Genomic DNA, 43,200 nt, shown 5'->3' with positions numbered 1-43,200 from the left:
ACCCCCAGCAGCGATATTAATAATTTTATATTTATTGGATTGGGTTTTTACCATGGTTGAAAAAACTGTTGATTGAAAGTAGAGTGGATAACGACCACCAATACGCCATTCAGCGTAAGGTTTTTTGGGTAAATTGGGGTCAACTCGGTTAGTGTTACGTGAGGTATGGCAACCGGTAATAAGTATTACTAAACTGATGACGGTAATAATGCGTTTCAACATAAGCAGCAGTCCTTCTATGTTAGTGATCGGGGTGAATGAGCCGTTGCCAATCGCTTTAGTTGGCAACGAGTTTATGCCCAATTGATCAGCAAATCAGCCATTGTTTTCCCTGACTCGTTGCTCATAGCCTAAAAATTGGGTGGATTTTTTAGTTTCAGGTATTGTCCCATGGTGACGTTATTGTACTTTTCTTGCCATGCTTTAGGCATGCCGTGTTTTTTTAACCACGCTTTAGCTTCGGGAGTAATTTCAGTTATTTTTCCGTTAGGGTAAGGATTGGGACACACATCAGATCCTTGCGGTATCCGTTCGGTGACCCCTTTACCAAACTCTATTGACTGTGCATCAGGGTGAGCAACGCCTATGAGCCAACCGGTCACACTGCCACCCGGGGCAAAACCAATAATAACCGTGTCATTATAACCAATCTCATTTTGATCGTAGGCTTCAGAATAGTAATGATGTGGCGTTACCATTTCTTGCCGTGCCCACAATGGCACCACTAATTTAGTACGATAAAAGGTTTGATCGGCAAAAGAGGACCAGCAAATATAAAATTCTTCCGGTAAATCAGAATACACAGGCAGGTCATTGATACCAAAACGTGTATTCCATTTACCCGGATCCCGACTGTAATTACCCCCAGCAGCGATATTAATAATTTTATATTTATTGGATTGGGTTTTTACCATGGTTGAAAAAACTGTTGATTGAAAGTAGAGTGGATAACGACCACCAATACGCCATTCAGCGTAAGGTTTTTTGGGTAAATTGGGGTCAACTCGGTTAGTGTTACGTGAGGTATGGCAACCGGTAATAAGTATTACTAAACTGATGACGGTAATAATGCGTTTCAACATAAGCAGCAGTCCTTCTATGTTAGTGATCGGGGTGAATGAGCCGTTGCCAATCGCTTTAGTTGGCAACGAGTTTATGCCCAATTGATCAGCAAATCAGCCATTGTTTTCCCTGACTCGTTGCTCATAGCCTAAAAATTGGGTGGATTTTTTAGTTTCAGGTATTGTCCCATGGTGACGTTATTGTACTTTTCTTGCCATGCTTTAGGCATGCCGTGTTTTTTTAACCACGCTTTAGCTTCGGGAGTAATTTCAGTTATTTTTCCGTTAGGGTAAGGATTGGGACACACATCAGATCCTTGCGGTATCCGTTCGGTGACCCCTTTACCAAACTCTATTGACTGTGCATCAGGGTGAGCAACGCCTATGAGCCAACCGGTCACACTGCCACCCGGGGCAAAACCAATAATAACCGTGTCATTATAACCAATCTCATTTTGATCGTAGGCTTCAGAATAGTAATGATGTGGCGTTACCATTTCTTGCCGTGCCCACAATGGCACCACTAATTTAGTACGATAAAAGGTTTGATCGGCAAAAGAGGACCAGCAAATATAAAATTCTTCCGGTAAATCAGAATACACAGGCAGGTCATTGATACCAAAACGTGTATTCCATTTACCCGGATCCCGACTGTAATTACCCCCAGCAGCGATATTAATAATTTTATATTTATTGGATTGGGTTTTTACCATGGTTGAAAAAACTGTTGATTGAAAGTAGAGTGGATAACGACCACCAATACGCCATTCAGCGTAAGGTTTTTTAGGTAAATTGGGGTCAACTCGGTTAGTGATACGTGAAGTATGGCAACCGGTAATAAGTATTACTAAACTGATGACGGTAATAATGCGTTTCAACATAAGCAGCAGTCCTTCTATGTTAGTGATCGGGGTGAATGAGCCGTTGCCAATCACCCTGTTGGTTAAGGTGCGGTTGGTGCACTTGCAGTAAACGTGTTTTGGCGTACTCTTTTTCACTTTTTGCCGGCCAGCTGATTTTCACTATTTGACCAGTATTTTTTCAATCCAAACACCTTTTAGTTTAATGTATGGTAATATATTTAATCAAACTAAGGTTTAGGATGAAAATCATCTATTTGTTTGCGCCACAGATTATAATTCCAAGTGATCACTTTGGTTTTCAGTATTTCCAAATAATCTAATGCCGCCTGTTTTCCGGTTGGGGTAAGCATTTGTTCCAAACGTTGTTGGATTTGCTTGTTATATTCCCAAACCGGTGGTAATTGCTCTGCATCCCACGCTAAATTGTTGCCTATCTCGATAATTTTTTGTTTTGCATAATCACTTAACAGCGACCAGGCATAAGCTTTAATCGGATCTTGCTCTCGACCTAATCCATAGAAATAGGCTTCAGTCATGCGCAATATGCCAATAATTGAGCTATGCTCGGCCATTAGCTGGGCATAATCTATGGCTAGTTTTAAATCATCTGATTTTAATGATCTGCGGTATTCGGTTAATTTAATTATTTGTTTATACTTTTCATCCTGATAATGGTCACCTTGTTGAAATAACATTCGAGCTATCAAATCTTCGTAGCAATGATAGCCACCTTCAAGGGCATAATTTAAATACACAATACTTTTTTCTAATTGCTCATCAGGACAGGGGCGCGCCATACCTTGTTCATCATACCAACAAAAACCCATTCCCCACCCCTTTTTATATGCAAAATACGGATATTTTAAATCGGCAAACTTATCCCATAAATACCACTGTATTTGCTCACTTTTAAATACGTCAGGTTCAACCAACGGTTTACCAGCACTATCCACTAACTGATCCCGATATTTGCGCATAAATTCTGTAAATGAGATCATCCCATCATCTTTGTAACCATCATTAAAGAGTTCCTGCCAACTAAGGAGAGAGTAATAATATGGCATGGCATTTTTATCCCATTGCCAGGCATGTTTAAGAAATTTTATCAATTGTTCAGGATTAACCACACCATAAAATACGCCATCGTCAAAGGCTGAGTCATACAGCTTTTTAGCTTCGTCTATACGTAATAATTCATTTTCGGGAATAGTTGAAGGGTAAATGGTAAAGTCCATAATTAAATTTTCGGATTCAACAAAACCAACATTGACTTGACTATCGGATGATTGATTAAAATATAATTGATAAAGGCTAATAACCATAATCATCACTAGCATGACTATTTTGAACTTTGAACGTTTCAATTTGCTATTCTTCACACGCTATCCAGATTAATCACTATTATTCAACCTTAAATTTTACTCACTACAATATAGTTAAATAAATTACGGTTTAGGATGAAAATCATCTATTTGATTGCGCCACAGATTATAATTCCAAGTTATAACTTTGGTTTTCAGTATTTCCAAATAATCTAATGCCGCTTGTTTTCCGGTTGGAGTAAGCATTTGTTCTAAACGTTGTTGGATTTCTTTATTATATTCCCAAACAGGTGGTAGTTGATGAGCATCCCACGCTAAATTATTGTCTATCTCAGTGATTTTTTGTTTTGCATAATCACTTAACAGCGACCAGGCATAAGCTTTAACCAGATCTTGCTCTCGACCTAATCCATAGAAATAGGCTTCAGTCATGCGCAATATGCCAATAATTGAGCTATGCTCGGCCATTAACTGCGCATAATCTATGGCCAGTTTTAAATCATCTGATTTTAATGCCTTGCGGTATTCGGTTAGTTTAGTCAGTTGCTCATATTTCTGATCTTTATATTGACGCCCATGTTGAAATAACATACGGGCTATTAAATATTCGTAGCAATGATAGCCACCCTCAATGGCATAATTAAAATACTCAATACTTTTTTCTAATTGCTCATCAGGACAGGGGCGCGCCATACCTTGTTCATCATACCCACAAGTACCTATTATGTAACCATTTTTATATGCAAAATAGGGATATTTTAAATCGGCAAACTTATCCCATAAATACCACTGTATTTGCTCACTTTTAAACACCTCAGGTTCGACTAACGGTTTACCAGCACTATCCACTAACTGATCCCGATATTTGCGCATAAATTCTGTAAATGAGATCATCCCATCTTCTTTGTAACCTTTATTAAAGAGTTTTTGCCAACTGAGGAGAGAGTAATAATATGGCATAGCATTTTTATCCCATTGCCAGGCATGTTTAAGAAATTTTATCAATTGGTCAGGATTAACCACACCATAAAATATGCTATCGTCAAAGGCTGATTCATACAGCTTTTTAGCTTCGTCTATACGTAATAATTCATTTTCGGGAATAGTTGACGGGTAAATGGTAAAGTCCATAATTAAATTTTCCGGTTGATTAAGTTCATAGTTTCGTTTTTTTAAATTATCAGTATTTAAATATATAAAGCCAATACTGATAATAAGACCCAAAATAATGACAAAAATGATTAATTTTTTCCGTATTGATTTGTTTTTTTTGGCAGTAAAACTCATTAAATATATTCCAAATCATTTTGATTAAACACATCCACCTCAACAATGCGCGCTTCTAACTGACCTTTATTAAATACTCGGCAAGGTAGAATTTGATTTTTTTCGGATAATTTTTTAATTTCTTGGTAAATAGGATATAACTTAGGTAATGTAGTAGATGCTTTAATTTTTTTATTTTTTTCATAATTCTCTTTTAAACTTAATATCCTATCTTTTGTATCGCCTGTCAGTAAAGCATATCCCCACAAAACAGAATCAGCCATATAAAGAGCTACTGCATTGTAATATCGATTAGGACGATAACCATATATTTTTTGAATATCTTCATTAGTTAGATAAGATTTTGGTATATTTGGCATATAAATGCCATTTGTATTCAATTCCCAATTTTCTGCAAACTGTTGTGAATTAGTTGTAAAGCTTCCAAAAGTAACTTGCCCTAAACAGCGTGTTTTTTGTTGCTTTGAAATGGTATTAGCTAAGCAAATTTGATTTTCTATTTCTTCTTCATCTAGCGTATCTTCATAAGCGGCACCTCGACAGGAGTGTAAAACAAAAATGCCTTCATTTGGATGCCATGGTAGACGTTCCATTTTATCATAAAAGTCAAAATGTATTTTACCTCTACCAGTAAAAGCCAGGAAACTTTCATTGCCATGACCAAAATAATGAACTTGCCACAAAGCATATTTACAAGCCGTTTCTGAGTTAGTTAATTCATTATATAGTTTTGTCCATTCCGCTTTGAATTGTAATGGATACTCAAAACCTTCTATGATTCTAACTTCTGCATCGGGGTATTTAAGTTTTAATTGTTGTTCTTTAAATTTTGCCGCTTTAAAAAAGGCCGTTTTTCCATCACCACTAAAAGAAAATAATATAAAAAGAGGTGTTGGTACGTTTTTTAATATCACTTCCTCAGTGGCAACCTCGCCATTTTCAAGTTTACTTGTTTGAGCTGTAAAAATTTTACATTTTTGCGTGTTTTCATTTGGCATATTGATTAACTTACCTACTAATTAATTCCAGTGTAATTGTTTCATTTTCATTGGTAGAGTGGAATGGTTGTGTATACCCATTTTTATCGGTTTGCCCTTGTATCTTTCTACCATCAGGTAGCGTAGCAATGTAACGTTCATTGGCATAAATTTTTCCGGTTTCATCTTTACAGATAAATTTAACTGCATAATCACCAATAATATACGGTAGTGCTAATGGATTAGGTGCTATTGTTTTTGCTCCCATTTTTTGCAAGGCATTGCTTTTTATATACACATTACCAGCTGTACCGAGTTCAATCCCCTCTTCACTGATTTTGATATAAGAGCCTCCACAAATTAAGGTGATTTTTTGACTGGCTGTGATTGTCAGCTCACCATCAACACTGTCAATTTTAATATCCTGCTTGGCGGCCATATTCAGGTTGGCATTTTGCGCTTGCAGGTTTATATCACCCTGGTTAGCAAAGACTTTCATCCCCGATTTGTGAGCAAATAACCCCATTGATTCACCACCAGACAAGGTGATGGTTTTTAAGGCGGTAATATCAGTCTGGTTTTCACTGGTTAAGGAAATACTGCTACTCGTGGATAGCTGGATGTTTTCAGGACTGGTTAACGCAATGCCCTCCTGTGCATAAGCTAAAATGCCACTTTGCGCCAGTTCAGTTAAGTTTGCCTTGAGCTGATTTTGACTGTCCGTATCAGCACTGTGTGCTTCCGATTGTTTAGCCGCATTTTGCAGGGATTTAGCTATCGATAAGGCGTTTTCTAACTGAGTAATCGCGCCTTGCATATCCAGCTGTTTGCCCTGCGCTTTTGGCTCGGTTTGGGTGGTCAGATATAACCCTTTTGCCGCCGCTAAGGCGCCCCATTCATCAGTGCGTAGTTCAAACCCTTCACCTCGCTGCTCTTTATTCTGGTTAACTAAGTGACCAATATTAAGCTGGGTTTTTCCGTATTCAGTGGCTAACTTGATGTGCTCCTGACCGCGTTTATCATCCATCCGCAGTTTATTGTTGGTCGCCGTGCGAATCACATTGCGATGTTTGTTGGCCGTTGCAACATGGTCAGGGTGGGCACTGTCATGCATCGCATAAGCAATATAAGGGCGGTCAGGGTTACCGTTAGTAAAGGCTATCGCCACCTCCGTACCGTCAATAAGCGGAAAGTGAAAACCATAACGGCTACCGGCATACGGTTTTGCCAGTCTGACCCATAAGCTCTCTTCACCGCTGTTCCAGCTTTTCAGGTCAAAGTTAAACTTAACCCGATACCGTCCCTGAGTGTCAATATAACCATAGGTGTCATTATCCGGACTGGTCACCCGTGCCGGTAAGGTGCCGCTGATTTGTGGCCATGCTATCGGTTTAGGGCGGTAGGGTTTTAATACCTGATACGGGATGGCGGTAAATGCCACTTCATAAGCATCCGTGCGGTTACCGTGCCCAGCCACACTTATAATGATAAACCCCTCTTGCGTATCGGCTAACGGGTTACCTGTTATGCGAATACGTTGACCCGGCACCAGCTGACAGCGGTTACTTTTACCGCTGATGATTACCTGACTACTGATTGCCTGTTCATGACGAATACGCGCATACCATGTCCCACTTTCAATGCTGTTATCCTGGTTACCTTCGCGGTTACCATTTTGCTCTCCTGCCGCAAAACGGTTGGCTGTATCGCTATCACGACCGGTGTTATCAGTGCCATTATCATTCAATCCTTTATAGTGCTCTTCATAACGGTAATTCGTGCCATACGTCGTCCCGTTTGTCGGCTGACTGTTCACTTCCGTTTGTAAATTGCTGCCTGCATCCCGGTAATTATAATCCTGCACCTGAACTGACGCTTCAACCATCTGACTGTGTAAACCCATATCCCACACACTGTCAACGCCTGCATCTAAAGTGCCACTCGGTAGTTTGTAGTCGATATCCTTTGCCTGCTGATAACCTTGTTCGTAATCACTTAAGACCATAACATCACAATTGTGCTCAGCATGCGTTTCAAAACGAAACCATATCCCCACATCGGCTAAAATTCGTTGAATAAAGGTCAGGTCACTCTCCTGCCATTGGGTGATAAGCTCCCGGACCGGATAACGGTCTTTTAATTCTAAACGGTAGTCAATGCCGGTAAAACCATGCCCACGCAGCACCTCTTCAACAACGCCCACCACACTCAAATTCTGAAAAATAGCACTGTTATGACTGAGTGCCAGCTTTGCCAGCACCGAGGACAATACCACCTGATAATGCGCTTGCTCTTTATTGACCGATAACTGACTAAACTCAGTAATCACCCCGTATACAATGCGTGAATCGCCTGACGATAACAGGTCGGTCAACGACGATTCAAGCGGAGCAAAAGCACTTAAGGTATTAAGCGTTTGCGTTACCTTTGAGACAATATCGAAATTATTCGCCGGGTGAAAAATAAATGCGGCTTTTTGATTTAAAACCGAGTCAAGTGTGAGGTGTTTATCTGAACTTGTAAAGGAAATGCGATAATGCCAGGGCTGGTTAAGGGTTTCATCACTGCTTACATCTAATACCGATATTGCTGAGCCTAAGGCTTCTATTGTTAATGTGTAACGATTATGGCTAACATCTGATAACATGTTGTTAATGCCAGCTTTTTCACCTAATGTGCTAATTAGGTTGCTGAGCGCCTTAGGCATAGTAATATCCTTTTATTTCAAGTTAATCAACGTACTAACATTTTATAAATTATTGGTTGTAGTTTTTTTCATCAAGAGCATAACAGATATTGCCATTTAGTAAAATTGTTTTTAGTTTGAAATAGTTGAATAATTGCATTTTATTTCGTGTTTTTTATGATGAAAGGCTAGTTGGTTTAACCAACAAAAAAAATTTTATACACTATTTAAGATAGCCACTTGGGTTACTTTCTTTTATAATATTGCTCTATTTTTACTTATTTTTGGCTTAAAAAGAGTAACTTACATGAAAATCTTAGCTGGTTGTTCTGCTCTATCTGCATTTCGTATTAGTAAAATCTTATCAACTTGCCGTGAAACATCGATTCCTGTTATTAACTTAGAAGCACAATATATTCACTTTATTGACTTATTTGGTGATTTGACAGCGGATCAACAATCTACGCTCGAAAGTTTGTTGCAATATGGTTCTAAAAATGCCCAAATCGATATTCAAAATAAAGACAGTAAATTACTCTTTTTAGTTACGCCTCGAGCCGGTACCATTTCGCCATGGTCATCAAAAGCAACTGATATTGCACATAATTGTGGTCTATCGCACATCCATCGCATTGAGCGAGGTATTGCCTATTATGTGCAAGTGAGTTCGGCGTTAACCGAAATCGAAAAAAATGAGTTTGCAGCATTAATACATGATCGGATGATGGAGTCGGTATTAACGAGTTTTGATCAAGCTGATCAACTATTTAAAACTGAACAACCCGCGCCTGTTGTTACCATTGATTTGCTAGGGCAGGGGCGACAAGCTTTAGAGCAAGCCAATCTTAAATTAGGTTTAGCATTAGCATCGGATGAAATTGAATATTTAATCGAAAATTTTAAAAAGTTAAATCGTAATCCAACCGATATTGAACTTTATATGTTTGCACAAGCGAATTCTGAACATTGTCGACATAAAATTTTTAATGCTGATTGGGTTATAGATGGCAAAAAACAGCCTAAATCGCTATTTAAAATGATCAAAAATACGTTTGAAAGCACACCTGATTATGTCTCCTCGGCTTATAAAGATAATGCAGCGGTGATGGATGGCTCTATGGTTGGACGTTTTTTTGCTGATAACGAAAATAAAACCTATAGCTATTCTCAAGAATATGCAGATATTTTAATGAAAGTTGAAACGCATAATCACCCAACAGCGATATCACCTTGGCCTGGAGCGGCAACCGGTAGTGGTGGTGAAATTCGAGATGAGGGTGCAACAGGGCGCGGTGCCAAACCAAAAGCAGGATTAGTTGGTTTTTCAGTATCAAATTTACGTATACCAGATTTTGTTCAACCTTGGGAATATGATTTTGGTAAGCCTGATCGTATCGTGAGTGCGCTTGATATTATGATCGACGGGCCTTTAGGGGGGGCGGCTTTTAATAATGAATTTGGTCGTCCTGCTTTATTGGGCTATTTTCGTACTTATGAAGAAAAGGTAAATAGTTACAATGGTGAAGAAGTTAGAGGTTACCATAAACCTATTATGCTTGCGGGAGGAATAGGAAATATTCGCCGCGAACATATTCAAAAAGGTGAATTCCCGGTAGGTTCTAAATTGATTGTTTTAGGTGGACCTGCCATGAATATCGGATTAGGTGGCGGAGCTGCATCCTCAATGACATCCGGTCAATCTGATGCTGATCTAGATTTTGCTTCAGTACAACGTGATAACCCTGAAATGGAGCGTCGTTGTCAGGAAGTGATAGATCGCTGTTGGCAACTAGGCGATGACAACCCTATTTTATTTATTCATGATGTTGGGGCGGGTGGGTTATCTAATGCCATGCCGGAGCTTGTTAATGATGGTGGTTGTGGTGGTCAATTTGAATTGAGAAATATCTTAAACGATGAGCCAGGCATGTCACCGTTAGAAATTTGGTGTAATGAATCACAAGAACGTTATGTGCTAGCTATTCGCCCTGAAAGTTTGGTGCTCTTTGATAAATTGTGTCAGCGAGAACGTGCACCTTATGCTGTAATTGGTAGTGCAACGCTAAATAAAGCGTTGGTTTTGCATGATAATCACTTTAACAATAATCCCATTGATCTACCTTTAGATGTTCTTTTAGGTAAAACACCGAAAATGTTACGCGATGTAAAAACCTATCAAGCTCATGGTGATAATTTTTCAACCTCTGACATTAATTTATATGATGCGGTAAAACGTGTGTTACATTTACCAACAGTTGCTGAAAAAACATTTTTAATCACTATCGGCGATCGAACTGTCACCGGTATGGTAGCGCGTGATCAAATGGTCGGTCCATGGCAAGTGCCGGTGGCTGATTGTGCTGTTACCACAGCGAGTTTAGATAGTTATTATGGTGAAGCAATGTCAATTGGTGAACGTGCGCCTGTTGCATTACTCAACTTTGCAGCCTCAGCAAGGTTAGCTGTTGGTGAAGCGATTACTAATATTGCAGCAACGAATATTGGCGATATCAAACGAATTAAACTTTCGGCTAACTGGATGGCCGCTGCCGGTCACCCAGGCGAAGATGCAGGACTTTATCAAGCTGTGAAAGCTATTGGTGAAGAGTTATGCCCGGCTTTAGGACTTGCTATTCCTGTAGGAAAAGATTCCATGTCAATGAAAACCACTTGGCAACAAGATGGTCAACAAAGATCGGTAACTTCACCGTTATCATTGGTGATTTCGGCATTTGCTCGGGTTGAAGATGTTCGCAAAACTGTTACACCTCAACTTTGTGTAGATCAAGATAATACGCTATTGTTTATCGATTTATCAAAAGGTCATCAGGCCCTTGGTGCGACAGCCCTTGCTCAAGTCTATCGCCATTTAGGTCAAAAAACGGCAGATGTTCATGATGCTAAAGCGTTGGCTGGTTTTTATCAAGCTATGCAAATGCTAGTGAATCAAAATTTATTGCTTGCCTATCATGATCGTTCAGATGGCGGCTTAGTGGTTACCTTGGCTGAGATGGCTTTTGCTGGACATTGTGGCATAGATGTTGATATTTCGATGTTAGGTCATGATGTGATTGCCGCGCTGTTTAATGAGGAATTAGGTGCTGTTATTCAAATTGCAAATAGTCACTTAGATCAGGTAATGGAGTGCTTTAAGCAATTTAATTTATCTCACTGCGTGCAAGTGCTTGGTAGTGCTAAAGTTGGGCAGCAGTTTATTATTCGAAATCAATCAGCAGTCGTTTTTAGTGAGTCACGTTTAACGTTAAGAACATGGTGGGCAGAAACCACTTGGCAGATGCAACGCTTACGTGATAATCCGCTATGTGCCGATCAAGAACATCTGGCAAAACAAAATGAAAACGATCCGGGCTTAAATGTGTTATTAACATTCGATCCACAGCAAGATATAGCAGCCCCATTTATAGCCAAAGGTATAAAACCTAAAGTCGCTATTTTACGTGAACAAGGTGTAAATTCACATGTCGAGATGGCTGCCGCGTTTGATCGGGCTGGTTTTGCTGCTATCGATGTGCATATGACCGATTTACTTGCTGGTGACACCCGTTTAGATCAATTTAAAGCCGTCGTTGCTTGTGGTGGCTTCTCATATGGTGATGTGTTAGGGGCCGGTGAAGGCTGGGCTAAATCAGTGCTTTTTAATGAGCGCGTTCGTCATGAGTTTGAACAGTTTTTTAATCGTAATGATACGCTATCACTTGGTGTCTGTAATGGTTGTCAAATGATGTCTAATTTAAAAGATTTGATTCCAGGTGCTGAATTATGGCCACGTTTTGTGCGTAATTTATCAGAACGCTTTGAAGCACGCTTTAGTTTAGTGCAGATTCAGCAAAGCCCTTCTTTATTCTTTACTGATATGGCGGGTTGTCATATGCCAATTGCAGTTTCACATGGGGAAGGACAGGTTGAAGTTAATGACGAAAATCATCTAACTGCTCTAGAGGCAGCGAAACTTGTTGCTGTGCGTTATATTGACCATTTTGGTCAAGTTACGCAGCAATATCCGGCTAATCCAAATGGTTCACCTAATGGTATTACTGCTGTGACATCTAAAGATGGACGCGCAACAATTATGATGCCGCATCCAGAGCGGGTATTTAGAACGGTAAGTAATTCATGGCACCCTAATAATTGGGGGGAAGATAGCCCATGGATGCGGATATTCCGTAACGCTCGTCGGCAATTAGGTTAAAATAAAAAATTTATCGCCGATAAAAGTCGGCGATAATGTATTTTCAACCAATTAAGCGGTTATTGATTGTTGTTGTCTTTTTAATAAAGGCTCAGCTAACAAGCTATTCATTTTTCGTAATAACTCATCAGTGCTGTCCCAATTAATACAAGCATCAGTAACCGATACACCATATTTAAAGTTTTCTTTTGGTTGTTCTGACGATTGATTACCTTCAAATAAGTTACTTTCAATCATAACCCCAATAATTGAATTGTTACCGTGCTCAATTTGCTCAATAATTGAATTAGCTACAATTGGTTGATTACGATAATCTTTATTGGAATTAGCATGGCTACAATCAATCATTAAATTTGGTACTAAACCAGCTTTTTTCATTTGAATTTCACATAATGATACGTTTTGAGCATCATAGTTTGGTGTTTTTCCACCACGTAAAATAACATGTCCGTGTGGATTGCCCATTGTCTGTAGGACAGTAACTTGCCCTTGTTGATTGATACCAACAAAACGATGTGCCATAGACGCTGATTTCATCGCATTGATTGCAACATCTAAACTGCCATCTGTTCCATTTTTAAAACCAACTGGCATCGATAATCCAGAAGCCATTTCTCGATGTGTTTGTGATTCAGTGGTTCTAGCGCCGATAGCAGACCAACTAATTAAATCACCGATATACTGTGGCGTGTTAGGATCTAATGCTTCTGTTGCCATTGGCAAGCCAATTTGTGCGATATCCAGTAATAATTTTCGTGCTTTTTTTAGACCATATTCAATATCAAATGAACTATCCATATGTGGATCGTTAATCATGCCTTTCCAACCAACGGTGGTTCTTGGTTTTTCAAAATAAACACGCATCACAATAAATAGATTATCTTTTACTTCATCTGAAAGTTTTTTTAATCGATGAGCATACTCAATTGCAGCATCGGTATCATGAATTGAGCAAGGGCCACAAACAACAAGTAGCCGGTGATCGCGGCGTTCTAAAATATCAACGACAGTTTGTCTAGATAAACTAATTTGCTTTTCTAACTCACTTGATAATGGATAAAGTTTTTTTATTTCATCAGGTGTAATTAGCATGTGTTCATCTCGAATTCGAACATTATTCAGTGTGTCTTTTAACATTGTATTTTCCTAGTTAAAATCATTTAAACTCTTTTGTAAAAAAAATATTACAATTAACGGTTAATATGTAAACACAAAATTACATCATAGTAAATGATATTTTGTGAATTTTACAAAGATAATAATTTAATGTTGGTGTAATCGAGGTTTTTTTGATTTTTTCTATACCAGAAAAGCTACTTTACACTTTGCTGTAATGAAATTTTTACATTTCGCATGTTTGAAATGATTTATTATTAACGAGTCTTTGGTGATGGCTAGATTTTCCTATTTTATCATTGTAAGGTATTAAGATATCAATTTTAGGAATAAAGCAAAATGAACCAAGGTAAGCGCTTGCTTAATTTGATGGGCACAAAGATTCAAATATGGCTAGAACATGATGAGGTTGAACACTTATTGAATCAAGCTCAAAAGATGTTAATCGACTACGAACAGCGCTTTAGTGCTAATCGCTTAGATTCTCAATTAATGCAAGTTAATCTTAATGCGGGTATTAAACCCGTAAAACTGCAATCTGATCTTTTTAGATTAATAAAAATAGGTAAAACTCAGAGTTTAATAAAAAATAGTTTTTTAAATATTGCAATAGGACCACTTATTCAAGCGTGGCGGGTTGGTTTTAGTGATGCTAGATATCCTTCTGTTTCAGAAATCAATCAGCTTTTAACACTCATTAACCCTAATGATATTCTTTTAGATGAAGATAATTTATCCGTGTTGTTAAAGCATTCTGGAATGGCAATCGATTTAGGTGCGTTAGCCAAAGGTTATTTTGCTGATAAAGTTATTGAATTTTTTAAACAACAAAATGCTCACGCAGCGTATATTGATTTAGGTGGAAATGTATTAACATTTGGGAATTGTCCTTTTCATGATGATGGGTATTGGCGAGTAGGCATCCAAAATCCCTTTTTGAGCAGAGGTAATGTTATTACTGTTTTGAAGATTCAAAATCAATCAGTGGTGACTTCTGGTATTTATGAAAGAACATTTAACTATAATGGTAAAACCTATCATCATATTTTTGATAGTCAAACAGGTTATCCTGTTGAAACCGATATTGAAAGTATTACTATTGTGACTGAGCATGCCATAGATGGCGAAATATGGACTACACAATTATATGGTTATTCTGCTGAACAGGTGATTAAGCAAATAAATAAAATTGACCATATCGAAGGGATAGTTATCACCAAAAATCATGAATATGCTGGTTCTAATGGTTTATTGATCTAGATATTTATATGATGTTACCGCGTGAACACTCGTTTTGTTTTCATCTTTGCATTATTTATTAAAAGAAGAGACGAAAAGGTTGATGAATTCTTTTTCAGCAACGCTAAGCATTTTATTGGCTGAATATGCAATGAAATAACTTAACGAGATGAATTCTAAAGGTAAGGGGATCAAATTATATGCTAAATCACCCGTTTTTCCGCAGATACTGACGCTTTCAGGAATAAACGTCACTCCCATTCCTTTTTTCGCTAATTCGACAAGGGTAAAAATATTACTGCTTTCAATTACGATATTCGGTTTAATCTTATATTTTGTAATGAGGTATTCAATTTGTTGTCGAATACCTGAGCCGTGAGACGTTAGAATAAGCTTTTCTTGCAATAGTTTTTTTATAAAAGAATGATTACATTCAATATTATTTGTTTTTTTTCGATAGAGTTTAGAGCTTTCTGGTATAAGTGCATAATAATGATGTTTACCACATTTATGACTAATTAAGTTAGGGGATATTGTTTCAGGATTTTGCCCAATAAAAAAATCGAGAGTTTGGTTAATGGTTTTTTCTTCACTATTTTTGGGCATATATTCATGTAATTCGATTTTAATATTGGGATATTTTTGCATAAAAGCAGGTAAAACTAGGGGTAATAAGTAGGTTCCTAAGCTTGGTAATACACCGATTTGAATTGCGGTGTAGTTAGTATCAGTATATTTTTGGATTTTTTTTCTAAACTGTTCCTGTTTGTTGACTAACGATGTGAGGTATTCATAATAAATTTTTCCTGCTTCGGTTAACTGTAATGGGACGGTTTGTCGATTGATGATTTCAATGCCTAGTTCATTTTCAATTTTTTTTATGGTTTGAGTTAGGTAAGATTGCGAGATATAAAGGTTTTGTGCTGCTTTGGTATAATTACCATGCTTAACTAAAACATCAATATATTGCAGCATTATTAGTGAATTAATTTTAGCCATTCCGCTTGTTCTCATCCTTTTTAAGGTTATAACAAATTAGTTATAACTCCATAATTAATCAGCTATTTCACAAATATTTTTTTCTATTTTACACTAGATAACAAATCATATTGCACAACAAATAACATAATTAATATAACAAGAACTTATTCTACCATTTTGTGTGATTAGCTAAAGAATTTGTATTACGAAAATTAAATATTAACAAAATTGTGCCGCAAGGTACTAAGTGAGGTTTTAAAGTGAAATTTGTTGCTATAGTCGGAACGAATTCTGATCGTTCTACTAATAGAAAATTACTGCATTTTATGCGAACGCATTTTGCCGAGAAAGCAGAAATTGAGGTCTGTGAAATTAAATCATTACCAGCATTTAATGAACCTAAGGATAAAACTCCGCCAGCAGCAGTAAAAGAGCTATCGGATAAAATACTAGCCGCAGATGGTGTGATTATTGCTACTCCCGAATATGATCATTCCATTACCGCTGCTTTGAAAAGTGTTATTGAGTGGTTGTCTTATACTACCCGCCCTCTGATTAATAAATGTGTAATGATTGTCGGTGCTTCACATGGTATGTTGGGTTCATCAAGGGCTCAGGCTCATTTACGCCAAATTTTGGATGCGCCAGAATTAAAAGCACGAATTATGCCAAGCTCGGAGTTTTTATTAGGGCAGTCGTTACAGGCTTTTGATGATCAAGGTAATCTTGTTTATGCTGATAAAGTTAAAGAGTTAGATGAATGCTTTGATGAATTTTTATTATTTGTATCCATTACTAATCAATTACTCAAAACAGCCAAAATTAATACAGATCAAAATAAGAAATTTAGTTGGAAACAGGCCGCAGAAGAAGGAGCATCGTTATGAAATTTATTGGTATAGTAGGAACAAATGCTCAAGAATCTTATAACCGTATGTTATTGCAATTTATGCAAAAACATTTTAGTCATAAAGCCGAAATTGAAATATTAGAGTTGACTGACGTTCCAATGTTTAATGAGTCAGATGACCAATCTAATAGTCCTATCATTCAGAATTTTAATAATAAAATTATTCAAGCAGATGGTGTTATTCTTGCCACGCCAGAGCATAATCACTCAATTCCATCGGCCTTAAAAAGTATCATTGAATGGTTATCATTTAATTTGCATCCGTTTGATGGTAAACCAGTGATGATTGTTGGTGCATCTTATGATGTACAAGGCTCCTCTCGAGCACAATTACATTTGCGTCAAATCCTTGATGCGCCAGGGGTTAATGCAACAGTTATGCCGGGCTCTGAATTTTTACTGGGTCGAGCCCATCAAGCTTTTGATGAGCAAGGTAATCTTAAATCAGAAAGAACAGTCGATTTTTTAGAAAGCTGTTTTTTACGTTTTTTGCGATTTACTCAAGTTGTCAATTTACTTAATGTACCGGAAGAAATCTCGTATGAACCTGGTAAATATTGTGTAACAGCACCGGGTCATAATGGCGATTTACCTATGGTTGTTACTTTATCAACTGACCGCATTGAATCGATTGATATTGATACCGAAGGCGAGTCAGAAGGTATTGCTGACGTTGTGTTTAAACGTATTCCATCTCAAATCCTTGAAGGTCAGACACTGAATGTCGATTTGATATCTGGTGCATCGGTTACAAGTAATGGTGTTATTGATGGTGTGGCAAAAGCCATTAAAATGGCAGGTGCTAATCCTGATGTATTAAGAAAAAGACCAAAAGCACCAAGCGCGCTTGATAATAGCGATGCGCAATATGTAACAGATGTCGTTGTGGTTGGTGCTGGTGGTGCAGGATTATCAGCCGCGGCAAGTATTTTACAAGAAGGCAAGCGCGTTGTTGTTGTTGAAAAATTTCCAGCAGTTGGTGGTAATACTGTCCGTACAGGTGGGCCAATGAATGCCGCCAATCCTAAATGGCAAAATACTTTCGATGCTATCGCGGGCGAAAGCCATACTTTATCTGAAATAGTAGCAATTGATGAGTCGGTGATTGATCCTGAATATTTGCAAGATTTTAGAAGCTTAAAACAGCAAATTAATGATTATTTATCAGAAAATAAAGGTAAAACCGGTTACCTATTTGATTCGGCACTACTTCATCGTATTCAAACCTATCTTGGCGGTAAGCGTACTGACCAATTAGGAAATGTGATTTATGGACAATATGATCTGGTTAAAATCTTAACTGATGAGGCGCTAGAATCGGTTAAATGGCTTGAAAATATTGGTGTTGAATTTGATAAACATGATGTCACTATGCCAGTAGGGGCTTTATGGCGTCGAGGTCATAAACCGTTAAAAAGTGAAGGTTATGCTTATGTTTCTGCATTGCAAAAATATGTAGAAGATAAGGGTGGAATTATTATAACCGATACGGCTGTTAAATCGTTAATTGTTGAAGAAGGGCATGTGTCTGGGGTAATTGGACAAGGTTTAAATGGTAAAAAAGTTACCGTTAAAGCAGATGCTGTCATTTTGGCATCGGGTGGTTTTGGTGCTAATACCAAAATGCTCAAAGAATACAACACTTATTGGACTGAAATTGACGACAATATTAAAACCTCTAATTCTCCAGCAATTACTGGTGATGGTATTTTGTTAGGGCAAAGTGTTGGTGCAGATCTGGTTGGTATGGGCTTTTCACAAATGATGCCTGTTTCTGATCCAGAGACTGGGGCATTATTTAGTGGGTTACAAGTTCCACCACAAAATTTCATCATGGTTAACAAGCAAGGAAAACGATTTGTTAATGAATATGGCAGCCGAGATAAACTTACACAAGCTGCTATTGATAATGGTGGATTATTTTATTTAATAGCTGATGAAGAAATCAAAAAGACAGCTTACAACACATCACAAGAAAAAATTGATAAGCAAATTGCGGCTGGCACACTATTTTGTGCAGACACTTTAGAAGAATTAGCCGAAAAATTGGGAATGGATGCTGATATTTTTAAACAAACTATTGCCAACTATAATGCGTATGCTGATGCTGGGTATGATCCTGAATTTGGTAAAGATGTTTTTGATTTGAAAGTAGAAGTTGCTCCATTTTATGCAACACCAAGAAAACCAGCGGTGCATCATACAATGGGTGGACTAAAAATCGATACACAAACCCATGTTTTGGATAAATCAGGACAAAAAATTTCTGGCTTATATGCAGCAGGAGAAGTAGCAGGTGGTATCCATGCGGGTAATAGATTGGGTGGTAATTCACTAACCGATATTTTTACCTTTGGACGAATTGCAGGGAAAACTGCTTTGAAAGATATCAAGTCAAGAACGGAGTCTGGGCATGGAACAACAAACTAGAAATCTCAATCGATGGCTTGTGCTCATAGCATCAACATCAATATTGCTTTGTACTGGTGCGATTTATGCTTTTAGTGTTTTTGCAGGTCCTTTAAGTGCCGCTAAAAATTGGAGTATGTCAGAGGTGATGACAGCGTTTGCTATCAATTCAGCTGTCGGCCCCATTCCTATGATTTTAGGTGGCTTTTTAACGGATAGAGGATTAGCTAAATGGTCTAGTGTTTTAGGTGGTTTGCTGTTTGGACTAGGCTTTTTTCTGACGGGGTATGTGACAAGTCCGCTAATGCTTTATGTGACCTATGGCTTATTAAGTGGCTTTGGTCAAGGGCTTGCTTATTCGGGCTGTTTAAGTAATACCATTAAATTATTTCCTGATAAAAAAGGTCTTGCTTCAGGTATTATTACAGCAGGTATGGGGGGCGCTGCAATTATATCAGCACCAATCGGTAACCATTTGATTGAACGCTTTGATGTGTTATATGCTTTCCAAATTCTAGGTTGCACCTATATAGCTGTGGTTATTGTTGCTAGTTTCTTTATTAAGGTAGCACCTGCTAATTATCAACCACAAGGTTGGACTCAAGCACACAGCCAACAAAATGCGCCTGTTGTTAACAAAAATTGGCAACAAATGCTACAAACGCCATATTTTTACCTCATATTTTTTATGTTAGGTACTGGTGCATTTTCTGGGTTGATGATAGCTTCAAATGCATCAAGTATTGGGCAAAACATGTTTGGGCTATCTTCTGTGGCAGCAGCATTTTATGTGAGTTTATATTCATTAAGTAATTGTGCTGGGCGAGTTGTTTGGGGAACGGTATCGGATAAACTTGGTCGTAATCGAACATTGGATATTATCTTTTCGGTAATTATTTTGGCTTTTATGGCATTTTTATTTATTCCAACACAAGCCGGATTTGCAATAGGAATTATCGCGCTTGGTTTATGCTTTGGTGGTGTGATGGGCGTGTTCCCGCCAATGGTCATGGAAAATTATGGACCGATTCACCAAGGTGTTAACTATGGTATTATTTTTGTGGGGTATTCTTCAGCGGCATTTTTTGCACCAAAGTTAACTGCGGATATCCTTGTCAATAATAATGGCAGTTATACCTATGCATTTTATATTGCAATCGCTGTAGCTTTTGTTGGCTTAGCGTTAAACATGATTTATAAATTTACTAAACAAAGACAATCGAACAATTAATAATAAGTTCGCATTTAAGCTGAAGGAGCCAGATTTCTGCGCTCCTTATTTTGATTCATTTAATTATCAATCTAACAATACAGTATTACATACATTATTAAGTTCGCTCTATCGATTCAAGAACGATGTTTTTATCAATGCCATCAAGCACTTCAACTTGTCCAATTTGTGTCGGAATAACAAGTCTGAGTTTGCCTGATAAAACTTTTTTATCGCGTAACATGTGTGGAATATAAGCATCACTCGTCATTTGAGATGGTCGAGTAACTGGAAGTTTTGCTCTAATAAGCAGTGTTTTAATACGATCAATATCAGCGGTGGTAAATTTACCCAACAGTTTAGCTGTTTGAGCAGCCATTAACATACCGACACTGACAGCTTCACCATGTAACCAATTACCATAACCTAATTCTGCCTCGATGGCATGACCATAAGTATGACCAAGATTTAAAATCGCGCGCATATCTTGTTCGGTTTCATCGGCCGCAACTACCTGTGCTTTAAGTTCGCAGCAGCGATAAATGCAATAACTGAGTGCTTCGACATCTAATTTAAGTAACTGGTCAATGTGCAATTCTAACCAATTAAAAAAATCAGCATCCATAATAATGCCATATTTAATGACTTCAGCCAGACCTGCTGATAATTCACGCTGCGGTAGCGTTTTTAAACAATTGAGATCGATAACCACTGATTGAGGTTGATAAAATGCACCAATCATATTTTTACCAAGAGGGTGATTAATGGCGGTTTTCCCACCAACAGACGAATCTACCTGCGAAAGTAATGTTGTTGGCACCTGTATAAACTTAATTCCTCGTTGATACGCTGAAGCAGCAAATCCAGCGACATCACCAATGACGCCACCACCTAATGCAATTAGTATGGAATTGCGGGTATGATTATTGGCAAGCAAAGCGGTAAGAATTTTATTCCATGTTTCCATGGTTTTATATTGTTCACCATCAGGCACAATCACAGAATCAGTTTTTATACCGTTGCCTTCAAGCATATCAGTTAAAGTTTGTAAATATAGTGGGGCGATGGTGTCATTGGTTGCGATTAATACACGTTGACCAGGTTGGAGTTTGAAATGTTTAAATTGAGTTAGAAGATTTTCGCCGATAGTAATAGGATAACTACGTTTTGCTAGCGCCACATTTAAAATTTTTTGCATAATAATACCCGGACAAGTCAAAGCTAATTTATTGTTGCATGTTAGCGATAAAAAAGTAGCAGTGCAACTTAGAATCATTTAAACTTATTGCCAATTTTGTTTAGTAATATTAAATTTAATATGTCAATATCTCTTGTTTTAGCACAAAAAAATTGGCGCGTGGGCGATATAGAAGGCAATGCTCAAAAAATTATTGAAATAATCAATAGCCATGCATCTTATGATCTTATTATCTTTTCAGAATTAGCGTTATGCGGTTATCCACCGGAAGATCTTATCTTTCGTTCAGATTTTAAACAACGCTGCCAAAAAGCATTATCAAATATCCAACAAGCTAGCACAAAATGTGCAGTGATTGTTGGTCATCCAGATTGGCAAGGTGATAAAATTTATAACTCACTTTCGTTTTTTGCCGAAGGAAAATTGTTATCAAGTTATCATAAACAGTTGCTTCCTAATTATGATGTATTTGATGAAAAACGTTACTTTACTGCTGGAACACAAACTTGTGTAGTGCAATTTAAAGGTCAAAAAATAGGCTTATTAATTTGTGAAGATCTTTGGCAAAATCAACCTATTGATGATATCAAACAAGCACAAGCTGATTTTGTCATCACTATCAATGCTTCACCTTATGATTATCAAAAACAAAAACAACGACAAGATTTAATTAAAGCACATGCTGTTCGTACACAATTACCGATTATTTATGTTAATCAAATAGGTGGGCAAGATGAGCTGGTATTTGACGGTGATTCTTTTGTTTGTAATGAGCATGGCGATATTATTTGCCAATTGAAATCCTTTCAAGAGCAAGTCACCTTTTTTGAGTTTTCTTCTAATGACCCATCTCAACGAGTTGAGATAACAGAACAATCCCAATTAGCATCGGTATATGATGCATTGGTATTGGCAACTCGTGATTATATTACTAAAAATGGTTTTCAAGGGGCGGTATTGGGACTATCTGGTGGGATCGATTCTGCTTTGACGCTTGCTATTGCTGTTGATGCACTTGGTAAAGATAAAGTACAAGCCGTTATGATGCCATTTCGATATACGGCCGATATTAGTATTGCTGATGCTAAAGAAGAGGCTGAAATATTAGGTGTTGAATTTGATATTATCTCGATTGAACCAATGTTTGATGCGTTTATGTCTTCATTAACTCCTTTATTTGCAGGAACACAAAAAGATACCACTGAAGAAAATCTGCAAGCACGTTGTCGAGGTGTTATTTTAATGGCACTTTCTAACAAACGTCGAAGACTGGTTTTAACTACTGGCAATAAAAGTGAAATGTCGGTTGGCTATGCAACGCTTTATGGTGATATGGCAGGTGGGTTTGACGTACTTAAAGATGTACCTAAAACGATGGTGTTTGCATTATCTAAATTCCGCAATACACGTTCTTATGTTATCCCTGACAGAGTCATTACTCGTCCACCTTCAGCCGAGCTTGCACCCGATCAGAAAGATGAAGACAGTTTACCGCCATATGAAATTTTGGATGGTATATTAAAAGGTTATGTTGAGCAAGATCTTACCGTTTTGCAACTTAAGTCACAAGGATATGAAGAACAAACCATAAGACAGGTAATTAAATTGGTTGATATAAATGAATATAAAAGACGTCAATCAGCTGTCGGTCCTAAAATTACAACACGCAACTTTGGAAAAGGCAGACGCTATCCAATTACTTCTGCTTTTGGATTTAACAATTGGCCATCGGCAATTAAGGGCAAATAGATATGAAAAAAATAGAAGCTATCATCAAACCATTTAAACTAGATGATATTCGTGAGGCACTTGCTGATCAAGGTATTACGGGAATGACTGTGACTGAGGTTAAAGGCTTTGGTCGTCAAAAAGGTCATACAGAGCTTTATCGTGGCGCTGAATACATGGTGGACTTTTTACCCAAAGTAAAAATCGAACTGGTTGTATCAGATGATATTTTAGAAATGTGCATTGAAACCATTATGAAAACAGCGCAAACAGGCAAAATTGGTGACGGTAAAATTTTTGTCTATAATGTAGAACAAGTTATTCGTATTCGTACTGGCGAAATGGATGATTCTGCAATTTAATTGAGATTATTTAATGTCAGGTCGCTCTTGTTTGAGTAATTCATTAGTCACAATGCCCTGCATAGAACAAATAAGCAGATTCATATTAGTGCCTTTTTCAATTAAGAGTAATTTTTCTGTTGTATCCGGTGCTGGAATTGTTTTTACACCAACTACAGTACCGGTGTTTTCTTTCCATACATGAACATCATCATTAATGTTGCGAATCATTGGATTGGCGATGTAAAGTAAGTCATCTTCCATATTTTTCCAATTGATGAAATTTAATGTCTCTTTTATTTGGTTTATATCGTTATCAATAATAAAACCCCAAAAATAATATTTACCTATTTTGCCTAAATCCATCGCACTATCATAATAACCTTTAATTGTCAGATTTTTATAGTGGATAGGGGTTTTAAAATAAACATAATTTTTATTTGTGTCAGTGCGATTTTCAACGGGAATAAAGGCTTGATCACTATCGATTACATTGACATTTGTTACTTTTAGTAACTCATCTTTATTATCATATATAGCTTTAAAAAAATTTGTATTACAGAGAGATAACGAATCTATTAATGGTAATTTATCGGCTGATGCGACAAAAGAACAAAATATAAGTATTACTGTAATAACGCTTTTGATCATGTTGGTTGGAATTGACAAAAAATAAAAATCATTAAGTTAAGTTGCCTTGATTGTATAATTTTTAAAGAATAATAACAATGTTAATACCTCTTTTCTTTTTTAAAGAATTATTAAGATTGATGAATACTTAACCTTTATTAGCAGTATTCAATAAATCTAACAATATAATTATATATTTTATCAAGCAATAATCTTATTTATCTTTATTTATGGAAGACTGATCCCAAAATGATGAATTTATTTGAAAAATAGTTTGAGTATTAGAAAAATTACTATAATTTTATTTGAGCAGTAAGTTGTTTATGTTATTCAGTCAATTAATTTTAAATGGAAATAAATTATGAGTTCAACATTTGCAAATAAAATACTAGAAGATTTTTCTTGCTTTGAGGATATTTCAATCAAAACATTTTTTGGTGGATTTAGTATCAATAGCAAAGGAGTCATGTTTGGATGGATTGGTAAAGGTGAGCTATATTTAAGGGGGCATGATCATTATCGTTCAGTTTTTATTGATTTGGGTATGCCCACATTAACACTACCAACCGCAATGTCTAAAAAATCGCTTGATTATTATAAAGTGAGTGATGAATTGTTAAAACATTCCAACAAGCTTCACACTATGGTCAAAATGGTCATTGAATATGCTATTTTAGAACATAGTGAGAAAATCCAATTAAAAAAGCAGCAAATTAAGACCTTACCTAATATCAACTTATCTTTGGAAAAACTATTATTTAGCGTAGGTATAACCAATATAGAAATATTTAATAAAGTTGGTTATCTGGAGGCTTTTTACCGAATTAAGAGTATAAAATCGACTATTTCGGATAATGTCCTATTTGTTTTGTATAGCGCATTAAATTATTGTCATGTTGAAGTATTATCTAAATCGACAAAAACTGATATTGAAGTTGCATATCAAGATTTTTTAGACAATATATCTGATAATTAAGTTGTAAACTTTTATCTATTATTATGACTATAAGTCAACCATTGGAATAACAGTTATCCTGAAATTAATTCATGTTAGGATAACTGTTTTTTGTAAATATAGTTATGAAGACGTTCTACGACGTGAAGTTCGTTTAAATGGTTTTGGTGTAGGTAAATTAGTTAATAGTGCAGTTGGATCATATTGACTAACAGGAATAGCATGATCAATCGCTTTTTCGATAGCAGGTAAATTTTGTGAGTAACGTTCACAAGCAAGTGAAATCGAATAACCTTCAGCACCAGCACGACCAGTACGCCCGATTCTATGTCTGTAATCATCACAGTCGTCGGGTAAGTCGTAATTAAAGACATGTGTTACATGAGGAATATGTAAACCTCGCGCAGCCACATCTGTTGCCACTAAAATATCTAAATCGCCTTGGGTAAATTGTTCAAGAATCGATAAACGTTTCTTTTGTGCAATATCACCAGTTAATAATCCAACCCGATGACCATCTGCAACTAAATGGCGCCATATTTTTTCACATGCAACTTTGGTATTGGCAAAAACAATACAACGATCAGGCCACTCTTCTTCAATTAGGGTTTGTAACAGCGCTAATTTATCTTCATTCGATGGGAAAAATAGCTCTTCTTTAATGCGATGGCCAATTTTTTGTTCTGGCTCTACTTCAACATATTGTGGATTATTCATATGTTCAAATGCTAATTCACGGACATTATGAGTGAGTGTTGCAGAAAATAGCATGGTTAATCGTTTTTGTGGGGGTGTCATGTGTCTAAAAATCCAACGAACATCCCGAATAAATCCTAAGTCAAACATACGGTCAGCTTCATCTAAAACAACAACTTGTATTGACTCAAGATTTATATAATTTTGTTTCGCATAATCGATTAAACGACCAGTGGTTGCGATGAGGATATCGACGCCAGCTGATAACATTTTTAATTGTTTATCATAACCATCACCACCAAATGCTAAACCTAGTTTTAGGCCTGTCTGTTCTGATAATACTTGAGCATCATGATAGATTTGCACAACTAGTTCGCGAGTTGGCGCGATAATGATTGCTCGAGGTTGGTTGGTTTGGTGATCGGGTAATGGTTGATGATTCAATAAATAATTAAACGTTGAGGCTAAAAACGCGATGGTTTTTCCTGTCCCTGTTTGTCCCTGCCCAGCAATATCAATTCCTTTTGTGGTTAACGGTAAAGTCTTTTCTTGAATTGGCGTACAATAAGTAAAGCCATTTTGCTCAAGTGCTTTTAGTACTAATGGATGTAAAGGAAATTGACTAAAAGTCGTTTTGGTGAGATAGGATTGAATCATTATGGTTTCAAAGTTAATTATCAAAGTTTGTTAATTATAGCATATTAGTCACACTGACATCACTAATAATTATCTCCTATTATAATAATTACTAGCGCGTGCTTTGAAAATATTTTAACATTTAAAACCATAAAAATTATATTATTATTGGAGATAATAAAATGAGTCATAATATTGTTGCGTTAACTGAAGCAAGTTTTGAGAAAACCATTAACGAAGCATCTAAACCCGTGCTAGTTGATTTTTGGGCTGAATGGTGTGGTCCGTGTAAAATGGTTGCGCCTATTTTAGAAGAAATAGCGCAAGAATATAGTGATCGTATCGTTATTGCTAAATTAAATGTTGAAGAAAATCCAAATATCGCGCCTAAATTTGGTATTCGCGGTATTCCTACATTACTTATTTTCAAAAATGGTGAAGTTGTTTCAACACAAGTTGGTGCATTATCTAAAGCTCAATTGAAAAGTTTTATTGAAGCACAACTGTAATAGTTGTGATTGCAGTCCTCACAAAATCAATAAAAAATAGTAATAAGAGTAATAAAAATTACTCTTATTATTGCTCAAATCAAGTGTGTTGTTATTTTCAATAACATAATTAAATATAGACAGACTACCTTTTTTAGTGTAAATTGCTAACTTCTTACGAAAGCTCCTTTCTGCAATCCATTGTTTTTATTGATTAAGTGGGTGAACAGTCTATATTTAAACGCATAATTATCATTGAAAACTTAGTAGTTAATTGCGTTTGTATATTGTAAGAAAGAGATTTTTTTATTAATAAATGAAAGAAATATACAAAAATAGCAGTAATTGCAAACATATCAATTTTATCCTCAAGAATTTTTAAAATTATGAATTTAACTGAATTAAAAAACACTTCTGTTTCCGAGCTTGTAACGCTTGGCGAAAAAACAATGGGTCTTGAAAATCTTGCTCGTCTTAGAAAACAAGACATTATTTTTGCTATTTTAAAACAGCATGCCAAAAGTGGTGAAGATATATTTGGTGACGGTGTGCTTGAAATTTTGCAAGATGGATTTGGCTTTTTACGTTCTGCTGATAGTTCGTATTTAGCGGGTCCTGATGATATTTATGTATCACCTAGTCAAATTAGACGATTTAACTTGCGAACGGGCGATACCATTGCCGGTAAAATAAGACCACCTAAAGAAGGTGAACGTTATTTTGCTTTATTAAAAGTTAATGAAGTTAATCATGATAAACCTGAAGATGCCCGCAATAAAATCCTCTTTGAAAACTTAACTCCGCTTCACCCAAATTCTCGATTACGTATGGAACGAGGTAATGGTTCAACAGAAGATATCACAGCAAGAGTACTTGATTTAGCATCACCTATCGGTAAAGGTCAACGTGGTTTGATTGTTGCTCCACCGAAAGCAGGTAAAACTATGCTTCTGCAAAATATCGCACAAAGTTTAGCGGTAAATCATCCTGAATGTGAGTTAGTTGTCTTGATGATTGATGAGCGTCCTGAAGAAGTTACCGAGATGCAACGTTTAGTTAAAGGTGAAGTGGTTGCTTCAACTTTTGATGAACCAGCAGCAAGACATGTTCAAGTTGCGGAAATGGTAATTGAACGAGCAAAACGTTTAGTTGAACATAAAAAAGATGTGATTATTCTATTAGACTCAATTACTCGTTTGGCACGTGCTTACAATACGGTTATTCCTTCATCGGGTAAAGTATTAACAGGTGGTGTGGATGCCAATGCTTTACATCGCCCTAAACGATTTTTTGGTGCAGCGCGTAATGTAGAAGAGGGTGGTAGTTTAACCATTATTGCAACCGCATTAATTGATACCGGTTCGAAAATGGACGAAGTTATTTACGAGGAGTTTAAAGGTACCGGTAATATGGAAGTACACTTATCTCGTAAAATTGCTGAGCGTCGTGTTTTCCCTGCTATTGATTTTAACCGCTCAGGTACACGTAAAGAAGATTTAATGACTTCACCTGACGAGCTACAAAAAATGTGGATTCTACGTAAGATCTTAAACCCAATGGGTGAGATTGATGCGATGGAATTCTTAATTGATAAATTAGCGATGACCAAAACCAATGATGAGTTTTTTGAAATGATGAAACGCTCATGATTTTGAAAGTTAATTAGCTTGTCAAAAATAAAATAGCCGTATTATATACTGATACGGCTTTTTTTATGGCAAAATATGAAAAAGTTTTATAAAACCCGTTTAAGTGTTAAGTTGTAAAGGCCTTATTATCAAGGTCATGTAAGATTATATAAAGGAGCCAAATCATGTCTAAACAACAAATCGGTGTTATTGGAATGGCAGTAATGGGGCGAAATCTTGCCCTCAATATTGAAAGCCGTGGATATACTGTCGCGATTTATAATCGTTCTAAAGATAAAACCGAGCAAGTGATGGCCGAACATCCCGATAAACAATTGGTTCCCCACTTTACGATTGAAGATTTTGTTGCATCATTAGAAAAACCGCGTCGTATTTTGATAATGGTACAAGCTGGTAAAGGAACGGATGCCGTAATTGATGAACTACGACCTTTATTAGATAAAGGCGACATTATTATTGATGGTGGTAATGCTTATTTTGAAGATACCATCCGCCGCAATAAAATGCTTTCAGATGAAGGGTTTAATTTTATTGGTACTGGTGTTTCTGGTGGTGAGGAAGGGGCGCTTAAAGGACCATCTATTATGCCTGGCGGTCAAAAAGAAGCATATGATTTAGTTGCACCAATATTAGAGAAAATCGCTGCCAAAGCTAACGGTGAACCATGTGTCACTTATATTGGACCTGATGGCGCAGGTCATTATGTGAAAATGGCTCATAATGGTATTGAGTATGGTGATATGCAGCTAATTGCTGAAAGCTATTCAGTATTGAAACATGTGGTCGGATTAGATAATGAGCAATTATCAAGTGTCTTTACTGACTGGAATAAGGGCGAGTTAAATAGTTATTTAATTGAAATTACGGCTGATATTTTTAAATATAAGGATGAACAAGGTCAATATCTGATTGATGTGATTTTAGATGCAGCAGGTAATAAAGGAACCGGTAAATGGACCAGCCAAAGTGCATTAGATTTAGGTGAACCTTTATCATTAATTACTGAATCAGTATTTGCCCGTTACATTTCGGCTATTAAAGATCAGCGAGTTGCTGCGGCAAAAATTTTAAAAGGACCACAACAAGTTACTTATACTGGTGATAAAAAAGAATTAATAGAAAAAGTACGTAAAGCGCTTTATATGAGTAAAATTATCTCTTATGCTCAAGGCTTTGCACAACTCAAAGCTGCATCAACTCATTATAATTGGCAGTTAAATTTTGGTGAAATTGCTAAAATATTTAGAGCAGGATGTATTATTCGTGCACAATTTTTACAAAAAATTACTGATGCTTATGCAGACAATAATGATATTGATAATTTGCTATTAACACCTTATTTTTCACAAACAGCTCAAGCTTATCAGCAAGCATTACGTGATGTGGTTTGTTTAGCTGTTCAACAAGGTATTGCTGTGCCAACGCTCTCTGCTGCTATTGCTTATTACGATAGTTATCGTTCGCCTGTATTACCAGCGAATTTAATTCAAGCACAACGAGATTACTTTGGTGCACATACTTATAAACGTATAGACAAAGAAGGTGTATTTCACACTGATTGGTTAAATATTGAATCGTAATTGGTCGTAATACTGTTACATCTATTTTTTAGTTAGAGTGTAAGTATACCTTGCACTCTAATAAAAAATTCTTTCAATCTACTCTGCTTTATTAATCTCCTTTCTATTTTAAAAAATAAAAATTGTTGCGTGCATTAATCTTAGCATTGTCAAGTGATTTTATTTTTTTTAAATTGTAGAAAAACACAATATATGGTGTATAATCATAATATATTTACTATATATAGTGTCCGTCAAGCGATGTGAAAATCCCGGTGTATATCAAATTAAGTCTAATATTCTAATAAAGATTTAAGAAATCCCAATAATTATAATGAGTATTAACATTGATATATGACCCATATTAACCGCTAATAAACCATGAATATTGAGGAGTATATATGCCCGTAGTCATCAAACGTGATGGTTGTCAAACCGCATTTAATGAAGCTCGGATTAAAGATGCCATAGTCAAAGCAGCTGTTGCTGCTAATGTGAATGATCCTGATTATTGTGCTGCTGTTGCTCGCGTTGTGACTAATCAAATGACAGAACGTGAAAGTGTTGATATTAACGAAATTCAAAATGCAGTTGAAAATCAGTTAATGTCAGGGCCTTATAAAAAACTGGCAAGGACTTATATTGAATATCGACATGATCGTGACCGAGCGCGAGACCAACGTAGTCGTTTGACTCAAGATATTCGTGGCTTAATTGAACAGAGTAATGTTGCAATTTTGAATGAGAATGCTAATAAAGATAGTAAAGTTATTCCAACACAACGCGATTTATTAGCCGGTATTGTAGCAAGGCATTATGCTAAACAATATTTATTACCAAAAGAAATATCACGCGCTCATGATTGTGGCGAAATTCATTATCATGATTTAGATTACGCACCATTTTTTCCTATGTTTAACTGTATGTTAATTGATTTAGATGGTATGTTGACCAATGGCTTTAAAATGGGTAATGCTGAAATTGAGCCACCAAAGTCGATTGCAACAGCGACAGCGGTCACGGCACAAATAATTGCACAGGTTGCGAGCCATATTTATGGTGGTACAACTATTAATCGTATCGATGAAGTGCTAGCAAAATTTGTTACCATCAGTTATCAAAAACATAAACAAATCGCTCAAGAGTGGGATATACCCAATCCAGAGGCGTATGCAGAAAACCGTACTCAAAAAGAGTGTTATGATGCATTTCAATCTTTAGAGTATGAAGTTAATACTTTACATACTGCTAATGGTCAAACTCCTTTTGTTACCTTTGGTTTTGGTTTAGGAACAAGTTGGGAATCACGTTTAATTCAAGAATCTATTCTAAAAGTTCGCATTAAGGGTTTAGGTAAAAATCATAAAACAGCCGTTTTCCCAAAATTGGTGTTTGCCATTAAAGATGGTATTAATCACAAACAAGGTGATATTAATTACGATATTAAAGCGCTAGCGTTAGAGTGCGCAAGTAAGCGTATGTATCCTGATATCTTGAATTACGATAAAGTGGTTGAAGTCACCGGATCATTTAAAACTCCAATGGGATGTCGAAGCTTTTTAGGTGTTTACGAAGAAGATGGTCAGCAAATTCACGATGGCCGTAATAATCTTGGCGTGATTAGTTTGAATCTGCCGCGTATTGCCATTGAAGCCCAAGGTGATGAATCTCGTTTCTGGCAGATTTTAGATAAGCGTTTAGAGTTATGTAAAGAAGCCTTAATGACACGTATTGCTCGTCTTGAAGGGGTAAAAGCTCGCGTCGCGCCTATTTTATATATGGAAGGGGCTTGTGGTGTGAGATTAAAAGAAGATGATAGTGTTTGTGAAATATTCAAAAATGGTCGAGCTTCGATTTCTTTAGGCTATATTGGTATTCACGAAACATTAAATGCACTTTATGGAAATAAAACGCATCCATTTGATAATGATACATTACGCGAAAAAGGCGTAGCTATTGTTCAACGTTTACGACAAGCTGTGGAACAGTGGAAAGCTGAAACGGGTTATGGATTTAGTTTGTATAGTACGCCAAGCGAAAACCTGTGTGATCGTTTTTGTCGACTTGATACAGCTGAATTTGGTGTTATTCCAGGGGTAACTGACAAAGGTTATTATACAAATAGTTTTCATTTAGATGTAGAGAAGAAAGTTAATCCATACGAAAAAATAGAATTTGAAAAACCTTATCCTGAAGTAGCTAATGGTGGATTCATTTGTTATGGTGAATATCCTAACATGATTAATAATGTTAAAGCATTAGAGGATGTCTGGGATTATAGTTATAGTCGAGTTCCTTATTATGGTACTAACACCCCGATTGATGAGTGCTATGAGTGTGGTTATACCGGTGAATTTTCGTGTACAAGTAAAGGTTTTGTTTGTCCTAGTTGTGGTAATCATGATTCGTCAAAAGTCTCTGTTACTCGCCGAGTTTGTGGCTATTTAGGTAGTCCTGATGCCCGTCCATTTAATGCCGGTAAACAAGAGGAAGTAAAACGACGAGTTAAACATTTGAACAATGGTCAAATTGGATAATGTTAATTAAATAGTTATGAATTATCATCGTTATTATCCTGTAGATGTTGTAAATGGTGAAGGTACGCGTTGCGTGCTGTTTGTCGCAGGTTGCGTACATCAGTGTCCTGGGTGTTATAACAAAAGTACATGGGGAATCAATTCAGGCGTACCTTTTACACAATCGCTTGAAGATCAAATTATCAAAGATCTGCAAGACACAGAGATTAAACGCCAAGGATTATCGCTTTCTGGTGGTGATCCTTTGCATCCACAAAATGTTCCAGCTATATTAAAATTAGTTCAACGGGTTAAATCAGAATGTATTAACAAAGATATTTGGCTATGGACGGGGTATAAACTTGATGAATTAACCGCCGAGCAACAAGCAGTAGTGCCTTATATTGATGTATTAATTGATGGTAAATTTATTCAAGAACTTGCTGATCCTCGGCTGTTATGGCGAGGAAGCAGCAATCAAATCATACATCGATTTAAACAATAAAATTATTGGCCATTATTGCGATTTGTGTAAGTTTAAAAGATAAGAAATCGCTTCACGATAATTAATTTCTAGATTTTCACTGCTAGACGAGGTGATGTGTAAGTCAGTAATTTTGCCATTATCAATACCATAAACCCATCCGTGCAAATTAACTTTTTGACCGCGCTGCCATGCCGATTGAATAATGGTTGAGTGACCTAAATTATAAACTTGCTCAATGACGTTGAGTTCGCATAAGATATCTAATCGAATATGCGCTGGAAATTCACCAATAAGTGAGCTATATCGAAACCATAAATCTCGAATATGTAATAGCCAATTGTTAATTAAACCTAAATCCGGGTTTTCAACAGCTGAGCGTATTCCACCACATCCTAAATGGCCACAGACAATAATATCTTCAATTTTAAGTACATCAACGGCATATTGGACGACAGATAAACAATTGAGATCGGTATGAATGACTAAATTACCTACATTTCGATGGACAAATAATTCACCAGGTTGCAATTTAATCAGTTTTTCGGCCGGAACTCGGCTATCAGAACAGCCGATCCATAAAAATTTAGGATTTTGGGCAATTGCTAGTTGTTTAAAAAATTCGGGATCTTCTTGCTCAATTTTTTCTGACCACTCGTGATTAAAACGAATTAAATCGTTTACATTTACCATTCATCTATTCCTTTAATATCTCATTATTATAAGATTGTGTTATTTTTGAAAATAAACTTTATATTATTTAATTGGTTTCAATGTGTTGGATTTTACTTTTCATTATTAATTTTCGCCACATTGGTGTGGTTAAAATTTTAGCCTTGATGATTTTGCTGTATAATTTTAAACGTAATAGTAGTGTTTTTTGGTAATACAGTTTATTGGGTTTTGCTTGGCCGCTATTTAATATTTTACTTAGAATCTCAGCGCTATCGAGTGCATAGCTAATTCCTTCCAAAGAACTTGCACTAATAAAACCAGCCGCTTCACCGATTAAAAATATGTTTTCATTGCCCGTGTAAAAATCACGTAAACGATTTGGATAGATAACTAGGCATTTTTCAGTTTTGACTAAATCACTAAAAATAAAACCTTGTTGCGTTAATTTTTGTTTTAACTTTTCGAAATGTTGATTTGCTTCTTTTTTTGCAAAGGCTCCACCTAAAATAAAGTAACCATCTTTAGACATACTCCATGCATAACAGTTAGTTAAATTGTTGTCAAAAATGCACGAATAAAAAGGTGTAGTATGTTTTTCAGCAAACCATTGCTGAATAGCGACATATTGTCTGATGGAATGTTTAGGGTAACGCATTCGCCTTACAATGGAATTAGCCCCATCAGCACCTACGACATATTGAGCAGTGAATTTTTGTTCTCTATTATTTTCATCGACATAAGTGACTTGGTATCCATCAATGATTCTTCTTACTTCTTTGCATAACGTATTATGTAAAACAGTAACGGTTTCGGGAATGAGTGACTTTAGCCATAGATCAAACTTATGTCGATCAAGGCTGATATAACTGCGTTGATAATTACGAACTAGTTGAGTTTGCAAATCGATGGTTTTAACGCTAAATATTTGTGGATCGGTTAAAATGTCAGCAGGTATGTTTAATTTTTGTCTGACAAAAGATTTTTGCGCATCATTTGCCAGTAATCCACCACATGGTTTATGAAAGCCATCATGACCTGTTTGTTTTTTTTTGTCTAGTGCAATAATTTTAAATGAAGGACTAAGTAATCGTGCCAACGTACTACCGGCAGGCCCTAGACCAATAATTGCAATATCGTAATCCATAAAATTATGTTATTTGCCCTATCAATTTTTGACTAATGTTATATTATCACATTTAAAGTGAAATGTGGCTAATCAAGGACGAGAATAGGGTAAGTTAGGTATCGTTGACATAGTATTCATTAAGCTATATGGATATATAATCCCATATAGCTAAGTTAAAATTGGCTATATTTAACTGGCAACGGTTGTCAAAAAAGCTTGGTTTAATTCTTCAAAGGGTAAAGTTCGGCTAATTATGACTAAACGTGATAGTTTTTCTGCCGAATCTTGCCAGGGTGAACCATAATCAAAGCCAACGACTTTGTGGACACCTTGAACAATTAAGCGTTGTGGATTATTTTTGATAGCAAGCACACCTTTGTATCGTAGCATGTCATTGCCGTATTGCTCGACTAAATTTTCCATAAAAGAGCCAATTTTTTTGATATCAAGTTCACCTGCTTCAAAAAGATAAGAGCAAATATCATCATCCCATGATTGAGTTTGCTTTTGTCGAGGCAGAACAGTGAAATCGGCCATAAATTTTTTGGCGGGATTAATTACAAAAAAGCCTCTATTAATATTTAGATCATCAGTTAGATCAAAAGCATGTATATCAATCCACTGTGATTTAGGTATTTGTCCATTTACGGCCTCAATGATTGTAGCTTTATGGTTGATGTTGTTAATTCGATTAATCACTTTTAGTTTTTCTGAATTACTAACGCAGTCAGTTTTAGTCACAATAATGCGATCTGCAAACCCAATTTGTGAAAGCGTGACGCGATGCGCATCAAGATGCTGTAAAATATGTTGAGCATCGACTAAAGTAATAATTGCATCAAGTTGAAAGCTTTGACGAATCAAATCATCAATAAAAAATAGTTGAATAATTGGTGCAGGATCGGCAAGTCCGGTCGTTTCAATTATTAACCGATCAAATAGTAACTCTCCTGCTATGCGCTGAGCGTGTAATTGGTATAAGGCATTGGTTAGCTCTCCTTGTACGGTACAACAGATACATCCATTAGTCATTTCAACAATTTTAATGTCGGTTGTTACATTTAGCAGATGGCTATCAACGTTTATCGGGCCAAACTCATTTTCGATAATAATTATTTTTTCGTTAGGATTCTCTGCTAACAAATGATTAATTAATGTAGTTTTACCTGAACCTAAAAATCCAGTTAATAAAGTGACAGGTATTGTGGGGGAGCTGGTTTGTATTGTCATTTCTTCCATTCTTTACTATTTAGCAACTAGCAACATTTGAATCCGCCTTTACCACCGTAACGTGCATCTTGCCGCTCTTTAAAAAACTCTTCATAAGTCATAGGCGTTTGTTCTGGGTGGGTAAGTTTCATATGTTGAACATAAGTATCATAATCTGGAATACCGACCATAAGTTTAGCTGCTTGGCCTAGATATTTTCCTGCTTTGGCGATTGAATCAAACATATTTTATCTCTTATTAGCTAAAGATATTGATAAGTAGATCTTATTTCTTAATTATAATCTGCGACGCATAAATCACTAATTATCGTTGATTCACTATAAAGTGCTAATTTGTTTGAGTCAATTGCTGATTAATACTAATTTATACAATAATATAAAAGCTTAAAAGCAATTTTAATTTTGATTGATTAAATTCAAGTGGTGATGTTTTAAAAAAGGTTTCAATAAATTGATTTATCTATGAGTAAATAACTTTTATAATATTGGGCAATTTAATTCTAATAAGAGTCTATAATGGAAAAGTTTCACCTTACTGGCCCAACTTCTTTAAATGGTGAAGTTGTGATTTCTGGGGCTAAAAATGCAGCCCTACCTATTTTATTTGCTGCAATTTTAGCTGAAAAACCCGTTGAAATTCAAAATATCCCTAAGTTAAAAGATATTGATACGACGTTAGAATTACTCAGTCAGTTAGGTGTGAAATGTACCCGCAATGGCTCGATTCATTTAGATGCAGGGCAAGTTAATAATTATTGCGCACCTTATGAGCTAGTCAAAACTATGCGCGCATCAATTTGGGCATTAGGCCCATTAGTTGCTCGATTTGGTCATGGACAAGTATCTTTACCAGGGGGATGTGCTATTGGCGCTCGACCTGTTGATTTACATATTATTGGCTTGCAACAACTAGGGGCTACAATTACTCTTGATGAGGGGTATGTTAAAGCAACTGTCGATGGTCGATTAAAAGGTGCACATATCGTAATGGATAAAGTCAGTGTTGGTGCTACTGTGACTATTATGTCGGCTGCAACCTTAGCGGAAGGAAAAACGATAATCGAAAATGCTGCCTGTGAACCTGAAATTGTTGATACTGCTAAATTTTTAAATACGTTAGGTGCTAAAATCTCGGGTGCTGGTACCGTGCGTATTGAGATAGAAGGCGTAGAGCGATTAGGCGGCGGCGTACATGAAGTGGTTTCAGATCGCATCGAGACCGGTACCTTTTTGGTTGCAGCAGCGATATCAAAAGGTAAAATTACCTGTCGTAAAACAGATCCAAAATTGCTTGATGCTGTATTATCTAAATTGAAAGAAGCGGGCGCTGATATTCAAATCGGTGATGACTGGATTTGCCTAGATATGCAAGGTAAACAGCTTAATGCAGTAAATATCCATACTGCACCTTATCCTGGGTTTCCAACTGATATGCAAGCTCAATTCTCTTTACTCAATATGGTTGCTAAAGGCACAGGAATTATTAAAGAAACAATTTTTGAAAACCGATTTATGCATGTTCCTGAACTTATTCGAATGGGTGCTAGAGCCGAAATAGAAGGTAACACTTTAATCACGCATGGTGTGGATAAACTAAGTGGTGCCCAAGTCATGGCAACTGATTTACGTGCTTCAGCTAGTTTGGTTTTAGCCGGTTGTATTGCTGAAGGTTCGACATTGGTTGATCGTATTTATCATATAGATCGTGGTTATGATAATATTGAAGATAAACTTAGAAAACTAGGCGCTCATATTGAAAGAACTAAGTAGTTTTTGAATTAAAAATAGTTGTTAATACAACGTAAGTTAGTGAAGGAGTTTAATCGTGACAAAACAAGCTTTGGTCTGTTTATCAAATGGTTGTGAAGAAACAGAAGCTGTAACAACAATTGACCTTTTAACACGAGCGGGTATTAATGTTACCACAGCAAGTATTTCGCAGGATAGAGAGGTGCATTGCTCAAGAGGGGTGACTATTTTAGCTCAAAAAACTTGGCTTGAAGTTAAAGAACTTAATTTTGATGTTGTTATTTTACCAGGTGGATTAAAAGGCGCAGAAAATTTTCGTGATTGTCCTGCTCTTATCGAAAAACTACAGCAAACCCATCAAGCAGGAAATATCGTTGCTGCGATCTGTGCTTCACCAGCAATGGTTTTACAGCATCATCATTTATTTCCTAACGCTTATATGACTGGGTATCCAACAACGAAAGATGCCTTTCAACTTTGGAAAGATGAAAGAGTTTATTTTGATCAAAAAAATAACGTGATTACCAGTCAAGGTCCTGCAACATCAATTGATTTTGCACTAAAAATTATTGATGTTTTACTCGGTCGAAAAAAAGCCGCTGAAGTTGCACAGCAACTTGTTCTACCATCAGGTATTGAATGCTATCAATAGGTATCAAATGTCAAATTCACATTTGTATGAAAAGTTAGTAAAACGCGCGACACTTAGTGCGGTTTTAATTTCTATTGTTTTGATCATAATAAAACTGCTGACTTGTTGGCTTACAGGATCAATAAGTTTGTTGGCATCTTTATTAGATTCAAGTATTGATTTGCTTGCTTCAGGATTGAATTTTTTTTTGGTTCGTTATGCGTTAAAGCCGGCAGATGATGATCATACTTTTGGACATGGTAAAGCTGAATCACTAGCTGCTTTAGCACAAAGTACTTTTATTATAGGATCGGCAACAATTGTATTGTTGTCGAGTGTAAAATCAGTTATTTCACCTAGTGAAATTCAGGTTCCTTTACTCGGTATTATTATCTCAATTATATCAACTGTCATAACTGCATTTTTAGTCTTATATCAAAAGTACGTCATAAAATTGACAAGAAGTAAAGCAATTGAAGCTGATATGTTGCATTATTCTTCGGATATGTTAATGAATATTGCTGTCATATGTGCTTTAGCTTTAAGTTGGTATGGCGTGACTTATGCTGATGCTTTCTTTGCTTTCTTTATTGCTTTGTATATTTGCTATAACGCTTATCAAATAGCTTATAATGCTATTCAAGATTTACTCGATCGCGCTTTACCGGATAGTGATAATGCCAAAATTGCTGAAATTATTGCTACCTATCCCGATGTACGTGGTTTTCACGATCTTAAAACCAGACAAGCTGGACCATTAAAATTTATTCAATTACATCTTGAGCTTGATGATGATATGCCTTTAATCCAAGCTCATGCTATTGCCGATAGTGTTGAAAAACGTCTTTCAGAAGAGTTCTCACCGGCAACGGTCATTATCCATCAAGATCCTATTTCTGTTGTTCCTATCGAAATGATGCAGTAGACAATTTCAGCAAAATAGCTTTTATCATCTATTGTTAGATATCTGTTTAAACTCTATAATAGTTAAAATTTAATTAGTTGGAGTTATTTTGTATGATAAAAAAAATAGGTATTTTAACGAGTGGTGGTGATGCTCCGGGAATGAATGCTGCTATTCGAGGAGTAGTTAGAACTGCATTAACAGAAGGTTTAGATGTTTATGGTGTTTATGATGGTTATTTAGGGCTGTGTGAGGATCGCATATCTCAACTTGATCGTTATAGTGTTTCCGATATTATCACTCGTGGTGGTACTTTCTTAGGCTCAGCTAGATTTCCTGAGTTTAAAGATAAAGAAGTAAGACAAAAAGGTATCGCGAATTTAAAAAAACACGGTATTGATGCATTAGTGGTTATTGGTGGTGATGGCTCTTATATGGGAGCTATGCGACTAACCGAAGAAGGTTTTCCATGTATTGGTTTACCTGGTACTATCGATAACGATATTCGTGGTACTGATTATACTATTGGTTATTTCACTGCATTAAGTACAGCGGTTGAAGCTATTGATAGACTGCGTGATACTTGTTCATCACATCATCGAATTTCTGTTATTGAAATTATGGGACGCGATTGTGGTGATCTAACCTTAAATGCAGCCGTAGCTGGTGGGTGTGAGTTTATGATCATTCCTGAGGTTTCTTATACTAAAGAAGATTTGATTGAAGAAATCAAATTAGGCTTTGCTAAAGGTAAGAGACATGCAATTGTCACTGTCACTGAGCATATGTGTGATGTTAATCAGCTAGCTAAAGACATTGAAGATGCGGTAGATCATGAAACTCGTGCTACTGTATTAGGACATGTACAACGCGGTGGAAGTCCTGTTCCTTATGATCGTATACTTGGCTCACGTATGGGCGCATATGCCGTTCAATTACTTCTGGAAGGACATGCAGGTAGAAGCGTCGGTGTGCAAAATGGTAAGTTAGTTCATCATGATATTATTGATGCAATTAACAATATGAAACGACCATTTGATATGGATCTTTATAATACAGCAAAACGTCTTTTCTAGCGGTGAGTTTGATCCCGTACGATTAATGGTATTATGAAAATAAAACATTTTAGGTGAATGCTTATTGGTAATAATTTAACCAAATAAGTATTCACTTTTTTCATTGAAGCTCTTAGTCATCAACTTATGAAATGAAGTTAGTTCGTTATTATTAAAATAATAGTCTTTACAAAAATGCAAATTAACTGGTTTATGCACCACTTTAGTCATTAGCATTGATATATGCTTCAATAAAGTTTCATTTAATTATTATCAATTATACGTAATTAATTATTGAACTGGGGGATAAATAATGGCATTAAATTATTTAGAAGATCATGAGCGTTTTTATGTTTGTGATGCTAACAATAAGCAAATAGCAGAAATGACGTTTACTAGGGTTGGTCAAAATAAAGCAACAATTAATCATACTTATATTGATCCTGAATATCGTGGCAAGGGGATTGCAGATAAATTATTAAATCTGGTTGTGACCAAATTGCAACAAGAACAACGTGAAATTATTCCTATCTGTTCTTATGCAGCTAAAAAATTGATGAAATAATACTGGAACCATATTCAACTAAATTAAAAAATTTGAATCAAATACTGTCAAGTTTTATTTTGATTATTATTTTTTTCAAATTTAGTTATAGTTAAGTGAATATGTGCTAATGTATAACAATTTCCTAAACGTAGAATTTCGATATTTAAGATGGGATCTGCAAAATCACAAAAAATTCACTCAATCCACGTTTTACGTGGTGTTGCTATTATCATGATTGTTTTTAGCCATTGTTTAGGTGTGTTTAAAAATAGTAATTTAATTGCAAACAGTTACTTATTTTCATTTTTAAATTTATTTGCCTTTAATTTCACAACATTTTTTGTGCTTATTGCCGGATTTTTATTTCAACATTTGACTTATAAATTTAATACTAAAACTTACTATTTATCGAAATTTAAAACAGTAGTATGCCCATATATTTCAGTCTCTATTTTTTGTTTTCTGTTTTTTCATTATCAATATTTATCTGATTTACCGTGGATTTCATCAACAGAGCCTAGCATATTAAGCACAATAACCAAAATGATGTTGACTGGAACACAGTTATTACCGTTATGGTTTATGCCAATGATTATTATTATTTATTTAATGGCTCCTTTATTGTATATGTGGTCACATAAAAATTTAATTGTTGCTGGTTTAATGTCTATGTTTTGGATCGTGATTTTTACCAAACCTGATTTTACTCAGCCTATTTTAAATTTATTGCATTATGGTCCGGTTTATCTAATTGGTATGATGATTAAGCAAAATTATCAAACTATTATGAAGGCAGTGAAAGATAACCTATTTTTGTTTATATCCTTTTTCTGTTTATGCTTTTTTGTGCCCTTTGCTTATCGATATATTAGCCAGTTGGGCATTGAAAATCTTTATTTTGATACATTGCAAAAAATTATTTTGTTCATATTAGCGCTCTATTTATTAGATCCACTAAATCATAAAAACAACGATGGTCGAGTTTATAAATTTTTCTCTTACATGGCTAATATCAGCTTTCCAATTTATTTTATTCATGAAATTATCGTACTAGAACTAGAGCAGCAAGTGATTAATTCACCTATAGGAGATGTCATTAAGACTGATAATGGTCAACTCGCATCATTAGGAGCAATTAGCTTTTTAGTATTAACATTATCTATTAGTATTGTTATAGCTAATGCAATAAAACTTATCTTTAAAGATAAAGCTAAATTTTTTATTGGGGGAAGTCGCTAATCTTCAATTATTCGCATTGAAATTCAGCGCTTATTAGATATTTGTTATTATTTGACGGTACAGTAAGCGCTTTGCAATCAGAAACATAAATAGCTTTTTTAGTTAATTGAATACTATTTTCATACTGGCAAACGAAGTAAATCCAATCATTGAATCCCTGATTATAAGAATTTAAATCTTTCCAATGATAATTTCTATTGCCCTTGTTTTCAGAGGGAATGGGTTTATCATTATTATAAAGATTAATGCTAGTTAGATGTGCTTTTGGTTTAGTAAAAGCATTCACATCGATATTAAAAGGTAAAGGACGATTATGCTCTAATACAACTGAATCAATATAAACCACTTCAGGACAATCAAATACCATTTCATCAGCATAACTATTGCACGTAAAAAGTAGACCAGTAGTTAATAATACAAACTTCTTCATTGTTTAACCCAATATCTTATTAAGATTTCTATTATTATCAGATAATACGAGGATATTAATTCCTGTTCAAGTTAATAAGCTAATATTAAAGTAATAAATTATTTTTGAATAAACTTATTAATGATTATTTATTTTACGATAATTGTCTATACAACAATTAAATTGAGCAAATAAAACACAAACAGAAAAAAAATAGCAATAAACACTTGCAGGAAAATTTAAAGTGCCTATAATGCGCATCCACTGACACGGCGTTAGTGAAAAACAAACGAAGAAGGTGTTAGAGAGCAAGATCAAAAATATTGAAAAAAGATCTTGACGAATAAAAAGGTGTAGCGTAGTATACGCAGCCCTTGAGACAGCAAACTGAAACAACAAAATGTTTAGTTAAATTTAAAGCTGTCAGCTCTTTAAAAAGAAGAAACAGACAATCTGTGTGGGCACTTGCGAGACGAAAGATTAAA

Annotated in this window: 36 protein-coding genes; 19 read left to right on the top strand and 17 right to left on the bottom strand. The window is 35.9% G+C overall.

What is annotated here, in order from left to right; genetic code table 11:
* The 7 genes from A9G03_RS01610 to A9G03_RS01580 all read right to left on the bottom strand — a co-directional run.
* A partial coding sequence (locus A9G03_RS01610; protein WP_141671552.1) for a DUF2931 family protein occupies positions 1-222 on the bottom strand: 222 nt, incomplete at its 3' end.
* Between the two features lie 128 nt (positions 223-350).
* Positions 351-1,082, bottom strand: coding sequence for a DUF2931 family protein (locus A9G03_RS01605; protein WP_065634378.1), 732 nt, complete (start codon positions 1,080-1,082; stop codon positions 351-353).
* Positions 1,083-1,210: 128 nt separating this feature from the next.
* On the bottom strand, positions 1,211-1,942 hold the full coding sequence (locus A9G03_RS01600; protein WP_065634379.1) for a DUF2931 family protein: 732 nt from the start codon (positions 1,940-1,942) through the stop codon (positions 1,211-1,213).
* A gap of 209 nt (positions 1,943-2,151) precedes the next feature.
* The gene (locus A9G03_RS01595; RefSeq protein ID WP_141671553.1) at positions 2,152-3,303 is read right to left on the bottom strand and encodes a sel1 repeat family protein; all 1,152 of its coding nucleotides are present in this window, start codon (positions 3,301-3,303) and stop codon (positions 2,152-2,154) included.
* Between the two features lie 66 nt (positions 3,304-3,369).
* A complete protein-coding gene (locus A9G03_RS01590) occupies positions 3,370-4,533 on the bottom strand; it encodes a sel1 repeat family protein (protein WP_065634381.1) in 1,164 nt (387 codons plus the stop codon).
* A complete protein-coding gene (locus A9G03_RS01585; RefSeq protein ID WP_065634382.1) occupies positions 4,533-5,531 on the bottom strand; it encodes a hypothetical protein in 999 nt (332 codons plus the stop codon). Before A9G03_RS01585 ends, A9G03_RS01590 begins: the two co-directional genes overlap by 1 nt.
* A 10-nt stretch (positions 5,532-5,541) precedes the next feature.
* Entirely contained in the window at positions 5,542-8,217 is a 2,676-nt protein-coding gene (locus A9G03_RS01580) for a type VI secretion system Vgr family protein (RefSeq protein WP_082209378.1), read from the bottom strand.
* 286 nt (positions 8,218-8,503) lie between these two features.
* Between A9G03_RS01580 and purL the strand changes: the two genes are divergently transcribed.
* Positions 8,504-12,406, top strand: coding sequence for a phosphoribosylformylglycinamidine synthase (gene purL, locus A9G03_RS01575; protein WP_065798239.1), 3,903 nt, complete (start codon positions 8,504-8,506; stop codon positions 12,404-12,406).
* 51 nt (positions 12,407-12,457) lie between these two features.
* Here the strand turns inward: purL and A9G03_RS01570 are convergent, their stop codons facing one another.
* Complete coding sequence (locus tag A9G03_RS01570) at positions 12,458-13,543, bottom strand: 3-deoxy-7-phosphoheptulonate synthase (RefSeq protein WP_065798238.1); 1,086 nt, start codon at positions 13,541-13,543, stop codon at positions 12,458-12,460.
* Between the two features lie 318 nt (positions 13,544-13,861).
* On the opposite strand from A9G03_RS01570, the gene A9G03_RS01565 reads away from it, so the two are divergent.
* Positions 13,862-14,782 carry an FAD:protein FMN transferase gene (locus tag A9G03_RS01565; RefSeq protein ID WP_065634958.1) on the top strand — a complete coding sequence of 307 codons (921 nt, stop codon included), beginning with the start codon at positions 13,862-13,864 and terminating at the stop codon, positions 14,780-14,782.
* A 51-nt stretch (positions 14,783-14,833) separates the two neighbouring features.
* Here A9G03_RS01565 and A9G03_RS01560 read toward each other — a convergent pair whose 3' ends face one another.
* On the bottom strand, positions 14,834-15,760 hold the full coding sequence (locus A9G03_RS01560) for a LysR family transcriptional regulator (protein WP_065634957.1): 927 nt from the start codon (positions 15,758-15,760) through the stop codon (positions 14,834-14,836).
* A gap of 242 nt (positions 15,761-16,002) precedes the next feature.
* Here A9G03_RS01560 and A9G03_RS01555 point away from each other — a divergent pair, with 242 nt between their 5' ends.
* The 3 genes from A9G03_RS01555 to A9G03_RS01545 are packed head-to-tail and all read left to right on the top strand — an operon-like array spanning position 16,003 to position 20,292.
* Positions 16,003-16,629, top strand: coding sequence for an NADPH-dependent FMN reductase (locus A9G03_RS01555; RefSeq protein WP_065798237.1), 627 nt, complete (start codon positions 16,003-16,005; stop codon positions 16,627-16,629).
* Entirely contained in the window at positions 16,626-19,082 is a 2,457-nt protein-coding gene (locus A9G03_RS01550; protein ID WP_065798236.1) for a flavocytochrome c, read from the top strand. Before A9G03_RS01555 ends, A9G03_RS01550 begins: the two co-directional genes overlap by 4 nt.
* Complete coding sequence (locus tag A9G03_RS01545; RefSeq protein WP_065798235.1) at positions 19,066-20,292, top strand: L-lactate MFS transporter; 1,227 nt, start codon at positions 19,066-19,068, stop codon at positions 20,290-20,292. The genes A9G03_RS01550 and A9G03_RS01545 overlap by 17 nt, the downstream gene beginning before the upstream one ends.
* A 97-nt stretch (positions 20,293-20,389) precedes the next feature.
* On the opposite strand, the gene aroB is transcribed toward A9G03_RS01545, so the two are convergent.
* On the bottom strand, positions 20,390-21,469 hold the full coding sequence (aroB, locus tag A9G03_RS01540; RefSeq protein WP_065798241.1) for a 3-dehydroquinate synthase: 1,080 nt from the start codon (positions 21,467-21,469) through the stop codon (positions 20,390-20,392).
* A 120-nt stretch (positions 21,470-21,589) separates the two neighbouring features.
* Between aroB and A9G03_RS01535 the strand changes: the two genes are divergently transcribed.
* Complete coding sequence (locus tag A9G03_RS01535) at positions 21,590-23,218, top strand: NAD+ synthase (protein WP_065798240.1); 1,629 nt, start codon at positions 21,590-21,592, stop codon at positions 23,216-23,218.
* 2 nt (positions 23,219-23,220) lie between these two features.
* A complete protein-coding gene (glnB, locus tag A9G03_RS01530) occupies positions 23,221-23,559 on the top strand; it encodes a nitrogen regulatory protein P-II (RefSeq protein WP_025314493.1) in 339 nt (112 codons plus the stop codon).
* Positions 23,560-23,565: 6 nt separating this feature from the next.
* On the opposite strand, the gene A9G03_RS01525 is transcribed toward glnB, so the two are convergent.
* Complete coding sequence (locus A9G03_RS01525; protein WP_141671578.1) at positions 23,566-24,207, bottom strand: hypothetical protein; 642 nt, start codon at positions 24,205-24,207, stop codon at positions 23,566-23,568.
* 322 nt (positions 24,208-24,529) lie between these two features.
* Between A9G03_RS01525 and A9G03_RS01520 the strand changes: the two genes are divergently transcribed.
* A complete protein-coding gene (locus A9G03_RS01520) occupies positions 24,530-25,144 on the top strand; it encodes a TfoX/Sxy family protein (RefSeq protein ID WP_065798234.1) in 615 nt (204 codons plus the stop codon).
* Between the two features lie 102 nt (positions 25,145-25,246).
* On the opposite strand, the gene rhlB is transcribed toward A9G03_RS01520, so the two are convergent.
* Complete coding sequence (gene rhlB, locus A9G03_RS01515) at positions 25,247-26,476, bottom strand: ATP-dependent RNA helicase RhlB (protein WP_065634951.1); 1,230 nt, start codon at positions 26,474-26,476, stop codon at positions 25,247-25,249.
* A 161-nt stretch (positions 26,477-26,637) separates the two neighbouring features.
* On the opposite strand from rhlB, the gene trxA reads away from it, so the two are divergent.
* From trxA to nrdG, 5 genes are all read left to right on the top strand, one after another.
* Positions 26,638-26,964, top strand: coding sequence for a thioredoxin TrxA (trxA, locus tag A9G03_RS01510; RefSeq protein WP_065634950.1), 327 nt, complete (start codon positions 26,638-26,640; stop codon positions 26,962-26,964).
* 365 nt (positions 26,965-27,329) lie between these two features.
* A complete protein-coding gene (rho, locus tag A9G03_RS01505; protein WP_065617994.1) occupies positions 27,330-28,592 on the top strand; it encodes a transcription termination factor Rho in 1,263 nt (420 codons plus the stop codon).
* Positions 28,593-28,756: 164 nt separating this feature from the next.
* The gene (gndA, locus tag A9G03_RS01500; RefSeq protein ID WP_065798233.1) at positions 28,757-30,172 is read left to right on the top strand and encodes an NADP-dependent phosphogluconate dehydrogenase; all 1,416 of its coding nucleotides are present in this window, start codon (positions 28,757-28,759) and stop codon (positions 30,170-30,172) included.
* A gap of 380 nt (positions 30,173-30,552) precedes the next feature.
* Positions 30,553-32,688 carry an anaerobic ribonucleoside-triphosphate reductase gene (nrdD, locus tag A9G03_RS01495; RefSeq protein ID WP_065798232.1) on the top strand — a complete coding sequence of 712 codons (2,136 nt, stop codon included), beginning with the start codon at positions 30,553-30,555 and terminating at the stop codon, positions 32,686-32,688.
* Positions 32,689-32,704: 16 nt separating this feature from the next.
* A complete protein-coding gene (nrdG, locus tag A9G03_RS01490) occupies positions 32,705-33,172 on the top strand; it encodes an anaerobic ribonucleoside-triphosphate reductase-activating protein (protein ID WP_065798231.1) in 468 nt (155 codons plus the stop codon).
* A gap of 12 nt (positions 33,173-33,184) precedes the next feature.
* On the opposite strand, the gene can is transcribed toward nrdG, so the two are convergent.
* From can to A9G03_RS01470, 4 genes are all read right to left on the bottom strand, one after another.
* Positions 33,185-33,844, bottom strand: a complete 660-nt coding sequence (gene can / locus A9G03_RS01485) for a carbonate dehydratase (RefSeq protein WP_065634946.1) — start codon at positions 33,842-33,844, stop codon at positions 33,185-33,187.
* A 67-nt stretch (positions 33,845-33,911) separates the two neighbouring features.
* Positions 33,912-34,970 (bottom strand): FAD-binding protein, encoded by a 1,059-nt coding sequence (locus tag A9G03_RS01480; RefSeq protein ID WP_065798230.1) that lies wholly within the window; start codon positions 34,968-34,970, stop codon positions 33,912-33,914.
* Positions 34,971-35,141: 171 nt separating this feature from the next.
* Positions 35,142-36,182 (bottom strand): CobW family GTP-binding protein, encoded by a 1,041-nt coding sequence (locus A9G03_RS01475; RefSeq protein ID WP_065634961.1) that lies wholly within the window; start codon positions 36,180-36,182, stop codon positions 35,142-35,144.
* A gap of 26 nt (positions 36,183-36,208) precedes the next feature.
* Positions 36,209-36,406, bottom strand: coding sequence for a YbdD/YjiX family protein (locus A9G03_RS01470; protein ID WP_065577812.1), 198 nt, complete (start codon positions 36,404-36,406; stop codon positions 36,209-36,211).
* A gap of 291 nt (positions 36,407-36,697) precedes the next feature.
* Between A9G03_RS01470 and murA the strand changes: the two genes are divergently transcribed.
* The 6 genes from murA to A9G03_RS01440 all read left to right on the top strand — a co-directional run bounded on the left by murA (position 36,698) and on the right by A9G03_RS01440 (position 42,306).
* The gene (gene murA, locus A9G03_RS01465; RefSeq protein ID WP_065634944.1) at positions 36,698-37,951 is read left to right on the top strand and encodes a UDP-N-acetylglucosamine 1-carboxyvinyltransferase; all 1,254 of its coding nucleotides are present in this window, start codon (positions 36,698-36,700) and stop codon (positions 37,949-37,951) included.
* Positions 37,952-38,006: 55 nt separating this feature from the next.
* Positions 38,007-38,582, top strand: a complete 576-nt coding sequence (gene yajL, locus A9G03_RS01460; protein ID WP_065798229.1) for a protein deglycase YajL — start codon at positions 38,007-38,009, stop codon at positions 38,580-38,582.
* A gap of 7 nt (positions 38,583-38,589) precedes the next feature.
* Positions 38,590-39,486: a cation diffusion facilitator family transporter gene (locus A9G03_RS01455; protein WP_065798228.1), complete on the top strand. Its 897-nt coding sequence runs from the start codon at positions 38,590-38,592 to the stop codon at positions 39,484-39,486.
* A 92-nt stretch (positions 39,487-39,578) separates the two neighbouring features.
* Positions 39,579-40,541, top strand: coding sequence for a 6-phosphofructokinase (pfkA, locus tag A9G03_RS01450; RefSeq protein WP_065634941.1), 963 nt, complete (start codon positions 39,579-39,581; stop codon positions 40,539-40,541).
* A gap of 292 nt (positions 40,542-40,833) precedes the next feature.
* Positions 40,834-41,085 (top strand): GNAT family N-acetyltransferase, encoded by a 252-nt coding sequence (locus A9G03_RS01445; RefSeq protein WP_065634940.1) that lies wholly within the window; start codon positions 40,834-40,836, stop codon positions 41,083-41,085.
* A 150-nt stretch (positions 41,086-41,235) separates the two neighbouring features.
* Positions 41,236-42,306: an acyltransferase gene (locus A9G03_RS01440; RefSeq protein ID WP_065798227.1), complete on the top strand. Its 1,071-nt coding sequence runs from the start codon at positions 41,236-41,238 to the stop codon at positions 42,304-42,306.
* Positions 42,307-42,313: 7 nt separating this feature from the next.
* Here the strand turns inward: A9G03_RS01440 and A9G03_RS01435 are convergent, their stop codons facing one another.
* Positions 42,314-42,736 (bottom strand): STY0301 family protein, encoded by a 423-nt coding sequence (locus tag A9G03_RS01435; protein ID WP_065798226.1) that lies wholly within the window; start codon positions 42,734-42,736, stop codon positions 42,314-42,316.
* Positions 42,737-43,200 lie beyond the last annotated feature (464 nt).

It is taken from the genome of Gilliamella sp. wkB171 (genome assembly GCF_001693755.1).
GTDB lineage: Bacteria > Pseudomonadota > Gammaproteobacteria > Enterobacterales > Orbaceae > Gilliamella > Gilliamella apicola_F.
Note: the sequence above shows the minus strand (reverse complement) of the source record. Positions and strands in the feature narration are given on the sequence as shown.

Excerpts from the sequence above, each read along its gene's own strand:
- A9G03_RS01605 (WP_065634378.1), bottom strand. The coding sequence starts at position 1,082 with ATGTTGAAACGCATTATTACCGTCATCAGTTTAGTAATACTTATTACC.
- A9G03_RS01600 (WP_065634379.1), bottom strand. The coding sequence starts at position 1,942 with ATGTTGAAACGCATTATTACCGTCATCAGTTTAGTAATACTTATTACC.
- A9G03_RS01590 (WP_065634381.1), bottom strand. The coding sequence starts at position 4,533 with ATGAGTTTTACTGCCAAAAAAAACAAATCAATACGGAAAAAATTAATC.
- A9G03_RS01585 (WP_065634382.1), bottom strand. The coding sequence starts at position 5,531 with ATGCCAAATGAAAACACGCAAAAATGTAAAATTTTTACAGCTCAAACA.
- A9G03_RS01580 (WP_082209378.1), bottom strand. The coding sequence starts at position 8,217 with ATGCCTAAGGCGCTCAGCAACCTAATTAGCACATTAGGTGAAAAAGCT.
- purL (WP_065798239.1), top strand. The coding sequence starts at position 8,504 with ATGAAAATCTTAGCTGGTTGTTCTGCTCTATCTGCATTTCGTATTAGT.
- A9G03_RS01570 (WP_065798238.1), bottom strand. The coding sequence starts at position 13,543 with ATGTTAAAAGACACACTGAATAATGTTCGAATTCGAGATGAACACATG.
- A9G03_RS01565 (WP_065634958.1), top strand. The coding sequence starts at position 13,862 with ATGAACCAAGGTAAGCGCTTGCTTAATTTGATGGGCACAAAGATTCAA.
- A9G03_RS01560 (WP_065634957.1), bottom strand. The coding sequence starts at position 15,760 with ATGGCTAAAATTAATTCACTAATAATGCTGCAATATATTGATGTTTTA.
- A9G03_RS01550 (WP_065798236.1), top strand. The coding sequence starts at position 16,626 with ATGAAATTTATTGGTATAGTAGGAACAAATGCTCAAGAATCTTATAAC.
- A9G03_RS01545 (WP_065798235.1), top strand. The coding sequence starts at position 19,066 with ATGGAACAACAAACTAGAAATCTCAATCGATGGCTTGTGCTCATAGCA.
- aroB (WP_065798241.1), bottom strand. The coding sequence starts at position 21,469 with ATGCAAAAAATTTTAAATGTGGCGCTAGCAAAACGTAGTTATCCTATT.
- A9G03_RS01535 (WP_065798240.1), top strand. The coding sequence starts at position 21,590 with ATGTCAATATCTCTTGTTTTAGCACAAAAAAATTGGCGCGTGGGCGAT.
- glnB (WP_025314493.1), top strand. The coding sequence starts at position 23,221 with ATGAAAAAAATAGAAGCTATCATCAAACCATTTAAACTAGATGATATT.
- A9G03_RS01520 (WP_065798234.1), top strand. The coding sequence starts at position 24,530 with ATGAGTTCAACATTTGCAAATAAAATACTAGAAGATTTTTCTTGCTTT.
- rhlB (WP_065634951.1), bottom strand. The coding sequence starts at position 26,476 with ATGATTCAATCCTATCTCACCAAAACGACTTTTAGTCAATTTCCTTTA.
- trxA (WP_065634950.1), top strand. The coding sequence starts at position 26,638 with ATGAGTCATAATATTGTTGCGTTAACTGAAGCAAGTTTTGAGAAAACC.
- rho (WP_065617994.1), top strand. The coding sequence starts at position 27,330 with ATGAATTTAACTGAATTAAAAAACACTTCTGTTTCCGAGCTTGTAACG.
- gndA (WP_065798233.1), top strand. The coding sequence starts at position 28,757 with ATGTCTAAACAACAAATCGGTGTTATTGGAATGGCAGTAATGGGGCGA.
- nrdD (WP_065798232.1), top strand. The coding sequence starts at position 30,553 with ATGCCCGTAGTCATCAAACGTGATGGTTGTCAAACCGCATTTAATGAA.
- nrdG (WP_065798231.1), top strand. The coding sequence starts at position 32,705 with ATGAATTATCATCGTTATTATCCTGTAGATGTTGTAAATGGTGAAGGT.
- can (WP_065634946.1), bottom strand. The coding sequence starts at position 33,844 with ATGGTAAATGTAAACGATTTAATTCGTTTTAATCACGAGTGGTCAGAA.
- A9G03_RS01480 (WP_065798230.1), bottom strand. The coding sequence starts at position 34,970 with ATGGATTACGATATTGCAATTATTGGTCTAGGGCCTGCCGGTAGTACG.
- A9G03_RS01475 (WP_065634961.1), bottom strand. The coding sequence starts at position 36,182 with ATGACAATACAAACCAGCTCCCCCACAATACCTGTCACTTTATTAACT.
- A9G03_RS01470 (WP_065577812.1), bottom strand. The coding sequence starts at position 36,406 with ATGTTTGATTCAATCGCCAAAGCAGGAAAATATCTAGGCCAAGCAGCT.
- murA (WP_065634944.1), top strand. The coding sequence starts at position 36,698 with ATGGAAAAGTTTCACCTTACTGGCCCAACTTCTTTAAATGGTGAAGTT.
- A9G03_RS01455 (WP_065798228.1), top strand. The coding sequence starts at position 38,590 with ATGTCAAATTCACATTTGTATGAAAAGTTAGTAAAACGCGCGACACTT.
- pfkA (WP_065634941.1), top strand. The coding sequence starts at position 39,579 with ATGATAAAAAAAATAGGTATTTTAACGAGTGGTGGTGATGCTCCGGGA.
- A9G03_RS01445 (WP_065634940.1), top strand. The coding sequence starts at position 40,834 with ATGGCATTAAATTATTTAGAAGATCATGAGCGTTTTTATGTTTGTGAT.
- A9G03_RS01440 (WP_065798227.1), top strand. The coding sequence starts at position 41,236 with ATGGGATCTGCAAAATCACAAAAAATTCACTCAATCCACGTTTTACGT.
- A9G03_RS01435 (WP_065798226.1), bottom strand. The coding sequence starts at position 42,736 with ATGAAGAAGTTTGTATTATTAACTACTGGTCTACTTTTTACGTGCAAT.